General features: G+C 50.9%; 49 protein-coding genes, 1 tRNA gene, 1 other RNA gene and 2 pseudogenes (1 of these 53 running past the window's edge). 10 read left to right on the top strand and 43 right to left on the bottom strand.

Translation table 11 applies throughout. The features are described from left to right. The 5 genes from MJ768_RS01865 to ssrA all read right to left on the bottom strand — a co-directional run. Nucleotides 1-354, bottom strand: partial view of a site-specific integrase gene (locus MJ768_RS01865; protein WP_256449813.1) — the 5' portion only. It extends 159 nt beyond the left edge of the window; only the first 354 of its 513 coding nucleotides appear in the window; the start codon lies at nt 352-354; its stop codon lies beyond the left edge, outside the window. A 446-nt stretch (nt 355-800) separates the two neighbouring features. Further along, a complete protein-coding gene (locus MJ768_RS01860) occupies nt 801-1,715 on the bottom strand; it encodes a HEPN domain-containing protein (RefSeq protein ID WP_239287603.1) in 915 nt (304 codons plus the stop codon). 623 nt (nt 1,716-2,338) lie between these two features. Then, on the bottom strand, nt 2,339-2,881 hold the full coding sequence (locus tag MJ768_RS01855; RefSeq protein ID WP_239287602.1) for a TIGR00645 family protein: 543 nt from the start codon (nt 2,879-2,881) through the stop codon (nt 2,339-2,341). Between the two features lie 31 nt (nt 2,882-2,912). After that, nucleotides 2,913-3,737: a rolling circle replication-associated protein gene (locus MJ768_RS01850; protein ID WP_239287601.1), complete on the bottom strand. Its 825-nt coding sequence runs from the start codon at nt 3,735-3,737 to the stop codon at nt 2,913-2,915. Between the two features lie 188 nt (nt 3,738-3,925). Continuing rightward, nucleotides 3,926-4,294: a transfer-messenger RNA gene (ssrA, locus tag MJ768_RS01845) on the bottom strand. Between the two features lie 306 nt (nt 4,295-4,600). Between ssrA and MJ768_RS01840 the strand changes: the two genes are divergently transcribed. Both MJ768_RS01840 and MJ768_RS01835 read left to right on the top strand, forming a co-directional pair. Continuing rightward, the gene (locus MJ768_RS01840) at nt 4,601-6,532 is read left to right on the top strand and encodes an ATP-dependent DNA helicase (RefSeq protein WP_239287600.1); all 1,932 of its coding nucleotides are present in this window, start codon (nt 4,601-4,603) and stop codon (nt 6,530-6,532) included. A gap of 194 nt (nt 6,533-6,726) precedes the next feature. After that, a complete protein-coding gene (locus tag MJ768_RS01835; RefSeq protein ID WP_239287599.1) occupies nt 6,727-6,993 on the top strand; it encodes a hypothetical protein in 267 nt (88 codons plus the stop codon). Nucleotides 6,994-7,120: 127 nt separating this feature from the next. Here MJ768_RS01835 and rimO read toward each other — a convergent pair whose 3' ends face one another. From rimO to MJ768_RS01770, 13 genes are all read right to left on the bottom strand, one after another. Continuing rightward, nucleotides 7,121-8,443, bottom strand: coding sequence for a 30S ribosomal protein S12 methylthiotransferase RimO (gene rimO, locus MJ768_RS01830; RefSeq protein WP_239287598.1), 1,323 nt, complete (start codon nt 8,441-8,443; stop codon nt 7,121-7,123). Between the two features lie 118 nt (nt 8,444-8,561). Then, the gene (locus MJ768_RS01825; RefSeq protein ID WP_239287597.1) at nt 8,562-9,341 is read right to left on the bottom strand and encodes a ZIP family metal transporter; all 780 of its coding nucleotides are present in this window, start codon (nt 9,339-9,341) and stop codon (nt 8,562-8,564) included. 210 nt (nt 9,342-9,551) lie between these two features. Continuing rightward, on the bottom strand, nt 9,552-10,406 hold the full coding sequence (locus MJ768_RS01820; RefSeq protein WP_239287596.1) for a radical SAM protein: 855 nt from the start codon (nt 10,404-10,406) through the stop codon (nt 9,552-9,554). Next, the gene (locus MJ768_RS01815; RefSeq protein ID WP_239287595.1) at nt 10,403-11,371 is read right to left on the bottom strand and encodes a peptidoglycan DD-metalloendopeptidase family protein; all 969 of its coding nucleotides are present in this window, start codon (nt 11,369-11,371) and stop codon (nt 10,403-10,405) included. The genes MJ768_RS01820 and MJ768_RS01815 overlap by 4 nt, the downstream gene beginning before the upstream one ends. Further along, entirely contained in the window at nt 11,368-12,024 is a 657-nt protein-coding gene (locus MJ768_RS01810) for a protein-L-isoaspartate(D-aspartate) O-methyltransferase (protein ID WP_239287593.1), read from the bottom strand. The genes MJ768_RS01815 and MJ768_RS01810 overlap by 4 nt, the downstream gene beginning before the upstream one ends. Next, a complete protein-coding gene (gene surE, locus MJ768_RS01805; RefSeq protein ID WP_239287592.1) occupies nt 12,021-12,773 on the bottom strand; it encodes a 5'/3'-nucleotidase SurE in 753 nt (250 codons plus the stop codon). The genes MJ768_RS01810 and surE overlap by 4 nt, the downstream gene beginning before the upstream one ends. 301 nt (nt 12,774-13,074) lie before the next feature. Further along, nucleotides 13,075-16,086, bottom strand: coding sequence for a type I restriction endonuclease subunit R (locus MJ768_RS01800; RefSeq protein WP_239287591.1), 3,012 nt, complete (start codon nt 16,084-16,086; stop codon nt 13,075-13,077). A gap of 113 nt (nt 16,087-16,199) precedes the next feature. Next, on the bottom strand, nt 16,200-17,246 hold the full coding sequence (gene darG / locus MJ768_RS01795; RefSeq protein ID WP_239287590.1) for a type II toxin-antitoxin system antitoxin DNA ADP-ribosyl glycohydrolase DarG: 1,047 nt from the start codon (nt 17,244-17,246) through the stop codon (nt 16,200-16,202). A 14-nt stretch (nt 17,247-17,260) separates the two neighbouring features. Further along, nucleotides 17,261-17,905: a type II toxin-antitoxin system toxin DNA ADP-ribosyl transferase DarT gene (gene darT / locus MJ768_RS01790; protein ID WP_239287589.1), complete on the bottom strand. Its 645-nt coding sequence runs from the start codon at nt 17,903-17,905 to the stop codon at nt 17,261-17,263. Then, complete coding sequence (locus MJ768_RS01785; protein ID WP_239287588.1) at nt 17,905-19,323, bottom strand: restriction endonuclease subunit S; 1,419 nt, start codon at nt 19,321-19,323, stop codon at nt 17,905-17,907. Before MJ768_RS01785 ends, darT begins: the two co-directional genes overlap by 1 nt. After that, on the bottom strand, nt 19,320-20,123 hold the full coding sequence (locus tag MJ768_RS01780) for a TIGR02391 family protein (protein ID WP_239287587.1): 804 nt from the start codon (nt 20,121-20,123) through the stop codon (nt 19,320-19,322). The genes MJ768_RS01785 and MJ768_RS01780 overlap by 4 nt, the downstream gene beginning before the upstream one ends. Next, on the bottom strand, nt 20,120-22,423 hold the full coding sequence (locus MJ768_RS01775) for a type I restriction-modification system subunit M (protein ID WP_239287586.1): 2,304 nt from the start codon (nt 22,421-22,423) through the stop codon (nt 20,120-20,122). The genes MJ768_RS01780 and MJ768_RS01775 overlap by 4 nt, the downstream gene beginning before the upstream one ends. Nucleotides 22,424-22,617: 194 nt before the next feature. Beyond that, nucleotides 22,618-22,755 carry a hypothetical protein gene (locus MJ768_RS01770; protein ID WP_239287585.1) on the bottom strand — a complete coding sequence of 46 codons (138 nt, stop codon included), beginning with the start codon at nt 22,753-22,755 and terminating at the stop codon, nt 22,618-22,620. 283 nt (nt 22,756-23,038) lie between these two features. Between MJ768_RS01770 and MJ768_RS01765 the strand changes: the two genes are divergently transcribed. Then, nucleotides 23,039-25,342: a heavy metal translocating P-type ATPase gene (locus tag MJ768_RS01765; RefSeq protein ID WP_239287634.1), complete on the top strand. Its 2,304-nt coding sequence runs from the start codon at nt 23,039-23,041 to the stop codon at nt 25,340-25,342. A 199-nt stretch (nt 25,343-25,541) separates the two neighbouring features. Here MJ768_RS01765 and MJ768_RS01760 read toward each other — a convergent pair whose 3' ends face one another. Then, nucleotides 25,542-28,010: a TonB-dependent siderophore receptor gene (locus MJ768_RS01760; protein WP_239287583.1), complete on the bottom strand. Its 2,469-nt coding sequence runs from the start codon at nt 28,008-28,010 to the stop codon at nt 25,542-25,544. 445 nt (nt 28,011-28,455) lie between these two features. Here MJ768_RS01760 and MJ768_RS15300 point away from each other — a divergent pair. Then, nucleotides 28,456-28,592: pseudogene (locus MJ768_RS15300) on the top strand (IS110 family transposase); the annotation flags it as partial. A 355-nt stretch (nt 28,593-28,947) separates the two neighbouring features. On the opposite strand, the gene MJ768_RS01755 reads toward MJ768_RS15300, so the two are convergent. Both MJ768_RS01755 and MJ768_RS01750 read right to left on the bottom strand, forming a co-directional pair. Continuing rightward, nucleotides 28,948-29,319, bottom strand: coding sequence for a PRC-barrel domain-containing protein (locus MJ768_RS01755; protein WP_239287582.1), 372 nt, complete (start codon nt 29,317-29,319; stop codon nt 28,948-28,950). Between the two features lie 93 nt (nt 29,320-29,412). Next, nucleotides 29,413-29,601, bottom strand: a complete 189-nt coding sequence (locus MJ768_RS01750; protein ID WP_239287581.1) for a CsbD family protein — start codon at nt 29,599-29,601, stop codon at nt 29,413-29,415. Nucleotides 29,602-30,072: 471 nt separating this feature from the next. On the opposite strand from MJ768_RS01750, the gene MJ768_RS01745 reads away from it, so the two are divergent. The 5 genes from MJ768_RS01745 (at nt 30,073) to MJ768_RS01725 (ending at nt 35,861) form a co-directional block, all read left to right on the top strand. Continuing rightward, nucleotides 30,073-32,061 carry a hypothetical protein gene (locus MJ768_RS01745; RefSeq protein ID WP_239287580.1) on the top strand — a complete coding sequence of 663 codons (1,989 nt, stop codon included), beginning with the start codon at nt 30,073-30,075 and terminating at the stop codon, nt 32,059-32,061. Nucleotides 32,062-32,076: 15 nt separating this feature from the next. Then, on the top strand, nt 32,077-32,481 hold the full coding sequence (locus MJ768_RS01740) for a helix-turn-helix domain-containing protein (RefSeq protein ID WP_256449812.1): 405 nt from the start codon (nt 32,077-32,079) through the stop codon (nt 32,479-32,481). Nucleotides 32,482-32,731: 250 nt separating this feature from the next. Beyond that, a complete protein-coding gene (locus tag MJ768_RS01735) occupies nt 32,732-33,727 on the top strand; it encodes a DUF3617 domain-containing protein (RefSeq protein WP_239287578.1) in 996 nt (331 codons plus the stop codon). Nucleotides 33,728-33,730: 3 nt separating this feature from the next. Next, nucleotides 33,731-34,528: a D-alanyl-D-alanine carboxypeptidase family protein gene (locus MJ768_RS01730; protein WP_239287577.1), complete on the top strand. Its 798-nt coding sequence runs from the start codon at nt 33,731-33,733 to the stop codon at nt 34,526-34,528. After that, nucleotides 34,509-35,861, top strand: a complete 1,353-nt coding sequence (locus MJ768_RS01725; protein ID WP_239287576.1) for a tetratricopeptide repeat protein — start codon at nt 34,509-34,511, stop codon at nt 35,859-35,861. Before MJ768_RS01730 ends, MJ768_RS01725 begins: the two co-directional genes overlap by 20 nt. 245 nt (nt 35,862-36,106) lie before the next feature. Here MJ768_RS01725 and MJ768_RS01720 read toward each other — a convergent pair whose 3' ends face one another. The 22 genes and pseudogenes from MJ768_RS01720 to MJ768_RS01620 form a co-directional block, all read right to left on the bottom strand. Further along, nucleotides 36,107-36,976, bottom strand: a complete 870-nt coding sequence (locus tag MJ768_RS01720) for a phosphate-starvation-inducible PsiE family protein (RefSeq protein WP_239287575.1) — start codon at nt 36,974-36,976, stop codon at nt 36,107-36,109. 23 nt (nt 36,977-36,999) lie between these two features. After that, a pseudogene (locus tag MJ768_RS01715) lies at nt 37,000-37,194 on the bottom strand (hypothetical protein); the annotation flags it as partial. 209 nt (nt 37,195-37,403) lie between these two features. Continuing rightward, nucleotides 37,404-37,916, bottom strand: coding sequence for a lipocalin family protein (locus MJ768_RS01710; protein WP_239287573.1), 513 nt, complete (start codon nt 37,914-37,916; stop codon nt 37,404-37,406). Between the two features lie 122 nt (nt 37,917-38,038). Beyond that, complete coding sequence (locus MJ768_RS01705; RefSeq protein WP_239287572.1) at nt 38,039-39,496, bottom strand: catalase; 1,458 nt, start codon at nt 39,494-39,496, stop codon at nt 38,039-38,041. A gap of 70 nt (nt 39,497-39,566) precedes the next feature. After that, a complete protein-coding gene (locus MJ768_RS01700) occupies nt 39,567-40,568 on the bottom strand; it encodes a cytochrome-c peroxidase (RefSeq protein WP_239287571.1) in 1,002 nt (333 codons plus the stop codon). A gap of 142 nt (nt 40,569-40,710) precedes the next feature. Next, nucleotides 40,711-41,070, bottom strand: a complete 360-nt coding sequence (locus tag MJ768_RS01695) for a DsrE family protein (RefSeq protein ID WP_239287570.1) — start codon at nt 41,068-41,070, stop codon at nt 40,711-40,713. A gap of 98 nt (nt 41,071-41,168) precedes the next feature. After that, nucleotides 41,169-41,792 carry a superoxide dismutase family protein gene (locus tag MJ768_RS01690; RefSeq protein WP_239287569.1) on the bottom strand — a complete coding sequence of 208 codons (624 nt, stop codon included), beginning with the start codon at nt 41,790-41,792 and terminating at the stop codon, nt 41,169-41,171. Between the two features lie 96 nt (nt 41,793-41,888). Next, a complete protein-coding gene (locus MJ768_RS01685; protein ID WP_239287568.1) occupies nt 41,889-43,370 on the bottom strand; it encodes a c-type cytochrome in 1,482 nt (493 codons plus the stop codon). 265 nt (nt 43,371-43,635) lie between these two features. Further along, nucleotides 43,636-44,235: a hypothetical protein gene (locus MJ768_RS01680; protein WP_256449811.1), complete on the bottom strand. Its 600-nt coding sequence runs from the start codon at nt 44,233-44,235 to the stop codon at nt 43,636-43,638. After that, on the bottom strand, nt 44,145-44,390 hold the full coding sequence (locus tag MJ768_RS15295) for a hypothetical protein (RefSeq protein ID WP_445082957.1): 246 nt from the start codon (nt 44,388-44,390) through the stop codon (nt 44,145-44,147). Before MJ768_RS15295 ends, MJ768_RS01680 begins: the two co-directional genes overlap by 91 nt. Before the next feature lie 10 nt (nt 44,391-44,400). Next, nucleotides 44,401-45,420 carry a phosphogluconate dehydrogenase (NAD(+)-dependent, decarboxylating) gene (gene gnd, locus MJ768_RS01675; protein WP_320415716.1) on the bottom strand — a complete coding sequence of 340 codons (1,020 nt, stop codon included), beginning with the start codon at nt 45,418-45,420 and terminating at the stop codon, nt 44,401-44,403. A gap of 112 nt (nt 45,421-45,532) precedes the next feature. Further along, nucleotides 45,533-45,628 (bottom strand): hypothetical protein, encoded by a 96-nt coding sequence (locus MJ768_RS01670; RefSeq protein ID WP_239287566.1) that lies wholly within the window; start codon nt 45,626-45,628, stop codon nt 45,533-45,535. A 491-nt stretch (nt 45,629-46,119) separates the two neighbouring features. Then, on the bottom strand, nt 46,120-47,520 hold the full coding sequence (gene der / locus MJ768_RS01665) for a ribosome biogenesis GTPase Der (protein WP_239287565.1): 1,401 nt from the start codon (nt 47,518-47,520) through the stop codon (nt 46,120-46,122). Between the two features lie 116 nt (nt 47,521-47,636). Beyond that, a complete protein-coding gene (gene bamB, locus MJ768_RS01660; protein ID WP_239287563.1) occupies nt 47,637-48,779 on the bottom strand; it encodes an outer membrane protein assembly factor BamB in 1,143 nt (380 codons plus the stop codon). Next, complete coding sequence (locus MJ768_RS01655) at nt 48,776-49,414, bottom strand: tetratricopeptide repeat protein (RefSeq protein ID WP_239287562.1); 639 nt, start codon at nt 49,412-49,414, stop codon at nt 48,776-48,778. Before MJ768_RS01655 ends, bamB begins: the two co-directional genes overlap by 4 nt. Nucleotides 49,415-49,419: 5 nt before the next feature. Then, nucleotides 49,420-50,697 carry a histidine--tRNA ligase gene (hisS, locus tag MJ768_RS01650; protein ID WP_239287561.1) on the bottom strand — a complete coding sequence of 426 codons (1,278 nt, stop codon included), beginning with the start codon at nt 50,695-50,697 and terminating at the stop codon, nt 49,420-49,422. A gap of 107 nt (nt 50,698-50,804) precedes the next feature. Beyond that, nucleotides 50,805-52,079 carry a flavodoxin-dependent (E)-4-hydroxy-3-methylbut-2-enyl-diphosphate synthase gene (gene ispG, locus MJ768_RS01645; RefSeq protein ID WP_239287560.1) on the bottom strand — a complete coding sequence of 425 codons (1,275 nt, stop codon included), beginning with the start codon at nt 52,077-52,079 and terminating at the stop codon, nt 50,805-50,807. Between the two features lie 2 nt (nt 52,080-52,081). Beyond that, nucleotides 52,082-52,927 carry a helix-turn-helix domain-containing protein gene (locus MJ768_RS01640; RefSeq protein ID WP_239287559.1) on the bottom strand — a complete coding sequence of 282 codons (846 nt, stop codon included), beginning with the start codon at nt 52,925-52,927 and terminating at the stop codon, nt 52,082-52,084. Beyond that, entirely contained in the window at nt 52,927-53,715 is a 789-nt protein-coding gene (pilW, locus tag MJ768_RS01635) for a type IV pilus biogenesis/stability protein PilW (RefSeq protein ID WP_239287558.1), read from the bottom strand. The genes MJ768_RS01640 and pilW overlap by 1 nt, the downstream gene beginning before the upstream one ends. After that, nucleotides 53,712-54,794, bottom strand: a complete 1,083-nt coding sequence (gene rlmN, locus MJ768_RS01630; protein WP_239287557.1) for a 23S rRNA (adenine(2503)-C(2))-methyltransferase RlmN — start codon at nt 54,792-54,794, stop codon at nt 53,712-53,714. The genes pilW and rlmN overlap by 4 nt, the downstream gene beginning before the upstream one ends. Before the next feature lie 271 nt (nt 54,795-55,065). Continuing rightward, nucleotides 55,066-55,485 (bottom strand): nucleoside-diphosphate kinase, encoded by a 420-nt coding sequence (ndk, locus tag MJ768_RS01625; RefSeq protein WP_239287556.1) that lies wholly within the window; start codon nt 55,483-55,485, stop codon nt 55,066-55,068. 346 nt (nt 55,486-55,831) lie between these two features. Next, nucleotides 55,832-55,908 (bottom strand) — tRNA-Val (locus tag MJ768_RS01620). Nucleotides 55,909-56,206: 298 nt separating this feature from the next. On the opposite strand from MJ768_RS01620, the gene gltX reads away from it, so the two are divergent. Then, nucleotides 56,207-57,598 (top strand): glutamate--tRNA ligase, encoded by a 1,392-nt coding sequence (gene gltX, locus MJ768_RS01615; RefSeq protein ID WP_239287554.1) that lies wholly within the window; start codon nt 56,207-56,209, stop codon nt 57,596-57,598. Nucleotides 57,599-57,671: the final 73 nt, after the last annotated feature.

Genomic DNA, 57,671 nt, shown 5'->3' with positions numbered 1-57,671 from the left:
GCCAGCCGATAGAAGCATGCTGGCGTAGGTATGCCGTGTTTGATATGGGTTGCGATAGGGAACGTTCGCAGCCTTTAGAATTGGAATCCAAGCGGTCTTGCGTATCTGCCCGTCAGTTTCCCAAGGGCTGTTCGTTTTTGGATTGTGAAAAATTCTTCCGTTGGCAGAAAAGGTAAAACTCACTTGCGCGTTCAATGCCTCTAAAGCCGGAGTAAGCAACTTAACATCACGTTCACCGGACATGGTTTTGGTAGTCTTAACAACCTTGCGAACACTGGCGCGCCGAACACGAACGACACCACGCTGAAAATCTACATCGCCCCACTCAAGCGTGATCAACTCAGACGTTCGTATGGTTTTGAATGCAGCGAAGCAGCTCTTCTATATTGTTAGCTCGCTTTTTTTACCTTCGTTTCTTGATTTGTGAGGGTGCGGAGAGGGGGAATCGAACCCCCCTGCATTACTCTTGGTCAACACACATAACACGCTAATCTCTCGCTTGGGTTGGGAATGCTTCTAACCAGTCTCCGCAGTAATGCTACCCCACACCAAACACATGCCACAGTACTAAATAAAACAGCGATTGAATTGTCCATAATTTCCTCTATTTCGATAAATGTTACACAAAGAACAGAAGCGAAAATCTCCAACCCAAACGAGATTGCTACGTGAATTGCAATGTATGCCTTTACTTCCAAGCCGATTTGTTGTTTCGATGGTCAAAGTACAAAATGCGTAATAGCAATGATTTTTAAATTCCTTATTTCTCTATCGTTTCTTTGATAAAGACCATCGCGCTTTTATTCGTTAGTTGTAGTAATAATTGGGAAGTCAATTATAGCCAACTGTTCATCGATAGGTTGAGCAAATTGCTTAATCTTCTCAATCAATGCTAAAACCTCAGCTTTTTGTACAAAAATATCTATCCCGTCCTTGTTCCTTCCATTTCGATGAACAATGTCGTGGCGGATGTGTATGACTTTAATTATTTCGCCAAGTTTGCCGGGAAATTTGAGTCCAAGGGTGGTCTTGTACATCTTCGATACTTTAGGTAGGTTGTGCCATACGACCTCTTGTAGATGCGTCTTTACGGTTGATTCGAGGCCGCCTACAACCTCTAAAACATCAGAAAGAGAAAACTTCTGATTTTGAAAGTCTAGGTTAGATTTGACGAACGTCTTAAAATAATCCTGACCTCCTAATACTTTATTTCCTAACACCTTTGAAATGAATGCATCCGACAAGAAGGTTTCGAGTGCGGTTACTACGTTGACAAAGAGAAGCCTGTAAAATTGGTCTTGAACTTTTGAGGCTATTTCCGTTTCAAGGAGCGTTTCTATAATCCCAATTGCGCCAATAAAATTTTGATGGGCTTCTGAGATGCTTGAAATATTGCCGATGATGAAATTGTCATAGTCATAATCATCGTAGTCACCGGGCCGTTCAGTTGGTGCCCATTCCCAGCCATATCGCTCTAGTTCTTCTGTAAGTTCATTAATAACGGATTGATCTGCGTATTCATGGAAATAATTTTCTAGCTCATCACGGGCATAGTACGGTCCACCCCAGATCCAAATGTAACCGCCTTCCGCAGATTCGTATGGAGTCCTCTCCGCTGGATCCTCGTAATTCTCATGAAACCATCGCTCCATTAGTTCCTTCTGCTCGGTAGCATTTAGTCCTTGTAAATCACTGGGCTTTATTACGGAATCCATGGATGACCTTTACTTATATTTGTAAACTGACTTATTTAATAATTTGTCTAAACTTACATCAACTACATCAAATACCCAAGCGGATATTCACTTTATGCTTAGCCTATGTGTTTATGATCAAATCGGCGGAAGTAAAATAAGGCGCTTAGTACTCTTGGGGTGCACCACTACCTAAGATAACCTTCTCTGCAGCTTACGCAAGTTCTGCCTAAATCTGCACATGCCACCCACCCATCTACAAGCGAGTCGCCACGAGTGGGCAAGTTAAATTCCCTATCATGCAAGACAGACATTAGTTACTTAACCTTTATAGCAATTAGGAAGGTAATGTGTCCCTTATACAAGTATAGCGGGCTGCGCCCGCCTCTAGCGTCCGCGCAAGCGCGGCCGCCAAGATGCGTGTCCCAGCAGCAATCATCCAGGAGATAAACCTAAGCTGCTTGCAGGAAATGGGACGCTGACGCCCCCTGTGGGGTTGCTACGCAATCTCGTTCTGAAAAAGATTTTATTATTTAAGCGGTAAGCTTAAGGTTGATGAACCTTTAGACGGCGTGTAAATACCAAGTTTAGTAGTTAACACGCCCATATGAAGTTGAAACGATACGTAGTCCTATGACTATGAGTTAGTGCTCATGGACGTTACTCGTTGCAATGTGAGGTGACATGAGGCGATCAATGTAAGCCATTGCAACCGCTGAAGCCACGAATGCCATGTGAATCAGGGTTTGCCATAACATGGTTTTTTCGGCCAGATTAGGGGCATTGATAAAAGTCTTAAGCAGGTGAATGGACGAGATGCCAATAATGGCGGTGGCCAGTTTTATTTTAAGCAGGTTTGCATTGACGTGTGATAGCCAATCCGGCTCATCTGGGTGACCCGCTAAATCTAGGCGGGAAACAAAAGTTTCGTAGCCACCTACTATCACCATGATTAGAAGATTGGAAATCATTACTACGTCGATCAAGCCGAGCACAATTAACATGATGTCGGATTCGCCAAGGTGCGGTACTTTCTCAACCAAGTGCGCTAGTTCAACCATAAAGTGAAACACGTAAACGCACTGAGCAATGATTAAACCGAGGTACAGAGGCAATTGTAGCCAGCGACTACCAAACAAGATGGACGTCATAGGTTTATAACGTTGGCTGGTATTTTTCTGTTGCATGCTTTTCCTTTCTTAATTTAAGTACGTTTCTTTATCCGGCAGGAAGCCAGAGCACACCCAAGGACTTATCTTCCCAGTAGCGCCACCGATTAAAGCCCCAAGAAGCCCCTTTTGAGTTGTAAAAGGTGGTTAGCCATGACAATGCCTCCTCGAAAGTTCTGAAGAGCTTAACGGTACGACTAGGCGCTGCTATATTGTGAGATATCCAATAGCTTTTCTTATTGGCAGCAACATCCGAAATAGATTTGCTGATGTATTTCGAAATATAGCCTGCGATGCTGCCAGGATTCATTTTCCTCGTTCCATTGCTCACCCTCACGTAGCCCCGTCCTCCACACACACGAAAATTCCAGATAGTTTGGAGCAGCTTGTAATCTTGACGCCCTTTTACTGCCACATGCGCATGTAGCGAGCCGCGCTTCGCCTCATTGGTTTTTACGCTATCATGTTTTTCAACTGTTAAAACGTAGGGCATGGCATCACCCGTAGCTTTACGCGTAAGTCGAATGAATTTTTCAATCATTTTTTGAAACTCATCACGATCAAAGATAGCTTCGCTCGTCGTTAACGTGAGCATCCGGTCGAATTTCGCTGACTTACAGGCGTGACGGATTTTTTTCTTTGCCCGGCGTGCCGCACGCGCTCTATTTTTTTCAATGTCACCCTCACCTCGGACACCGCGAAATGGTGGTTCTGGAATTTCTGATGGTTCAGACCATGTCTCGCACTTGTGGATTAAACCTTCGAACTGTTTCCCATCGTTGAAATCATGCAGTACTAAACGATACCAGTCTTGATGCCCATTTTTACGGAGCGCCTCTTCCTGATTATCAATAAAGGTATCAAAGACGCGCATAAAGCACATCCTTGATGCCAACGAGGCCGAACAAATCGATCAGCCAATAAAGGCTGTGACCGTTCTGTGACCAAACGAGGACAAAATCAGCCCTTCCAAGACTAATTCGCCACTTAAAAAAGAAACAGCCAAACCACTGTAATGGCTTGGCTGCATTGGTCTCCGATGGTTTCTGGAGACCTTTAGATTGGTGGAGGCGGCGGGAATTGAACCCGCGTCCGCAAGCACTCTACAGGCAGTTCTACATACTTAGTCAAGTTCTTTAATTTTATCCGGTAGATGCCAACCGACAGGCTGCTACCGAACGAGTTACCTAAATTTAATGCCATACAAAGTAACCCTGCATGACACGATTCCGTGTATATGACCTCACTCATCGCGGCCTTGCGGCCTTGAGCCCCTCCACGGACAGCAGGGTGTGAGGTCTAACCACTTACGCGGCTAAAGCGTACTTTTCGTCGTTTGCGACTATTGGTTTTCCAGCTGATTTACGAGGTTGCGGGTCCTCGGTATGCCCTACACTGCTTTGCAACCCACGTCGAAGCCAAGTCGCCCCCGGTTTCGATATGATCTGCTACAAAACTTAGCAGATTGTAGCAGTTATGAGTAGCAAAAGCGGAAGAAGTTCCGTACCTTCTCAATTAATGGTAATAGCCGTTTAGAAGGTAATGGGTTCTGGTACAAACCACATCGGCGCTATCGTTCCCGGAATCAGGCTACAGGGAATCACCGGGGACATATGACTCATCCATAACCGGGCAACGGAAATAGACCTGCCCCGGTTATCCGTCACCCGTTGCTTTCATGCAGTGATACCATGCAAATCAATTTGCAGCTTGACTCGTTGGACTACTGTTTTAACAATGATAGATAAAAAAATCGCATTCCTATTTTCGCCTAATGGTGCGCTAGCCGAGCACATCCCCAATTTCCGCGCGCGTCCACAACAGGTGGAAATGGCGCAAGCCATCGCACAGGCAATCACCGCGAATGGGCAGCTTATCGCAGAGGCAGGTACAGGAACAGGCAAGACTTTTGCCTATCTTGTCCCTGCCCTGCTCGCTGGCGGCAAGGTGATTATCTCCACCGGCACGAAAAATTTGCAAGACCAACTGTTCCAACGCGATTTACCTACGGTGCGTGATGCGCTCAAAGTACCGGTTTCGATAGCATTGCTCAAGGGCCGTTCCAATTACCTGTGCCATTATCACCTCGAACGCACGCAGTCTGATGGCCGCTTTACCACACGCGAGGATGCGCGCCATCTAGCCAAGATTGTGAAGTACGCGAAAATTACCCAATCCGGCGACAAGAGTGGTGTGAGCGATGTGCCTGAGAATGCACTTATCTGGATGCAGGTGACTTCAACGCGCGATAACTGCCTGGGGCAGGAGTGCCCCCATCATAAAGATTGCTTTGTACTTAAGGCGCGCAAAGAGGCGATGCGGGCCGATGTGGTGGTGGTGAACCACCATTTGTTTTTTGCCGATTTGATGCTGCGCGACGAAGGTCTGGCGGAACTGCTACCAGCCTGCAACACGGTTATTTTCGACGAGGCACACCAATTGCCCGAGACCGCCAGCTTGTTTTTTGGCGAAAGTATTTCGACTTCACAAATCATCGAATTGGCACGAGATACGCGGTTGGAGGCGGCGATTTCGGCTAAAGACTTTGCCGCGCTTCCCACCGCCACCGACTCGCTGGACAAAGCCGCGCGTGACTTGCGCCTGGTGTTCAAACAGAGCGAGGGGCGCATGACTGCTATTGCCATTGAAGATTTATCCGGCTGGACGGATGCCATGGTCGTGCTGAACGAAAAGCTCAAGCAGGTTAACAGTCTGCTGGAGAAGCAAGCAGAGCGCAGCGAGGGACTGGAGAGTTGCTGGCAACGGGGGCAGGTAATGGCGCAAAAAATTTTACAGTGGCAGGACAAAGAGCAAGTGGATATGGTGCGCTGGCTGGAAATATTTCACCAATCCGTGCAGCTCAACACCACGCCGTTGTCTATCGCAGAAATATTCGCCAAACAAATTAATGGCCACCCGCGTGCATGGATTTTCACGTCAGCCACGATTACAGTGAAGCAGGATTTCTCGCACTATCAATCCGAAATGGGGTTGTTTGAGGCTCAAACCGCCTGCTGGGACAGCCCTTTCAATTACCCTGAGCAGGCGCTGCTATATGTGCCCCAAAATATGCTCGATCCGAATAACCCTGGCTATACCGAAGCGGTGGTGCTGGCGGCTCTTCCATTGATCGAGGCCAGCAAGGGACGTGCATTTTTGCTGTTCACCAGCCTGCGCGCCATGCAACGCGCACATGAGATTTTAACGGCTGAATTCGAACGCAAGAAACTTGACTATCCGTTGATGTTGCAAGGCGAAGGTTCGCGTAATGAGCTGTTGAGCCGCTTCCGCGAACACGGCAACGCCATACTGTTGGGCAGTCAGTCGTTTTGGGAAGGAGTGGATGTGCGCGGCGAAGCTCTTTCGCTAGTGGTAATAGACAAACTGCCGTTCGCTCCGCCGGATGACCCGGTGCTGGCGGCGCGCCTTGCACAGATCACCAGCCAGGGACGTAACGCCTTCATGGAATATCAGTTACCCCGCACGGTCATTAATCTTAAGCAAGGTGCGGGACGCTTGATCCGAGATGAGACCGACCGCGGCGTGCTGATGATTTGTGACCCGCGTTTAATAGCAAAATCCTACGGCAAGCGCATATGGCAGAGCTTACCGCCATTCAAGCGCACGCGGGATTTAAGTGAAGCGATAGATTTTTTTCGTAGTGCATGAAATAATTTTTACGTACCGGTACATATGATTTGATATCAGGCCATCAAACATTATTGTCGTTGAGCCCCAAAAAAATATCTGCAAACAAAAAATTTTCCAGCAACATTGAGCAATCACAGCACTGGTTGCGTGAATTGTATTTTCTAGTTAATTAGATCAAAATAAGCTGCTGGTTGTTATTTTAGGAGTCACTTATGAATAAAGAACTTTTGCAGTTATTGGATGGCGCAGAAGATAAATATCCGCATACACTGGAACAGCAGTTTCCGCATGTTTTTAACAAAATATTGGAGCTATGGGGTTTGCCGGCAATTAATCAATATTTCGTCGATCTGATGTTACACACGCGTGCCGTGCCACGGAAAGGCTTCCCGCCAAAGGCGGCTAAAGAGATCCTCGATCTAAGTCTAATAAATGACGAACAAACTAAAGCCAAGGAAGGCACACTGATCGGTCGATAACTCTGGCAACAAAATCTTACTTAAAGATACAAAACCGGATTTCCTTATTTCCTGAAGCAATTTCACCCAGCTCATCTCTTTCGCACCTGAGGGCTGAATTTAACCTGACAAATCAGTAGCGGACAGGTTAAATCGTTTCCGCCCACAGATCGTGTACATCAGAATCAGTAATTCGGACATTCACAAAATCACCAACCTTTAATGTCTGGCCGTTACTGATATAAACCAGACCATCGATTTCTGGTGCATCAGCTGAACTACGTGCAATTGCACCCTCCTCGTCCACTTCATCCACCAATACCTGCATGGTCTTGCCTAATTTACATGCTAGGCGTTCGCCACTGATCTCTTCCTGCAATTGCATCAAACGGCCCAAGCGTTTTTGCTGGACTTCAAGTGGGATGTGATCCGGTAAACTATTGGCCACAGCACCTTCCACAGGCGAATACATAAATGCGCCAACGCGATCCAGCTGAGCCATTTCGAGAAAATCGAGCAGCTCTTCAAATTCTGCTTCTGTTTCGCCGGGGAATCCGACGATAAAAGTGCTGCGCAAGGTAATGTCCGGACAGATTTTGCGCCATTGCTGAATGCGAGTGAGCACGTTTTCACTGCTGGCGGGACGTTTCATTAATTTAAGAATGCGCGCATTGGCGTGCTGAAAAGGGATATCCAGATAAGGCAGAATTTTTCCCTGCGCCATCAGCGGGATGACTTCATCTACATGTGGGTAAGGATAAACGTAATGTAATCGCACCCATACGCCCAACTCTCCCATCGCCTGCACTAGCTCGGTCATACGCGTCTTGATCGGCCGACCGCCCCAGAAACCCGTGCGGTATTTTACATCCACGCCATAAGCACTGGTGTCTTGCGAGATTACCAGCAATTCTTTCACGCCTGCGTTCACCAGATTCTGCGCTTCCTGCATAACGTCACCCACCGGACGGCTCACCAGATCGCCGCGCATGCTGGGGATGATGCAAAAGGTGCAACGATGGTTACAGCCCTCGGAAATTTTCACATAAGCATAATGCTTGGGTGTCAGCCGTATGCCTTGCGGCGGGACCAGATCGCTGTATGGATCATGCAGCTTGGGCAAATGGGCATGGATGGCTTCCATCACCTCATCTGTCGCATGAGGACCCGTGACTGCCAATACTTTTGGATGCGTTTCTTTCACCACATTGCCCTTGGCACCCAAGCAGCCAGTAACAATAACTTTTCCATTCTCGGCCAGCGCCTCGCCGATTGCTTCAAGTGATTCTGCCACCGCACTGTCGATGAAACCGCAAGTGTTAACGACCACCAGATCGGAATCCGCATAGTTGGGAGAAATGATGTAACCCTCAGTGCGCAAGCGAGTAAGGATATGCTCGGAATCCACCGTCGCCTTGGGACAACCGAGAGATACGAAGCCGACGCGTGGCGCTGTGTTCTGTTTGCTCATGTTTTAACTTTTATATATTGGATTGAACATATTTATTCTTGCAGCCAGCTTTATCTTCGCTGCGCTCTCAATAATTGCGCAAAGAGTGGTATTTGGTAATGCCGGAGGGAACGTTTTTTTACTCTACCAATAACACGCTCATCAACCACACTGTCCCTACGCCCGATACAATCAGCACCACTTGCTGCACGGTATCGCGTAACTGCACGCGCTTGTGCAATCCGGGTATCAGATCCGCCACAGCAACATAAATCATGCTCGCAGCTGCCAGCGCCAGCAACGATGGTATCCATGACTGCATGGTCTGCAAGGTGAAGTATCCAAGTATGCCGCCTGCTACAGAGGCGAAGCTGGATATCAAATTCAATTGAAAGGCACGCAGTTTGCTATAACCAGAATGCAGCAGGATAGCGAAATCACCCACTTCCTGCGGAATCTCGTGTGCGATGATGGCCAGCGCCGTGACGAGGCCCAGATGCACGTCAGTAAGAAAAGCCGCTGCTATGATGATGCCATCCACAAAGTTATGGAAAGTGTCACCTATAATAATCATCATGCCACTGCGTCCATGGTCAGACCCATGCTCTGTATTGATTGTTAAATGCGCTTCGCAATGCTCATGGTGGCAGTGCCTCCACAGCACCAGTTTTTCCAGGATGAAAAACAACAGAATGCCAAACAACACCGTACCACTCAAAATAGCTACATTGGGGGTTAGGTTGATTGCCTCGGGCAAAATATTGAGAAATACTGCTCCAAGCAACGCACCTATTGCATAGCTCACCATCCCACCAAGATAATTCTGTGTACGGCTGTTGAACGCGAACAATGCTGCACATGCTACGCTCAACGTGCCGCCTACAATGCAGGTGGTAATAATCCAGACCAAAATGCTCATGGTGAGTTCAAGAAATAAATGAGGCGCGGATTATACCTAAAGGCAGGCAAGCCATTCTCTAAGTGTGTAGTTAATTGCAGCGGATTTATTTTTTCCAAAAATCTGAAAAGCTGAATGATCTCGATAACTGCACTTCATATGCGACATATATAACGGTACAGGTTTCAGGATCGAAAAAAGCTTGCACGGTCGGAGACTTTTTTCCCCTACTCATGCTGCCACCTTCGTTTCTACTCCTAACGCTCGAATGCGTGTAGCGAACGCTTCCAATTGCTGCTCTGACAGCGCGGCCAGTTGCGGTGCTTCCGGTTGTAACGTGGGGCGTGCCAAACTGTAAAGCAACACACCTTCAGGTTTGATATTGTCATGCAGCAATGTGGCCAGAAAATTCAGGTAATCGTCCTCGTCCTGCTTGCCCGGCGGCTCGCCATCCAGCATGAACCAGCAGGTTTGTAGCCAAGTCGGGCACAGCGCGATGGAGGTGGCGAGGTTCTCGCGTACCTTAACCAGACTCGTGCGGGTGTTGTTGATTCGCTGCATGCCAGCCTTGCTGGCACGGTCAACCTTGAACCACACTTCACCATTAAGTTGCGCCATCATGCGCAGACCTTGTTGCACATTTTTGCGGTGCATAAGGCTGCCATTGGTGATGAGAACCAGTTTGATATGGGAGGGCAGCGCCAGTTCTTGTCGCAGCTTGCCGATGAGTGATATAACTTGCTCAAATTCTTTGGCACTGGTCGGTTCACCATTGCCGGACAAGGCGATATCGTTAATGCGCCGCGCGCCCTCCGGCACTCGGCGCTGCATGAAATCACCGTGCAGTAACTCATGAAGGAAACCACGCAGCTCCTGCTCCAGCAGCGCCAGATCAACCCGCGGAGCTGCGCCGCGCTTGAGTTCCGGCACCTGGCAATATATGCAGCGCCAATTGCAGGCATTATTGGTATTGAGATTGATGCCAACTGACACCCCGCCCGCCCGCCGCGACACCACGGGATAGACATAGCGCAACCCCGCGCTGTCGCGGCTGTGGTCGGTTACATCAAGACCAGTGTTGCTCAAGACTTTACGAGTGGCAGATATTTGGCAGGATCAACTGGCTTGCCAAAGCGGCGTATCTCGAAGTGCAGGCTGACCTGATCGGTGTCAGTGTTGCCCATCTCTGCGATCTTCTGCCCTCTGTTTACGTTCTGCCCTTCCTTTACCAGCAACTGGTCGTTATGGGCGTAAGCGCTGAGATAAGTCTTGTTATGCTTGATGATGACCAGCTTGCCATATCCGCGCAGGCCACTGCCACTATATACGACCTTTCCCGCCGAACTGGCAACTATCGCCTGGCCCAGTTTGCCGGCAATATCGATTCCCTTGCGGCTGGCGCTTTCAGAAAATTCGCTTATTAACGTTCCAGATGTTGGCATACTCCACTCCAACGAACTGCCATCGTCATCGGTAATACCATCAATCTTGGCCTCGGGTCTGATTTCGGGTTTAGCCTGAACTTTGGCCACCATCACGGGTTCAGATTTTTGCTGGTCTTCCTGCATTTTTTCAATCTGTGCCACAGCCTGCTCGGTATACGGCAGCTTGGCCACCTTAGGTTGACTCTTGACGGGAATCTCCAGAGGCTTACTTTCAACCATAGTTTTACCCACGGTCGAAGCGCTGGCAGAGGGCAAGCGTAATTCCTTGCCAACTTGGATAATGCCATGATTATGAATGCTGTTCAGTTCAGCAATTTCGCGATAATCCAGACCATAGTTGAAGGCTATGCTATACAAAGTATCGCCTTTTTGTACTGTGTAAACTTGCGGACGCCCGTCTTTATCGCGTGACACAGCTTTCATGGCTGGCACAGCTACCGGTGCAGCCGGTTTTTTCAATTTTGCTCCGCGTTCTATTTCGTGTTCTGCTCCACGTTCCACTACAGGCGCATGAGACCCGCTGGAAGAGCAGCCTGCCACCAGCGCTGCGGCAATAACTGCAATAGCTATGGACTGTAATCGAAAAGTGAATTTTTTAAGTATCATACTTTCCCCATCAATAGTGGCACGAATTTCACCGCCTCCAGGCGAGTTTCACGGTAGCCCTGTGCCCCACGCTCAATCAGGCATAAAAACTGTTCCTGTGCGCCCAATGGCAACACCATTCTACCACCCACGGCTAGCTGTTCCAGCAATGCCTGTGATACATGCGTAGCTGCTGCCGCCATAATGATGCCATCAAACGGTGCGACTGCTGGCAAACCAATGTTGCCGTCCGCATAACGCAAAGTAACATTTTTTACCTGCAATTCTTTCATGTAGCCTGCCGCGCGCTCATACAAAGGCTGCACGCGTTCCACCGAATATACCTCATGCGCCACCTGCGCTAGCACCGCAGCCTGATAACCGCAACCGGTACCCACTTCCAGCACGCGGTTCAGTGCCCTGCCATTTCGCAGAATTTCGATCATGCGCGCCACAATGTAAGGTTGCGAAATGGTCTGACCAAAACCCAGCGGCAACGATACATCGTCATAGGCACGGCTGGCCAGCGCTTCGTCGATAAATACGTGGCGCGGCACTGCATTCATTGCAGCCAGCACAACCTCATCTTCAATCCCCTGCGCACGCAACCGCTCTATCAACCGCCCGCGTGTGCGCTGCGAGGTCATGCCAATGCCACTATGGCGTCCGCTCATGCGGCGTCACCTGCCAGCCAGGTTCCTACCGCATCAAGCTGGCTATATTGCGTCAAATCCATCTGTAACGGCGTAATTGATACACGGTGCTGAGCAATGGCATAAAAATCCGTGCCCGCACCCGCATCCTGCGCCTTGCCGGCCGCGCCGACCCAGTACACAGTCTCACCGTGCGGATTGGTACTCTTTACCACCGGCTCGGCCTTATGGCGCTTGCCCAGGCGGGTCACCTGGCGGCCCTGCAATTGCTCGTAGGGAATGTCTGGCACATTCACGTTGAGCAACCATGGAAGAGGATGGGTACGCTTTTTAAATTGCTGCACCAGATCAGCCACCACACGTGCCGCAGTATCGTAATGCGCCAACTTTCTGCCCACCAGCGATACGGCAATGGCCGGAATGCCCAGCAAAAAGCCTTCCGTGGCAGCTGCCACTGTGCCTGAATAAATTGTATCGTCACCCATGTTGGCACCCGCATTAATGCCGGAAATAACCATATCCGGTTGACTATCCAGCATCCCGGTAACCGCCAAATGCACGCAGTCGGTTGGCGTTCCGTTTACATAATAAAAACCATTGGCTGCACGGCGTAAATTGAGCGGGCGATCCAGCGTCAGAGAATTGCTTGCCCCGCTGCGGTCGCGCTCTGGCGCCACCACTATTATTTCGGCAATAGTAGACAGCGTTTCCGCAAGGCAAGCCAAGCCAGGTGAAAAATAACCATCATCATTGCTAAGCATAAGCATCATATTGCTACTATCCTTTTGTTCTGTATGGGCTTGAAGCCCGTCAATGCGCTTTGATATCCGTTTTTTATTGTGTAAACTGCACGCTAAAGGATTAGAACCGATAAAAATTAAATTGATATTATCGCCTGAATTGACACAGGTATAAATCCTCGCCCTCCGCACCACGCTACACCGTAAACCCACCAAAGCCCAAATGATCGGCCCTTGCCTTGAGCTATGTCGGCGCGAAAGCTAACGATTACGCTCAATAGCAGAGCGTAGCGCCGAGCTGCTGCAACCCCGAGCCACTCTCTCATCGTCACTAAGTCGTGAGCTCATACACCATATCCCCGACGAAGCGTCTGAATGACTCGTTCTCGACAAATTGTTTGTATACCTGCGTGTCATCCTTGAGAAGTAGTTGCATCACCTTGCCCAGCGCCTGGTCGTGGGCCATGCGCGCGGTGTGCGGCGTATTCTCCTTGGCGTTCTGGTAGGCTTTGTCGGCTGCGACCTTGGGCGCGATGTCGTCGCGGATGCGCTTCGCAACATGGTCGGCGTCGGTGAACAGCGTGCCGAAGTGTTCGTTGAAAGTTTTGAGGATGTTGCTCAGACGGTCGAGCTCGGGCTGGCCTTTGCCGCCTCCGTTATCCGTCGGGACGGGTTCAATCTCGGCATTTGCATCCGCCAGCGCAATCTTCATGACCGTCTTTTTCTCGACGCGGTAGCTGTCCATGTCAATGGCTTCCAAAATGCCCTTGGCGAGGTCTTCTTCATTCGGCGCGGGCAGCTTGGGCGTGAGCAGGTTGAGCAGGATCGAGAGTTTCTCCCACTCGGGGTTGGTGTAAGGCATTACCGAAGCGAGGAAATCGTAGGTTCGGCAGAACACCTTCGCCTTGCCCTTGAATTCTACCTGCTGATCCTCGTCTAGCGTATCTGTGTAAACCGACACGCACGCATCAAGAATCGGGTCGAGCTTGTCGCGGTCGGCACCATCGAGAAACAACCTAACCAACTGCTGCACCTGCGCCGGTGAGTACACTTGCGCACTATCGAGTGCGGCCTTCAGGTCATGCAACTTGTTGGGGTCAGTCTCTTCCGCGAGCAGCGTCGTGCGGTAGTAGTCCTGGAAGGCGAAGGTGATCGCCTCGCTGTTGTTCTGGAAGTCGAGCACGAAGCAGTCATGCTTCTGCGGGTGCGCCCTGTTGATCCGCGACAATGTTTGCACCGCCTTGATGCCGGAGAGTGGCTTGTCCACGTACATCGTATGCAACAGCGGCTCGTCGTAGCCGGTCTGGAATTTATCGGCGCAGATCAGGAAGCGATATGGGTCCTCCTGAATCTTGTCGGCGATGTCGCCGCTCGAGAACCCGTTGATCGATTTCTCGCTCACCTTGACCCCGCCGTACTCGTACTCGCCAGAGAAGGCGACGATGGCCTGATACGGACTCTTGCGCTCAACGAGATAATCCTTGAAAGCTTGGTAATACTGGATCGCGCGCTCGATACCACTGGACACCACCATCGCCCGTGCCTGTCCGCCAATCTTGCCCGCCGCGAGCACCTGCTCGTGAAAGTGATCCACCATGATCTCGGCCTTGAGCCGGATCGCGTGGTCGTGACTCTCCACATAGCGGCGCAGCTTTTGCTTCGCCTTCTTGGTGTCGAACTCTGGGTCGCTCTCGATCTTTTTGACTAGCTTGTAGTAACTGTCCACCGGCGTGTAGGTCTTGAGCACGTCGAGGATGAAACGCTCCTCGACCGCCTGCTTCATGGTGTAGCTGTGGAAGGGTTTGTGCTTGATCTTGCCCTTGGCATCGGGCGGCAGCGGCTCGCCGAACATCTCCAATGTCTTATTCTTTGGCGTGGCGGTGAAGGCAAAGTAGCTGGCGTTAGTCAGCATCTTGCGCGCCGCCATACGTTTCTCGAGTGCTTCATTCACCGTATCTTCTGGGTCACTCTCCTCATCCTCGCCCTCCGCCGTATCGCCCAGCGCCTTGCTCATCGCCGCCGAAGTCTTGCCGCCCTGGCTCGAATGCGCCTCGTCGATGACAATAGCGAAGGTCTTGCCGCCCTCGGTGGCAATCTCGTCGAGGATAAAGGGGAACTTCTGCACCGTCGTAACGATGATCTTCTTGCCCTCCTGAATAAACTTGCGCAGATCACCCGAGTGCTCGGCGTGACCCACCGTCGCGCCCACCTGCATGAACTGCTTAATGGTCTTCTGAATTTGGTCGTCGAGGATGCGCCGGTCGGTGACGACGATCACCGAGTCGAATACCTCCTTGCCGCAGCGCTTCACGCCAATGAGCTGGTGTGCAAGCCACGCGATGGAGTTCGACTTACCGCTACCCGCCGAGTGCTGAACCAGATAACGCTTGCCAGCACCATTGGTGCACACATCATCCAACGCCTGCCGCACCACGCCGAGCTGATGGTAGCGGGGAAACACCTGGCTGCGTTTCTTCTTGCCGGTCTTCGCATTCTTCGTCTCGACGATCTGGGCGTAATTCTCGAGAATGTCGGTCAATCCCGCCGGTGTGAGCACCTCTTTCCACAGGTAATCGGTCTTAAGTCCATACGGGTTGAGCGGATTGCCCGCGCCATCGTTGTAGCCCTTGTTGAAAGGCAAAAACCACGAACCTTTGCCCTTAAGCTCGGTACACATTTTTACTTCGCTGTCGTCCACCGCGAAGTGCACCACGCAACGGCCAAACTCAAAGAGCTTCTCGCGCGGGTCGCGGTCGCGGCGGTACTGCTCCACCGCGTCCTCGACGGTTTGCTTGGTGAGGCTGTTCTTCAACTCGAAGGTGACGAGGGGAAGGCCGTTGATGAACAGGCCCAGATCGAGGGAGCGGCGTGTCTCATCGTTGCTGTAGGCGAACTGGCGCGTAATCGAAAATCGGTTCTGCGCGTGCAATGCCTCTGCTTTGGCGTTGCCCTCCGAGGGGGTGCCGTAGAAAAGATCAAAATGTCCGGCAGGGTGGTGCTCGATGCCCTTGCGCAGTACATCAATGACGCCGCGCTTGCCGATCTCGGACGAGAGCCGTGTTAGAAACTTGATGCGGTTGATGTCTTTGGTGTCATTAGCGTCGACCATCTCCAGCTTCTTGAAGGCATCGGGCTGGGTGACACGCAGGAAAGCGAAGAGTTGCGACACGTCGAGCGCGTGAGCGCAGTCATAGTCCTTTGCGCTGCCTGCAAAGTAGCCGGTGCCGCCGTAGGGTGCTGGCGCCTCGGTGGCCCTATTCGGCATGACGACGAGGCCATCCGTGCCGGTCATGTGGCGCATGATGAGCGTTTCGAGCCCTTTTTCGCTGGTGTCCGTGGTCATCCAAGTGCTCCCTGTCAATTACCCGTCAATTAGGCAACTGTTTGTTTTGCAACCATGAATTTGTTTTTTCCTGATTAAGATTGCCGATTCATCAAGTACCCATCAAGTAAAAGTCAAGCAGCTTCAGCCAACCATCCCTGCTCACGTAACCGTTCCGCTGCCAGGCTGATCTGGCTTGCTGTAAACTGATGCTTGCGTGTGCTCCAGCGGTGAACAGCCCCGGTAATTTCGGGGATGCTTGCAGCACCTTCCCGGGTTGCCACCCAATGCACTGTGGACAACAATTCAAGTCCGTAGGGAGTCTCAAAGCCTTCCACCAGTGCTGCTGTGCGGTCGAGCCGTGTGTGTGTGGCAGCATGAGCATTCAAGAACTGCTCTGCTTCCTCCACGGCGCCGGGTACCAGAGATAACGGCTTATCCGGGGCATCACCGCCATCGTCATATCCGCTGACCAGATGGCCTTCGACTTCCCGCAGCACATGGCGTAGGTTCTCGGCATAGGGGCCATAGGGCGCTTTCACATAACGCAGGCGCAGCGGCTCACCCGCCGCTTGCAGAAAATACATCAACTTGTGCACCTCGAGCAGGCTGATGCTCGGGTCCAGCAACGCCCCCAGATAGCGGCGCATCAGCGCTACCAGCGCCGCCCGCCCGGCGGTGATCTTCGGCACCTCGGTCGAGCGGTTGGCGCGGCTATCGGCAGGTGCGCCATCTGGTTCGAATATCTGCACCTCCACTTCTGGCAATGCCGCGAAGGCACGCTCGATCAGTGGCCTGACCTGGCTCCAATCCAACCCACCCAAGCCGCTGCCCAGCGGCGGAATGGCAATGGAGCGAATACCACGCGCCCGCACTTCATTCACCAAAGCCACCAGTCCGGCTTCGATATCCTCGACCCGACTTTTGCCGCGCCAGTGCCGTTTAGTGGGGAAGTTAACCACGTAACGGGGGAAAGTCAGTTCTCCGGTATCAAACACAAACATCCGTCCCGGTTGCACTTCCTCGCGCTTGCAGGCAGCGGCATAAGCCTTGAAATTAGCCGGGAATATTTCCTTGAACTGAAGCGCAATGCCGCGCCCCATGATCCCCACACAGTTGACCGTGTTGACCAGCGCCTCGGCTTCAGCCTTCAAAATGTCGCCTGTTGTATAGCGAATCATCGCATTCTCCCCATTCAAAAATACCATTCGCGCCGCACTTCCACCGCAGGGCGGTGCGCAGCATTTTGTGTTGCGTTGGTAACCTTACCATAGACCGTAGCATCAAACACCCCGATGCGCCGCACCAGATGCCAAGGGAAAAACTCCTGCAGCAGGAATTCAGCCTGCTTGCCTTCTTTCACTTGCGCATCGCGAAAATCGGGCGCAGCCACCGCTGCCCAATCCACCTCGTTAAGTTGTCCCAAATCGTTGCGGAACTCGGTGTAAAACGCCCCGGCATTAGAGAGGGTAAAAGCCCAGCGCCGACCCTGCTGTATGCCCCATTGAACCACTTCATGCAGGTTTGCCTCAAGATGCAGGATAGGCGCCTGCCCGCCTTTATAGGTCATGTCTGGATGATTCGCGCAGTAGATCAAGTACAGCATGATCGAGCGCGGGCAAAAGTAAAAGGGCACATAGTCGCCCACGTGATCGCCGGGATGGCATTTTACCGGCAACCCCAGCCGCCGTTGTTTGATGGTGCTCATGCCTATGCTGGCAGTCGGCCCGCCCCGCGCAATCATCGCCGCATCCGAGCAGAGACCACCCGCCACCAGAATGGCTGGCAGGTTGTCCACATGGGTGATGTGATAGAGCTTGGGTTGGGCTGGTGCAGTCATTACGCATTGTCCTCCGCCAATTCATCGCCTGCTTCTTCCATCTCCGCAAGAACAGGCTCATCGGCTGGTGCGCACTCTAACTCCGGCAGACGCGCAGCGGCCTTGCGCACGTCGAGCTTGCCGGTGACCACATCGGCGATCAGGCGGGTTCGGTATTCGCGCAAGAGTTCGATCTCGCGTTCGATGCGAGAAATTGCAGTGTCAATCGGCGAGAGTTCTCGTTGCAGACTATCGCAAATGGAAACTTGCTCGGCGATGGTCGGCGGCACTGGCACGGGAATGTTGGCCACAAAACCAAGGTAAATCCCAGGTTGAGCGGAGAACGCCACTGATTGCCACAGGTGCTGCTGCAATCTTGGGCTTCGAAGGAACGTCACCAAGAATGCGTGCGACATGAGTTCAGAGCGCGGCCGGAGAATCGACACGCTGCGCTGGATCTGAAAAGGACCGATGTCATCTACGACCGCAACTTTCCCGAGCGTCGCACCTACGATCGCCATCAACACATCATTTGGTCGCACGACGAACGAAGAGTTCAGCTGCTCGAAATCTGCCTTCGAGATGAAGCTGTCATCCGCCCTTCGAACAAGGCGACCACCCATCATGTTTCTCACGCTCAGCAGAGGGTAACCTGTCATCGTCCGAGCTGGCGGTAGATGCGTGCCGTCACGAACTAGGCTGCATGTTCGTTTTAGCGGCATCACCTTCCAATGCGCCGGAATCTGCCCCAGCCAGGGAATACCGGAATCCTTGAGCGGCACATCGGAATCAAGACCGCGCGTGGCGGCGCGGTGGATGATGGCCTGCTTCTGTTCATTTAACAGCGCGATGGTCTTGCGCTTGGCCCATATCGCCTTGTCCAGCCGATGTGTGGCGTGGTCGAGGAAACGTACGATGACGGCTTGTTCTTCGTCAGGAGGAAGTGGCGAATAGATGGCTTTGAAATGCTCGGGGCGCAGGCTCCACATGTCCGAAGTGATGCCGTAAGACCAGCTCTCAGCCTCCTTGGCAAAACCCGGTGTGCGGAACAGGTGGTGGAAATAGCGCGGGTTATGCGCATCTCGCAAACGCTGCACGACATAAGCAGGGCTGATGATGCCGCGTAGAGCCGACACGCCAATAGCGCCCTGCCAAGCCCGCATTTTGTTGTAGGCAATATCGCCCGGACAAACCAGCTTGTATGCCGACTTGTCCAATTTTGAACTGTCTTTCTTCGAACTACCCGCCAGCAAATCCCGCTGCTTGATTATTCCGCGTGTAATTGTCACGGAAAGCATTTGTTCGTTCGGTTGCTCGCGCTCTTTTACTTCTTCAAACAAAGCACGATGTGGGAGTACATCCCAATGCCCCGGCACCCGCCCCAACCAAGGCAAACCCGAATCCTTGTATTCCAAATACGGTTTAAGGTCGGAGATCATCTGGGCTCCAACTTTGTTGGCGTACAGCAATCCAGCTTCCGGTGCAGAAGAGAGATCAGCGAAAGATAATCCGCAGCATCGTCTTCACCATCCCATAGAATCTTCGGTTCGTGCGCGAGGGGATTTCGAACGGCTCCGAAGCATCCTTTTAGCAGTGCCGCGAAGCCTTTGTGCTCCGTCTTTTCTGTTTCAGTTTGCAACGTATTGATGGCGAGGACGGGTCGCTCAATCGAAAAGACCCGGTCAACCAGTGCAGCACCGTCACTCTGAATCCCAGATAGGTCGCGAATTCGCTGAGCGAGCCCCTTGCTGGCTTCAAAAACTGCGTGAAAGTAGTTGTCCTGGAGTAGCTCGGATCGACAGTATTTCAACACCTCGTGGTGCATACTCCTGCCTTGGAACTTGGCACGGATGGTTCGAACACGCCTCTCGGCTTCATCAAGTGTTTGTACTGCTTCATGTTGCCGGAACTTCCCATCACTGCCATATTCAAGACCGGAAAAGGACAGGATCATATTGAGCTCCTGTCGATGCGCTTCGAACTCCGCGCTCCGCCCAACGAAGCGAGCGGGGATCAAAAAAGATTGTATGAAGTCGAGTACGCGATTCGCACAGTGATATTGCCTCTGGGATTCAAGAAACACCCTATACAGACGGCGCCACTTCGTGGACTCACCCGATGCATCTACTAGACCACGATCACTCAGAACGCGAGAGATGTCTGTACCCGATCCGCATTCGCCGAGCAATCGCGCAAGAGCCTCAATCTGACCTTCTGGGAAAGTGGTTACAGCATTCACTGTGAGTCTCCTCCAACAATTTCACTCAGCAGACCTTCCGCCTCTTTCTCCACGGCCAGAATATCGGCGCGAATTTCTTCCAGCGTGCGTAGCGGCTGCGGCTTATAGAAGTGGCGGGTGAAGCTCACCTCGTAGCCGATTTTGGTGGCGTCCTGCTTGATCCACGCATCAGGCGTGTAGGGCAGCACTTCACGGCGGATGAAGGCTTCGATGCCGCCTTCTTCCAGCAATGGCACCTGCTCGGTGTCGCGCAAGTCGGAGTCGGGCTCGTATTCGACAATCATGGCCTTGCCATCCACAGTCGCCTCGTACAGGCCATTCAGCGGGTCGGCCTTGGTCTTGCCGGGTTTATGTACCTTGGCGATGACCGGCGGCGCTGTCTCGACACGCCAGCTCACAGCCTTCAGTATCTGCTTAAGGTCGGCTGCGGGGAGCTTGATGCCCGCCTTCTTGAGCGCGGCGTCTATGCGATCTCGGAAGATGTTGTGGTCCTCAAAGAGCTTGTTGCCCAGCGCTTCACGCAATGCCATCGCCATTTCGACGAGCCGGGCGTCGCGCTCCCAGGTCTTGGCATCGAGCAGTTTCTTTTTCTTCTTCTCGGGCAGGCCCTTCTTGGCGCTGCCGCCTTCTTCTTCGTCGCCCTCGTCCTCATCGCTACCCCAGTCGGCAAGGCGCGTTTCTAGCGCGGCGGAAACCTTGGCGAAATGGGTGAAGATGTCGTCGCCGAACTCATCAAAGAGTGCAGCGCGCAAGTCTTCGTCGCCGGAGGCAAAACGCAGCGTCTCGATAGTTTTGAGCGAGAGTTGGCTATGCAGGCGTAGCGGTCGCTCGACCGTGACCTTCCAGTAACCGAAGGCGGCGTTGGGGAATATCTTCGACTCGGGCATTTCCTTGAAATCGAGGAAGGTGCGGCTAATACGTTCGATATCGTCGGGTGATAGCTCACAGTTTTTCTTGCCAAGGTTCTTGCGCAGCGGTTTGAACCACTGGCTTGCGTCGATGAGCTGCACCCGGCCCTTGCGATGTGCGGGCTTTCTATTCGACAGTACCCAGACGTAAGTAGCGATGCCGGTGTTGTAGAAAAGGTTGAGCGGCAGCGCGACGATGGCTTCAAGCCAGTCGTTCTCGATGAGCCAGCGGCGGATGTTGCTCTCGCCCTGCCCTGCGTCGCCGGTGAACAGTGAGCTGCCGTTATGTACCTCGGCAATACGGCTGCCCAGCGCAGAGCGGTGGTTCATCTTCGACGCCATGTTGGCGAGGAAGAGCATCTGGCCATCGCTGGAGCGGGTGACGAGTGAGAGTTCCTCGCCCTGATGCACCACCTTGAAACGCGGATCGCGCATACCGTCTTTGCCGCCCATTGCTTCGAGGTCTTTCTTCCAGCCCTTGCCGTAGGGCGGGTTGGCGAGCATGAAATCGAACTCTTGCGCCGGGAAAGCGTCATGCGCAAGCGTGGACCATTCCGCGCCGCCGACGATGTGGTCGGCGCTCTCGCCCTCGCCTTTGATTAGCATGTCCGCCTTGCAGACGGCGTAGGTCTCGGGGTTTATTTCCTGACCGTAGAGGAGTGTGGAGATCTGCTGGTCGCGCTTCGCGGCGATTGCCATGAGCGTTTCCTCTGCCACGGTGAGCATGCCGCCGGTGCCGCAAGCACAGTCATAGAGCAGATAGGTGCCGGATTTAAGCTCTGCCTCGATCGGCTGGAACACGAGGTTTGCCATCAGCCGAACTGCGTCGCGCGGCGTCCAGTGCTCGCCCGCCTCCTCATTGTTGTCCTCGTTGAATTTGCGGACCAGTTCTTCGAAGACAGTGCCCATTGAATGGTTGTCGATGCCCGCAGGCGAAAGGTCGATTTCGGGATCAAGAAATTTGTTGATCAGCGTGCCAAGCGCGTCTGCCTTGGAGAGTGTAGTGAGCTGGTTGCGGAATTTGAAGTTCTCCAGTATGTCCTGGACGTTGGGCGAGAAGCCGTTGAGATAGTCTTCGAAATCTGCGAGCAACTGCTGCTGGCTTCCACGCGACTTCAGATCGCGCAAGGTAAAGCGCGAGGTGTTGTAGAAGGATTGCCCCGCAGCAGCGGCAAGCGCAGCGCGCTGCTCTGTGATGCGCGCCTCGTCGAGCATTTTCTTGGTGTCGAGCACCGCCTGTTTGGTCGGTTCAAGCACCGCATCCATGCGCCGAATGACGAACATGGGCAGGATTACATCGGGGTACTTACCCCGCCGGAAAAGGTCGCGAAGCACATCGTCGGCGATGCCCCAGATGAAAGAGACGATCTTGTTATGAGTTGCTTGGTCCATTATCGCTTTCGCTCCGCTTCGTTCATCAGTTCACAGCGGATGATTGCGGCCGGAAAGATTTATGGGCTTGTTTCTTGGGTTTGCCGTGCCAAGCACGGATGGCAGTTACTTTACCACATGGACAATATTGGACAAAGACGAGGGATCGAATCGTCATAACGAACGGCCAGAAACCCTAATTTTGCGAAACAAATTTACACCTCGCCAGTCAGATCATCCCGCAGGTTAGCAAGCTGCCAATTCATTCGCCCCAGCCGTTCCGCCATCCCGGCCTGCGATACCCTTTGAACAGTATTGTGCGCGGGCATCCAGAAAGCTAGTTGAGGTGTCATGCTACTGCCCATTATGTTACTTTGCGCTCACTGCGGACGAACTTCGGGCGTCTGGCCGCCAGCATGAGGTTGTGTAAGCGATATTTTTTCGAGTAACGCCGTATTGTGACGAAACGGGGTAAGCAGGCAAGACGCAAAGCGGCTGCTCGCAAAATTTGATTTTTAGAAGTGCCCTATAATAAAAGCCAAATTTAGGAGCTTGACCGATATGAACCCTCACACGCACCCGGCGCATCCGCCCGAACACACTCATCACGAACTTGCAAACAACGGGAACACTGCCATGCCAGCTGAACATCAACCCCTGAAAGACCCGGTTTGTGGCATGTCCGTCACAGAGCAATCTGAACATCGATATCAGCACGAAGGCCAACTCTACTACTTCTGCAGCCCGCATTGCAAAATCAAGTTCAGTGCGAACCCTGGCCACTTCCTCGAACCCAAGTCGCCCCCGCAACAAGACCTGCCGGCCGCAGCGGGCATGATTTACACCTGCCCGATGCATCCTGAGGTGCGTCAGGATCATCCGGGCAGTTGCCCCAAATGCGGCATGGCGTTGGAACCTGAGTTGCCCAGTCTCGACGAGGATGACAACCCTGAGCTGCGCGACTTCCAGCGACGGTTCTGGTGGACGCTGCCGCTGACAGGCATCGTCTTTGTGCTGGCCATGTTCGGCCATCGGCTACAGTGGATGGATATGGCTACCCAAAGCTGGGTCGAAATGGTGCTGACGATGCCCATTGCGCTGTGGGCGGGCTGGCCGTTTTTCTTGCGCGGATGGCAGTCAGTGGTCAATCGCAGCCCGAACATGTGGACGCTGATAGGCTTGGGGACTGGTGCAGCCTTCGTCTACAGCGTGGTGGCCACAATTGCGCCCCAGGCATTTCCGGCCTCGTTCGTCTCAATGGGCCGCGTGGCGGTTTACTTCGAAGCGGCAGCCGTGATCATCTCTCTGACTCTGCTGGGCCAGGTTCTGGAACTGAAAGCCCGCTCGCAGACGTCTGCCGCGATCAAATCCCTGCTCGGCCTGGCACCCAAGACCGCTCGCCGTATCCGCGCCGATGGGACCGAGGAAGACATACAGCTGACGCATGTGCATGTGGGGGATATTTTGCGCATTCGTCCTGGTGAGAAAGTACCCGTTGATGGCGTAGTGATCGAAGGCAGTAGCGCGGTCGACGAGTCCATGCTCACCGGCGAACCGCTACCCGTGACCAAGCGTGTGGGCGACAAGGTAACCGGCGCAACACTCAACACCAATGGAGCGCTGGTGATGCGGTCCGAGCGCGTCGGATCGGGCACCATGCTGGCGCAAATCGTCCAGATGGTCGCTCAAGCCCAGCGCTCCCGGGCCCCGATGCAGCGTATGGCCGACGTGGTGGCAGGCTATTTCGTGGTCTCGGTGGTGACGGTTGCACTGCTTACTTTCTTCGGCTGGGGGCTGTTCGGGCCCGAGCCGCGCTGGGTATACGGCTTGATCAATGCCGTGTCGGTTCTGATCATTGCCTGTCCTTGCGCCTTGGGCTTGGCCACGCCGATGTCGATCATGGTGGCCACTGGGCGAGGCGCGACGCAGGGCGTGCTGTTCCGGGACGCGGCTGCAATCGAGAACCTGCGCAAGATCGACACTCTGATCGTCGACAAAACCGGCACGCTGACCGAAGGCCGACCTGCATTCGACCGGGCGATCCCGGCACAGGGCTTTGGCGCTGACGAGGTGCTGCGTCTGGCCGCGAGTCTGGACCAAGGCAGTGAGCACCCGCTGGCTGATGCCATTGTGCGCGCAGCCCGTGAGAGTGGAATGACGCTGGACAAGCCCGATACCTTTGAATCAATTTCGGGTATCGGCGTGCGGGGACAGGTTGCGGGGCACCAACTCGCCCTCGGCAATACCGCCATGATGCAGCAGATCGGTGTGCTGGTAGACGGCATGGTTCCGCAGGCCGAAGCCCTGCGTACAGAAGGCGCCAGCGTGATGCACCTTGCAATTGATGGTCAGCTTGCGGGACTGCTCGCAGTATCTGATCCGATCAAGAACAGTACCCTGGAGGCGCTAACGGCACTCAAAGCCTCCGGACTGCGCATCATCATGGCCACAGGCGACGGGCTGACCACCGCCAAGGCAATCGGCACCCGGTTAGGGATTACCGAAGTGCATGGCGGGGTCAAGCCAGCCGACAAGCTGATGCTGGTGGAGCAACTTCAAAAAGAAGGACGTGTGGTGGCCATGGCGGGCGACGGCATCAATGATGCCCCGGCACTTGCAAAGGCGGATATCGGTATCGCGATGGGCACGGGCACCGATGTGGCGATGAACAGCGCCCAGGTCACCTTGATCAAGGGAGACTTGCGCGGCATCGCGGTGGCGCGTGCTCTGTCAGATGCCACGGTGAGCAATATGAAGCAGAACCTGATGTTTGCCTTTTTCTATAACGCGATGGGCATACCCATTGCCGCCGGTATTTTGTACCCGCTGACAGGGTGGCTGTTGTCTCCCATGATTGCTGCGCTGGCGATGAGCTTCAGCTCGGTATCGGTGATTGGGAATGCGCTACGATTGCGCACGAGCAGGTCAATTATCAAGTAACCTGACGAGAAGAAATCATGAAACCTGTTGACGATCGCGCTTATAACCATCTCTTCGCATGCAGAAGTGGTCGATATTGATGTCGTTCGGCAATAGTGAGTCTCTGAAGAAAGTCAGAATGAGGAAAAAATCCTCTCAATTATAAAAGCGCCCCGCCTGTTCGGCGGGGACTGACACATGTTTTATTTACCTGGCAAATCTAGAAATTAGCTATCAGTGACACCCTTGCAGCTAATGGTGAACCTGGTGAGATATTGTTGTTATTGTGGGCGGAAGAGTAATAATTAGTATCAAACAGGTTTTCGATATTCAACTGGGCCCGCAGATTTTTATCAATCTTGGCATACACTGCCGCATCCACCCGAATGAAGCCCGGCAAGTAAACAGTATTGTCTGTAGACGTGTACATCTTGTCACGGCTGATCACACCCAGCCCGGCACCCCACATTGCATTGAAGTCATACCGATTCCACAGCGAAAAAGTATTTTTTGGAAGTTCTGCTAAAACGGAACCTGCCTTAATGGTAGAAGATTGCGTGCTGGTGATGGTCCCATCCTGGTAGGTGTATCCCCCCATCACGCTCCAGGCCGGGGTAATCCGGCCGGCCAGACCCAATTCAAAACCCTTGTTCCGCTGGCCATCGGCTAAAATAGAGGCGGCTGCATTATTCGGATCGGGGACAATCACGTTGGTACGATCCAGCTGAAACAGGGCACTGGTCAAAGCCAGGTTTGGATGTATATCCCACTTAGCCCCGACTTCAATATTCTTAAATTTCTCCGGTTCCAGTGTCGCAGTGGTCACCGTAAGCGAAGTAAGCTGTTCCCCGGATCTGGGCACATACGCCAGACTATAGCTGCCATAAATGGATACGTTATCGACTGGCTTGTAAACCAGGCCGGCTCTTGGGGACCAGAAATTATCCTTACTGTTTAAATCTTGAGGAGGAGTTGCATTATTCTTGCGAAAATCCACATCGTACGAATCGTGGCGCAAGCCTAGAATCGCCTGTAATTTAGGCATGAGGGTAATCTGGTCTTGTACATAAACCGATATTTGTTTTAAGGTACTATTGTTATTCGCATCTGCTGGCCGATTCGTGAATGTGATCGGAGCATGGGTAATGGGATTGGTAACGGGAACATTAACTGAAGTGGCAGTTCCATTAAAAAGTCCAGTAGCGCGAACATTATCCGTTGACTGGTGGCCCAATTCAAGGCCAGCCACCAGATCGTGTTTCATATTTCCTGCATTCAAGGTATACAACAGGTCCGTCTGGTTGAAGAAATTGTCTCGATTGGTCGTATCAGTATATGCGCCAACCGCCACTTGGGTTCCCGCAGCATTGACCGCACCTGATGGGAACACGTTCATGTAAAATTTGTCTTGCGTAGCATAACGTGTACGGTTGCGGAGCAGTACCTGGTTATCAAACTTGTGCTCGATCAGCGCATTGGCTGCCTTTAGCTCGGTGTCCGAATTGCTGCGTTCAGGATCACCAAAAAAGGTTGACCGGTTGGTGATAAATGGCTTCCCCTGATAGGAAGGGATACCGCGGTCAGCTGTACGCTCATCCTTGAAATACTCCACATTCAACACCACCTTGGTCTTGTCCGAAGGCAGGATCGTAACGGTCGGGTTAATTCCATATCTCTTCAAATTTACGCCGTCACGGAAGCTCCCCGAATCTTCATACATGGCATTCAGCCGGACTGCGGAAACTTCGTTCATGCCCTGGCCAACGTCGAGAGCAACACGTTTTGCATTCCATGAACCAATCTGGGCATTGATTTCCCGGACCGGAATCCAGTCCGCCTCTTTCTGAACCCGGTTAATTACCCCACCGGAACCGCCCCGACCAAAAATCATTCCATTGGGGCCTTTCAAAACTTCGACCCTTTCTATGTTGTAAATGTCGCGATAATACTGGACGTCGTCGCGTATGCCGTCAACGAAAAAGTCTCCTGTGGAGCGATTACCGCGAAAAACCAGGGCATCGCGGTTACCTTCCCCTTGAGAAATACCCATACCCGGAACATAGCGCACCGCGTCGGACATGCTCTGAACGTTCTGATCCTTGATCGCTTCCTGCGTAACAACCGAAACAGACTGCGGAACGTCAATTAAAGGAGTATTGGTCTTGGTTGCAGTGGAGATTTTTGGTACGGTGTATCCAGAGCTACTTTTTGCCGACACCGTAATCGTTGGCAGCGTTGATTCTTTTTCCGTTTGACCAATGTCTGATTGAGCTATCTGTAATTTCTGGACAAGATACCCCTTATCCTGAGGCACTGCTTGCAGGCCACTACCGACAAGCAAGTGGTTCAGTCCATCCTGAGCAGTGTAATTTCCCTGGAGTCCTTGTGTCGTTTTTTCGCTGAGTACGGCAGGATCAGCGAAGACTTTAACGCCTGCCTGTTTTACAAAAAGAATAAGTGCAGTTTTCAACGAACCCGCGGAAACGTTGTATGTCTGCACGGCAGTGCTGGCAACAATGTTTGACTGCGCAACTGCAGCACCCGATAAACTAATAGTGGCTACTCCAAAGCAGATTAACGCGCTATTCATTGCGATGGCGAGCTTAGTTTGGCGATGGTTGCATCGAGTTTGGATGCCAGCATGTTTTCGCGCCAAGGTAGTAATACATTTGCGGTTATGTGTATACATTATTGCCTTTCCAAAATAATAATTAATATCAAATAAAAAATGTCTGGTACGTAATGCATTACTGGCGGCGGGAAAATTCGGTGCCACATACTTAAAACTGGTACATCCAAACGGTACGCTTATCCAGATGCTGAATGAGCAGCTCGTCCCCATGCAAAACACGGCATCACTGCGAATGCTTAATTCGATCAAGCATAATTTTGCACTTATCGATACCATCAGCGAAGCAATACCCAGCTTGCTCATGCTTTAATCTATCTAATACTGCAAGTGATAATAGTTCGTAATTGTATTCTCATGTTTAATGAGATGCAAGACTTAGCATTATCCAATATGAAATAAGTTTTAAAGCGGATCGAATTTCCAACGAGAAATGATTCTGAGCGGCTGAAGTTCTGAATCGATCATGACGCAAGGTATGCGTGATCGACATGGAAGATGCAATGCTAACCTTGATGCTCGATTGCTTGAGGAATTGATGGACGAGCACAACAAACTGTCTTGCTGCAAACCGTGCTTGGCGTAGATCTGATCGGAGCAGCCATACTGCCGATGGAAATCGGCATCGACAGAGGGTCTTACGAAACCAGTTTCATCCGAATATTTTCAATATCTTATAGCTTTCGATAGCCAGCTTTTTGCTCGCCTAAAATGGGATTTCTTTCACGTTATTTCACGTTAAATGAAGAGGAGAGTGTTGGCGAGCACTGAAAATTGACCAGCCATCTTCAATGAAAATTGAACGGGCGATGATGATAAAGAAACCTTCCCTCTGCTCGTTCTCATTCCACTTTAAAATGGCCAGTCATCGAATGAACAATACAACTGCAATCCATTCGGCTTGCAGTGTTCGCCAACAGTTTTGTTGTTGGACGTACGATTATCAGAATCGTAACTTCTGCTTTTGCAAGTGCGGTATTAGATCAAATCACGATTGCTATGCTTCATACGTCCAAGACGGGTGTGCTTTATCGGGCCACTTGTCCTTATCAAATCCCGGCGCATTTTCGAGTCTATCTTTCTCGACATTAAGTATGAAACGCTTGTTTTTCGTGTCTAGTGTCAATGCACCCCATGGCACCGCGAAAAGCTTTTCTCCTATACCAAGAACACCTCCATAGGACAATACTGCATAAGCAATTTTGCCGCTCTCCATGTCCAGCATGATTTCCTTGATGTCACCCAAATCTTCATCTGCTTGATTATAGACGTCGTTTCCAATGAGCGTATCTGCCCCCATCAATTGAGGGCCAGGTCCAGAATCGTTGTTTTTGTTTATCCCATAGGCACTACTATCTTCGTCACTCATAATTCATCTCCAGTAACCAATTTTATTTAAGATAATGTCTGTTGCCATGCACTCGGTCATTAATCTTGTTCATGCATCTGCGCCATATTCGCTTCAGCTGCCTTTCTCAAAATCATTCTTAAGATCATTCTTAAGATCACCAAAGCCAGATTGGACTTTACCAATGTTTTTTTGAATCTTCCCTTCTACTTCCAGATCCTTGTCATCTGTGATTTTACCTGTGACTTCTTTAACTTTACCTTTGATTTCTTCAATACGACCTTTAACTTGATCTTTGTTCATAATAATCTCCTGAAAAATGATTGCCGATATGGCTGGAACTCCAATGTGAATAATGCGCAAAATACTAAACCTGGTCGGTGCGGTACCGTACTTAACGCTGAATAAGTGGATTGATGCTACTCGCCTGCAAGTTGGGAGAAGTAGGCAAGAATCAGAAGCCGCTGGCTGAGCTGGAAATGAAGTTATCACGAGAAAGGTGGCCTCATTTCCGCTCAACTATGCTGCTTGTGCATCCAGTTGTTCGAAGGTCACGTCAGCTTTGAGATGCTGACTGGCGTTGGATATTGATTTGAATTTTTTAATGACCGATTCACAAATTTAATTTCAGACATATTCCTTGGCGGAAATACCACAATCCTTCTGACATCTTGAAATGGGTCCACAATTTCCAATTACCAATCATATTGTTATAGAATGATCTGAACAATATTGCTGGATGCTTCTGATCCCCAATACATGAGAGAGGTTATTATGAATTTCCATATCCCAGTATTTCGTTTTTTTGTGTTTCTTTACGCATTATTTACGTTTACTCATGTGTTTGCCCAGAACGATCAGCATAGCCCGTCTTCGTCATTGACTGTTAGCCCTGCCTCGATCACGATGAAAGTGGGCGCTACGACGGGTATCACTGTCACTAATGCTTCCGGCACAATAACCGCAAGTACTGCCAATAAATCCGTGGCGACTTTAAGCTACTCCAGCGGCACAGCCATTGTGAAGGGTATTTCGGTTGGATCTACGACCATTATCATTAAAGACAGCAAGACAACCCTGACCTTGCCGGTTTCTATCCTCGCAAACTCTGTTTCCCCAGTAGCCGGTAATGGTAATTACACGTTGTTGGCGTGGAATGACCTGGGTATGCACTGTATGGATGGCCTGGATTTTTCTGTGTTCGCTATTTTACCGCCGTATAACACGCTCCATGCCCAGCTGAAGGATAAATCAGGCAAGTTGGTCAGCAGCGGGGTCACGCTGACTTATGAAGCCGTGGCAGATAGTACCGGCTCAATCAATACCTATAGCCACACCAAGACTAATTTCTGGGATTGGGTTGGCAGATTAGTTGGCCTAAATCCTGCCAATAATATTGGGCTCAACTTGGATGGTCTTGCCACTGGTAATCCCGCACCCGGGAATGCAACACCTTCTTTGGTTCCTGCCCCAATGACTTATAACGCGGAATATCGCTGGTTTGAAGCGGAAGGCATCCCTATTACGCCTTTTGATGATAAGGGTAAAAAGAATTTCTACCCGACTGTCAAAGTTGTGGCTAAAGATTTGACTGGCAAACAATTAGCGACCAGCATCACGGTGCTGCCAGTGAGCGATGAAATGACTTGTAAAGCCTGTCATACGTCAACTGTTTCAACTAATCCTGCTGAAATTGCGGCTAAGCCTGCTGTGGGTTGGGTGAACGATGCCAATCTTGATAAGGACTGGAAGAGAAACATTTTTCGCCTGCATGATGAAAAGCAATTGTCCAATCCGATTTACAAATCAGCCTTGATTAAAAGCAACTACAACTCCAGTGGTTTGTTGGCGACAGTAGATTCCGGCAAGCCAATATTATGTGCGGGCTGTCATACCAGCAACGCTTATTTCGACAAGCAAAATAAGATATCAGTGATGAGCGGCATGATGGGAATTAGACCGTTAACTCAAGTCTTGCATACCAAACATGCGACAGTAAAAGATCCGTCCTCCCAGCTGACCTTGGATAGCAAGGGTGATCGTACGGCCTGTTATTTGTGCCATCCTGGTTCAGAGACCCAATGTTTGCGTGGCGCAATGAGTAAAGCAGTGGATACCAGCGGTAAATTAATGAGTTGCCAAAGCTGTCATGGCCATATGGCGGCAGTGGGCAGTCCAGCACGTCAAGGTTGGTATAATGAGCCGGTTTGCGAGTCTTGCCATAATAGTGCCGCGCCTAACAGACGGGCAATCTCCGCCGTTAATGCCAGTGGTGTGGCAATCGTGCCTAACGACCATACTTTTGCCACCAATGCCGATACACCATTGCCAGGTTTGAATTTGTACCGTTTTAGCACAGGGCATGGTGGTTTACAGTGTGAGGCTTGCCACGGATCGACTCATGCCGAATATCCATCCAGCCATGTTGATGACAATACCCAGAGTCTGGCTGTCCAGGGGCATACCGGGACCATAGCCGAGTGTAAGGCTTGCCATACCACTGTGCCGACGACTATCAATGGTGGCCCGCATGGTATGCACACAACTGGCGATGCCTGGGTTAAAGCGCATAAAAAAGCCAGTAAAATCAGCACCGCAACAACACCAAGCTGCACGTATTGCCACGGTACAACCAGTGCCGGTACGCCGTTGAGTGCAATCAAAGTGGCGAAAACCATCAATGCCGGGCCCTTTGGGACCAAAAATTGGGCGGCAGGTTACCAGGTTAGCTGTTTTAGCTGCCACAATAGTCCTATGAGGTAAGCTGAAGTCAGGCAGATTAAGTCGCAGAAGGAGATCGCCGAGCGCTTGGGATTAGACCGCAGCTACATCAACCGGATAGTGAACCTGACTACCCCTGCACCGCGCATCATTGTTGCGATCCTTGACGATGCCTTACCAAATTACCTCATGCTGTTTGATGTGGCAGTCGGTCCGTCAGCGTTGTGGAAGGAGCAGCGGCGGCGCATTGAGGAGGCTGCAGGCAAGCCTAGATGCACGGGTAAGAGTTGTAACGTCTCGTATTTGAAACCTTCCGGGCTCGTGTCTAACGCCACATTTTTGGCTCACATCGATTTCAAGTGCAACGCAGGGCCTCAGATCATCCACAATCGACGCGAAATTGAAAGAGTATTCTTCGGAAAAACTATGCGCTATAGTAGGCCACCTTTAGGGCACCCCTAAAAATTCAGAGTTCTAAACAAGACTAGGCGCGAATAAAAAATGTTGACGCAGCATATAATTGATATGTAAGGAAACATTTTTTGAGAGCAACGACGTATTGTGACGAAATCTGAATTTGTAGAAGTGCCCTTTAGTTGTTGCACTTCGAACTTAAACCCGTGAGGTAAGCTGATAACGGGTCAAAATTCAATGCGCAACCAGGCTCAGATTTATAGCCATTTCAGTAACCAATCAACTTTATGGAACGATCATGAACAAACACCTTACCGCCATTCTAGCCATGATAACCAGCATGTTGAGTGCTGCAGCATATGCCGCACCTGGTGAGTACTGGGAAGTCACTACCAAAATGGAAATACCTGGCATGCCTTTCTCGATGCCCGCTACTCCGACGAAGATTTGCATCGCCAAAGGCGGGGAAAGCGATCCCAGAAAGACTTCTGGCGACAAGAATTGCAAGATGTCTGACATCAAAACCGTCGGCAACAAAGTCTCGTGGAAAGCACGTTGCGACCATAACGGTGAAATAATGACAGGCGTCGGCGAGCAAACTGCTACCGCCAACAGCTATGCCGGCAAAATGCAGCTATCAGGCAAATCAGAAGGTCAAGACGTAAGTATGGACATGGCTTACAGCGGCAAGCGCATTGGAGGAGCTTGCGATTCAGAAGAGATGCTTGTTAAAGCAAAAGCGCAAATGTGTGACACCTCAGGTTACGACAGCACGGCTGTCTGGATAGGCAGTGCTGATCACATCTTTGTCAACTGCGCCGACCAGCGCAAAAAATTGTGCGATAACGTGCGCAAGGATGCCTCCAAAGATGCGCAAACCTATACCCTGCTACTTCAGCATGATCAACAATCAAAAAGCGCTTCCATCGCCAAAGAGTGCAAGCTGGATATGGCTGCCACCACCAAGACGATTTGCAAGGGGTTCAACAGCAATAATTATCAGCAGCTATCTGCATACTGTCCGGCAGAAGCCAAGGTTTATCGCGAGGAAAAACGCCGCAAAGAATGCGAGGGACGCAGCTACACCGGCAAAACTAGCGCCGAGAGCATTCGATTATGCATGAGCGGCATGAAAGACGTTGCGGATGACAACAATTCAAGCGAAGCGGATGCACCGCGTGACTCGAGCAAGCCCTCTGCGAACAACCCAACCAACGACAAGCCCTCTGCAAACAACCCAGCGAACGATATGTTGGAAGGAATCAAGAAACTGAAGGGTATGTTCGGTTTTTAAAGCATGAAGTATCTGGTCGGGCTGCTCCTGTGGTGCCACATCTTGGCTGCACAGGGGCAGCCCGATCCTTTTCCACAGGCCGCTAACGCCTATCTCGTCAAAGTGGATAACGCGTCCATTTGGGAACATCGCCCCAATGACCGCTTGCCGCCTGCCAGCCTGACCAAACTGATGACCGCGTTGCTGATTCTTGAACAAGGACAGTTACAAGAAGCAGCATCGATCAGCCTAGCATCTACACTTGAGACGGGTTCGCGTATCAAGCTCAAGGCTGGCGAACGCTTCCGTGTGCAAGACCTGCTCGCCGCTACGATGATAGCGTCGTCCAATGATGCCTGCCATGCGCTGGCCGATCACTTGGGCGGAAGTGAAGCAGGCTTTGTAACTCGGATGAATCGCCGTGCAAAAGAGCTTGGTATGCGCGATACACATTTCACCAACGCCTGCGGGCACGATGCCGCCAAACACTATTCCAGCGCACATGATCTTGCGCGGTTGGCGCATGAGTTACTCAAACACCCATCATTGTTCGAGATTACCTCGCAAAAAAACTTGCAGATCGCCACGCTAGACGGCAAGAAACTTTACACGCTAGAAAACAAGAACGCGCTGATCGGTCGCTACGACGGGGCACTCGGCCTTAAGACAGGTTACACACCCAATGCCGGCAAGTGTCTCGTAGCCTTTGCCAAACGGAGTGGTCACGAGGTGCTGCTCGTGATGTTGCATGGCAAAGACCGCTGGTGGGATGCTGTAGACATCCTCGATCTCGCTTTCGATCATGCCCGCGCGGCTCCCTGAAACGCACTTCGGCGTACTGCTGTGGCTCATGCTGGCAGTATCAATCTGCTACGCGAATGCACTTAACGGCACATTCCAGTTCGATGACTACAACGTCATCGTCAACAATCCGAGCGTGCACTCCTGGGCAGGCTGGGCAGAAGGCTTGTCCTTCGGCATCCGACCCCTGCTCAAGTTCAGCTACACACTCAACTGGATAATGGGCACGGGTGTAATCGGATTTCATCTCACCAACCTGCTGATCCATCTGACAAATGCTTACCTGGTCTACAGATTAGCGCAGGCCTTTGTGCAGCAACAATGGCAGCAGGACAAACTTCGGCAAGTTCCGATTCTCGTCGCGTTGCTGTTCGCCGCTCACCCCATCTATACCGAGGCCGTCACTTATATCTGCGGTCGTTCCACCTCATTGATGACGCTGTTCTATCTGGCAGGGCTGCTCGCTTACATCAGCGGACGCACACAGCAAAACAACGTCAAAGTGTATGGGCTGGCTCCGCTGCTCTTCGTCATTGCCCTGGGCGTCAAAGAAACCGCCGTGACGTTTCCGCTGGCGCTGTTGTTGTGGGAATATTCTTGTGGCGGCACATGGAAACGCGCCCTGACGCCGCAATGGCCAAGCTGGCTGGTGCTGATTCTGGGCGCACTGATTTTTCTGTTCAGCGACAGCTACCTGGCACATATGGAACGCAGTGCCCAGCTCAATTCCATGCAAGGCAACATAACAAATCAAGTTGCTGTTTTTTCCTACCTGATGCGGCAATGGGCTTTACCGTTATGGCTGAACATTGATCCGGACCTGCCGTTGCAAAACAATTTTTCCGCCATGTTGCTGCCACTGGTCTTCTTCCTTGCGCTATTTGTGCTCATGGTAGCCTGCTGGCGTGTACGCCCGTGGATCAGCTTCGCCTTGGCATGGGCGATGTTACAACTGATCCCGTTGCATCTGTTTCTACCGCGTATCGATATCGCCAACGACCGACAAATGTATCTGGCCGGATGGCCACTCTCTCTCGCTTTGTGTATTGAGTTGAGGCTGTGGACGGACGGAACAAGAACCCAGACTATCGCTGCGCTACTGCTGTTAGGTTTTGCTACCCTTACCGTTCTGCGAAATCAGGATTACGCCAACGAGATCCGCTTGTGGGAAGATACCGTAATTAAGTCGCCTGGCAAGGCACGCGTACACAACAATCTTGGTTATGCTTACATGCTAGCCAGACGCAATGATGAAGCACGGCGCGAATTCACTACTGCACTGCAACTCGATCCGAGCCTCTACAAGGCGCGTTACAACCTTTATCGGCTGGACGACAAAGTCAGCTTGAGATAGTTCGAAAACGTGTCGCTGTTCAACCTCCGGTCGACACTCCTTGTCGTGGGAGGATAGATTGAAGCAACTTATTCTCCTGATGGCCTCTTACCACACGTTTGCGCTTGAAAAGAATTCAGCAGGGGACGATCATCGTCAAAACTCAACTAGATTGGCTTGGCAACACGCATGGCACTGACCTCCTAAGCAATAAGTATTTAAAGGTCAAGCCTTCACATAAGTTCCATTATTTCTGAAGCACTACACTAGTCATTTTTTTTAACCAGCATATAGGTGATACCCAGAGCGACCAGCACCAAGGCTGAAGCACTTACATATTCGGGATCCAAGTTTTTATAATCAAAAACGATAACTTTTCTCGAAATGGCCATCAACGCAGTGGCTACAACCAGTTTGACTGGAATTACATCACTCCTGATGTATATAGTTATATTTATGAAAATTTCGATAGCTATCAATACAGCCAAAAAGGACCCAAATGTTTCCAGCAGGTCATTTGTGGTCATCAGAAAATGCGGCGAGTTACTAATTTTTAACCAGATAATATAAAGCACATCAGCAATACTCAACAGGATGACAACAACCATTAATATGGACAAAAACTTAACGCCTATTCGTATAGTACGGTGTAAGTATTTTATAAATGGATCATCATGCTCCATCGGAAGCTCTTCATGACTTTCGGTGCTCACTTGTTTTACAAGTTTGCTTCGTAAGTGGGTCAATAAAGGACCAATAATGTTTTTATGCGAAGCAAAACCGGCAGGAGTAAAATCATGTTCAAAGAAGTTATTAAGCCCTTCCATTTTTCTTAATTCTTTGGGATCTATTTTTTCAAAGCCCATACTCCAATATGGGAATGCGCGTTCAGTTATATTTAGCTTTTCAATGAGCGTGCAATTTTTGTGACGCGGATCTTTTTCTATTGTCCTATACAAGTTTTCAACGGTTGCCTCTTCGCCCTCCAAAACTTGAAAAAAAGTTCCATTTGAATAGAGGAGAATTCCGGTTATATTTTTGGCACCATTATTTGTCCGAGATTGTCTTAACAGCTCTAACAGATCCTCTGGGCTCCATTCTTGGTTTGCAGTGCTGGCATAAGTCAGTCTAATCATTGTGTGCCCCTCCTCTGTTCAGGATAACTTTCGAGATAATGCGTGGTTACACCATTAAATCGCGCCATCCATTGTTTAAGTCGGCTGTCATAGGTATTGACGTTCTGAATATGATAGATGCCGCCGACCACCTGCTTCCCTGCGGCAACATTGACGGGACGATGAGCAATCCCCACGTACAGGGCGATCAACTTGGACGCTGCTGCACCATCGGTACATAGCTTGGATTTCGCATAAAAAGGGCGAACAACAAAAAAACTATTTTTTTATGATTCTAGTTATCTAAAAGCAAATTCATAAAAAATGCCTGTGGCTACCCCTCAATTGAGTCGCTTTCACGATACACACCTCCGTGACAACACTTTATGCCCGTTGAATACCAAATTCAACAGGCAATTACGACATAGCTTTTTCCCGTAATAGTTGATTAATCGTTATTGACATGTATCAATTTGCTCGTGTCAAACCCCAATGCTGCAGCTTTTGCTATAAGAACATTTTTAATATTTTCATTTATTTGTGGCGTTCTTGCCAGAATCCAAAAATAAGATTTGTCAGGACCGGATACGAGTGAATATTGATAATTTTCATGGTCAAGTTCAAACACGATATAAGAACCATAGAATGGACCAAAGAATGAAACTTTCAAGTAACCCTGATCCGACCCCCTTACGAAATAGGCCTTTCCTTCGGCTTCTTTCCACTTATTTTCTTTTACAGAATAACCACGATTTATTACTTTCAAACCGCCATCATCTCGTAAACTATAATCTGCTGTAACTCGAGATAAACCTCGTTCAAATGAGTGATCCAGCCTCGCAATTTCATACCACTTGCCGAGATAGTTCTCTAACTTGAAATTTTCAACGGGTTTCACATTTTCAGGAATTCCAACGCACCCCGTTAATAACAAAAACAATGCCATAAATAATTTGTTCATATCTTTTTTCAGCCTGCAAAGCCTAGCGGGGCTATAGAAAACCCTTGGATTCCGACCTTCGCGGGAATGACGAATCGCACCATTTTATGGCTGGCTTTATAACGGCCATTAGTTGACAATTTTTATTTCAAAACTCCACTCAGTGGGATGCCTAGTGCAATAGCAACCCCTTCGCCATATGCCGGATCAGCTTTCAAGCAGTTTCCAATATGGCGAATATGAATCTCGCGTGGCGCAGCACCAATGGAACGCGCGGTGTTCTCGAACAATATCTGTTGCTGAGCCGACGTCATTAGGCGAAATAGTGCGCCGGGCTGAGAGTAGTAATTTGTATCTTCGCGATGATCCCAGTGGTCAGCCGCGCCCTCCAAGCTTAGCGGCGGCTCGGCAAAATCCGGCTGCTCCTGCCATTCGCCGTAACTGTTTGGTTCATAGCCCAGCGTGCTGCCGTGGTTACCATCGACGCGCATGGCACCATCACGATGCGAACTGTGAACCGGGCAGCGGGCGGCGTTGACCGGAATCAGTTGGTGGTTAACGCCCAGGCGATAACGCTGTGCATCACCGTAGGAGAAAATTCGCCCTTGCAGCATCTTGTCCGGCGAAAAACTGATGCCGGGCGGCACATTGGCAGGGTTGAAGGCAACCTGCTCCACTTCGGCGAAGTAGTTCTCGGGGTTGCGGTTCAGTTCCAGTACGCCAACGTCAATAAGCGGATAATCCTTGTGCGGCCAGATTTTGGTTAGGTCGAAAGGGTGATAGGGCACCTTCGCGGCGTCAGCTTCTGGCATGACCTGCACGCACATATTCCATTTCGGGAAATCACCACGCTCAATGGCTTCATACAGGTCGCGCTGGTGGCTTTCGCGATCCTTGCCAATCAGGGCCTCGGCCTCGGCATCGGTGAGATTCTTGATACCCTGCTGCGATTTGAGGTGGAATTTGACCCAGTAACGCTCGTTATCCGCATTAATAAAACTGAAAGTGTGGCTGCCAAAGCCGTGCATATGACGATAGGTGGCGGGAATGCCGCGATCGCTCATTACCACGGTGATTTGGTGCAGCGCCTCCGGCAGCAGTGTCCAGAAATCCCAGTTGTTCTTTGCGCTGCGCATATTGGTGCGCGGGTCGCGTTTTACAGCATGGTTCAGATCAGGAAATTTCAGCGGGTCCCGCAGAAAGAATACAGGTGTGTTGTTACCAACCAGGTCCCAGTTCCCTTCCTCGGTGTAGAACTTGATGGCAAAGCCGCGAATATCGCGCTCGGCGTCAGCGGCGCCCCGCTCACCGGCTACGGTGGAAAAACGGACGAACAAATCGGTCTTCTTGCCCACTTGTGAGAAGATTTTCGCCCGGGTGAATTTAGTGATATCACTGGTGACGGTGAAGGTGCCATAGGCGCCGGAACCTTTTGCATGCATGCGCCGTTCGGGGATGACTTCGCGATCAAAGTGAGCAAGTTTCTCCAAGAACCAGACATCCTGCATAAGCTGTGGTCCCCGCGGACCTGCGGTCATCACGTTCTGGTTATCGACTACAGGACATCCTGCGTTGGTGGTCAGTTTCTTTTTGTCACTCATTGCACACTCCTTATTATTATTGCGAATTGGAGCGATACAAAATAAATTGTAGCGCTCCACTTATCTGTATTTATCCAAAGGGTTTAGGTTTCGGCGTCTCTTTAGTTGAAGGGGGAAGGATTGGTAACGTGAACTCGGGCTGCTTACCGGTCAGCGACTTTAAGAACGCCACGATCTTGGCATTTTCTTCCTTGGTGAACTTGCGTCCCAGCTGCAGCCTACCCATGGTGTCCACCGCGTCTTCCAAGGTCTCAGCGGCACCATCATGAAAATAAGGATAAGTTAGCTCCACGTTTCGGAGGTTGGGTACTTTGAACTTGAAGCGGTCGGCATCCCTGCCCGTTACAGCGGACCTGCCTGCAGCCTTGTTCGTAGTCTTGTAGGCCTCATAGATTCCAAATTTCTGGAATGACCCACCGCCTACAGTAGCGCCATTGTGGCAACCCGTGCATCCACTTTCCTTGAATAGCTTGTAACCCTCCAGTTCAGTTTGGCTCAAAGCTAGCTTGTCGCCCTTGAGCCATTTATCGAAACGAGAGTCAGGCGTAACCAAGGTTTCTTCGAACGCCGCAATCGCGGCGGTTACCATACCGATATCGATTTTATCTGCGCCAAACAATTGCTGGAAGCGGGCTCGGTACTGGGGAATGGAGCGTAATACATCCACTGCCAGTTCATGGGTAAATGCCATCTCTTTGGGGTTGGCGATGGGGCCACCCGCCTGCTCCTTCAGATCCTTGGCGCGACCATCCCAGAACTGAGCCAAGTTCATGCTGGAGTTCAATACTGTTGGCGAATTGATCGGCCCCTGCTGCCAATTATGGCCAATGGATGTTTGCAGATTATCCGTGCCGCCCATGCTCAAGTTGTGACAGGAATTACAAGAAATGAATCCAGACTTCGATAAACGCGGATCGAAAAAAAGCATCTTGCCTAGTTCAACCATGTCTGAATTCTTTGGCTTGGCGTCCTCGATTGGTTGGATAGGTTCATTAGCAGCATGCGCGATTGCAGGGACGGCGTAACTGGATCCAATAGATAGCAGTGATATGACTAATGCTCGAATTAGCATCGGTAATCTCCTAAAAAATCGACTGATCGTGGCGCAACTGATTACGGCCATAAGCTACCCGTAAAATACGTGCACCATGCGTCAGCATGGTGCACGTATCGACCACCCATTGCACTGGCCGACCAGGTAATGAATACAACGGTCAAAACGTCACATTGCGGTCGCGTTCGGCCACTGCCTTGATGTAATCCGGCATCCCTTTTATTGATGCACCGGTCACCAGATCCTCTGCCATGATCTGCCGAGCCACGGCACAGGCGCCGCAGACCCAAATCTGCACGCCCGCCGTCTGCACCGCAGCCAGCAATTCTTTCAATGGAGTCAGATTCACGCCGTGAACATGATCAGCCGTTCCTTTGCGACCGAGCATCACGGCTTCGTTCCAGAGCCAGAGCACCACATCATGCCCTTGCTCCTTTGCCGTCTTCGCGGCCATGAAGGGCAACGTGGCCATCGTCGGATCGTCTGTACCTCGACTGCCGGATATTATGAAGGTTGCCATCGTTTATCTCCTCTCTCATTCATTCGTAAAAAATACAGATCCATCATCATGTGTCATTCATGATTCTACCCTTTCATTTTCCTTTCATTTTCCTTGCATTACTTTTTCAGAACAATCACCCCACATGCAATCCTGGGGCCACCTGGGGCATCTTTTGTCGGAGGATCAGGAAGGAATTTGTCTTCAAGTCCATGAATAATAAACGCACTTCCATCCGCATCGAAAAGGGTTGTCAATCCGGGAGTAAGGGTGACCCGGCTCGTGATGGCATACAACGTTCCTTTGCGGTTCTCATCAACCACAAGATTCGACAGATCACCTAAATGATAGGGGTGATTTCCAAGGCCTGGACTGACATTCGCCTCCGGGTTGACCTGCGGATCGATATTGCCATCGTAATGGCCTTTTGCCGCCGTGAACGGATCGCATGCCCCTGTTTCGTGGATGTGAACCGCGTGTCGCCCGGGCGTTAACTTGCTGTCAGGCGTACCTTGTACCATCATCTTGATTCTGACGAGCCCATCGTGTTCCTCATACAGATGAGCTTCTCCGGTAATGCCCGGACCGGCGATGATCGCTTCTGCACGAAGCTTTTTCTCCACCTTCCCCGCGTGATGCCCATCTTCTTTTCCTGCGTGATGCTCAGCTTCTGCAAAAACTGGACTAGTGATGCTGCCCACGATCAATGCCAATGCCAGCGGTAATTTAGTAACAAATTTCATGTGTAGCTCCTATTGATTAGTTGAGAAAATGGTTTTATGTTGTCGCCTATCTGCATCTGTTGCTTTGCTTTGCCGCCGTTGTTCGGCGTCTTCTGATCAACGTGCCAGTGACCGGATGTAATGAACCAGCTGCCACACCTTGTCATCGGACAAGCCGGAGAAGGACATCATGCCGGTCCCAGACGAACCTTTCTTGATAATCCAGAAAAGCTGGCCATCCGGAATATCCTTCATCATGGCATTGCAGGTAAAGTTTCTCGGTGGTGGCACCAGTGCTGCTCCCATCATGCCCTTTCCATCGCCCTTCTCTCCATGACACATGGCACAGGCGGCAGGCTTGGCGGATTTCAGGAACAGCGTTTTCCCGGCCTGAAGCACTTCGGCAGAGGCAGCGAGTGGATTCGTCATGGCCAGGAAACTATCCGGTGCCTTGGCCGTCTTACGCGGCTGCACGCAAGCATCCGACTGGCCTCCACTTGAGGAAGTTGCAGTGGCAGCAGCACCAGCCGGAACGGCAATGGCAGCAGCCTTGGCAGCCATTGCGCTGGCAGCCGCGGCTGGTGCGGCACTGGCAGCAGCCACTCCGGCAGGTGAGCCCTTGAATATCGCTTTGAGGTAGGCGATCACATCAGCTACGCCTTGCTGGCCAATGGTCAGGTTCCAATAGGGCATATTTGGCGACTTGCCTATTGCCGGGCCGCCATGGTTGATCACGTTGTACAGATATTCTATTGGCAGCTTCTCAAATGGAATGTTGGCATGAATTGCCGGCTTCGGCTCCAAACCAGACGCCGCCGGCCCATCACCTTTGCCTGTCGCTCCGTGACATTGCGAACAATATTCTTTGTAGATGACTTTGCCGCGACCTACGCTGGCCATGCCGAATTCCGGACTCGTCCAAGGCTCGTAATACTTGAAGTCATTCACACCCTGGGTCATTAAGTATCCGATCACCGCGCGGAGTTGCGGCTCCGTCGCATCGGCTAAAAACTCGCCACTGTGCGGCACAAAATCTTGTGGATTCAGCCCGAAACGGAAGAGCCAATCTTGGTCATATCGTTGTCCGGATGCCTGAAGCGCTGTGCTCTGCGGCCCTCCGATGATTTTTCCATCCTCATTAATCGTATGACAGCCGATGCAGGCGTGAGCTTTGAAGGCCATTGCACCAAAATCGGCTTCAAACTTCGACACTTTCGAAAGATCAAACGCGCCGACTTTGACTCGTGGGTCCTTGTTGTGCTCGGCAAAATAATCAGCGATAGCGTTGGCCTCGGATACTGTGACAACCGGATGCTTGGGCGAGGCCTCGGTCAGATCCCAACGATAGCCCTTGGCATAGAGTGGCGTTTCCTTCCCGGTCAACCAACCAATCAACCAGGGGCGGCGGTACTTGCTCCCGGCCCAGATGAGATCGGGAGCCTTGAGATTAAAACGTGAGTCGGGCTTGCCTTCCAGCCGGTGACATTGAACGCAGTTCTGCTGGAGGATATCGTTTGCGCGCGCTTGATCGCTCGCAAACGATATCCCGGGGGACGACATCAATCCCACCAAGGCGATGAGCGCGCTTCCAACAACCATTCCTCTTCTCATATTCATGTCGCAATCCCTCTCATGTTTTATAACCTCATCTGATCCCTTACCTCGTAAGGGAAACCTGGTCGTTGAGGAAATCGTAATTGGATTAATGCAGGGTAAAGTCTATTATGCTTTTATGACTCCGTCTGTGTGATGCCGTACATAACAATGCAATAAGGGGTTGGGCACGCTCAATAAGCAACCGCAACATCTTAGAGAGATTAAGGTGTTGGGATGGAAAAACCAGGAAAAGGCGGATTCAAGGGATTCAAGTGTGCGATATGGGTAGCATGGCAAATAAGTCGGCGGTATTGAAATGAGAGTTCCATGCCGGTGCGCCGCAAATATAAGCTCCTTGACACAGGTAACTTTTCAGCAGAGGTGGGCTATTGACATCTAATAAGTTATTCAATTTTTCTAGATGATTGGGGGTCGTCGCCAGATCGGAATAGGCATCAGACGCGCGGCGGAAGCGCACCAGTATTTCCTTACAAGTAACCGGAAAGCTCTTTCCGGCCCGGACAAAGAATGGAACACCCTGCCAGCGCAGAAAATTGATATCAAGGCGCAGCGCCGCGAAGGTTCCCGTCTTTGAAGCAGGCGCGACTCCCACCTCTGATGTGCAGCCGCGGAATTGCCCACGGATGACATTATTTGCTTCAAGCGGCGCGATCGCCTTGAGCACCTTCATTTTTTCATCGCGGATCGATTCGCTGTCCCGATGGGCCGAAGGCTCCATCGTGAAATTCGCGATAACCTGGAAGAGATGATTCTGTATCACATCGCGTATCGTTCCGGTGGCATCGTAGAATCCGCCGCGCCCTTGGATCCTGAAATCCTCAGCCATCGTGATCTGGAAACTCTCGATGAGTTGCGGTTCCAGCCGGCTCTGGCCACGCAGATCACGGGCACGTTGAGGGTGCCGAGTTTCACCATCGGCTGAAGCGAAGGAAAGATTTTTTTATACGCTAGATCGCTTGTAGCTCCGAAGAAGACCAAGGCATCCGAATGGGTCGTGCTCATGCTGACCTCCTTACTTCGCAGGTTTCTCGTGATGTCCGCCGAACTGAAAACGCATCGCCGAGAGCAATTTATCCTGGTAATCCGATTCGCCACGCGAGGAGAAACGTGCATAGAGCGCCGTAGTAAGAACCGGGGCCGGAACGGCCTCGTCGATCGCCGCGCTGATCGTCCATCGCCCTTCCCCAGAATCCGAAACCCTTCCCGAAAAGCCGCTGAGGCTTGAATCCTCGGCCAGAGCTGTCGATGTCAAATCGAGTAGCCATGACGCCACGACGCTGCCACGACGCCATACCTCGGCGATATCGGCCAGATTAAAATCATACTGGTAATTCTCAGGATGGCGCAGCGGCGTTGTCTCCGCATCGACTTCATGATCGGCCTTCCCGATGTTGGCGTTGCGCAGAATTGCCATCCCTTCCGCGTAGGCGGCCATGAGGCCGTACTCGATGCCATTGTGCACCATCTTAACGAAATGGCCGCCACCAGTCGGTCCGCAGTGGAGGTAGCCCTGTTCGGCGGTACCTTTAAGCTTCTCGCGCCCCGGAGTGCGTGGTATGTCGCCTGCGCCCGGCGCCAACGTCTTGAAGATCGGGTCAAGGCGATCAACAATCTCCTTCTCGCCGCCGATCATCATGCAATAGCCGCGCTCCAGACCCCAGACGCCGCCACTGGTTCCGACGTCCACGTAGTTGATCTTCTTTACCGCGAGTTCCTTAGCGCGGCGGATATCGTCTATGTAGTAAGAATTGCCGCCGTCGATGATGGTGTCACCGGACTCAAGATGAGGCAACAGGTCGGCGATGGTACCGTCCACCACCGCGGCCGGTACCATCAGCCAAACCACTCTGGGCTTCGCCATCTTTTTCGCGAGTTCCGCTAGCGATGCAGCGCCCACAGCCTTCGCCGCAACCAGATCCTCCACCGCTTGCGGCGACCTGTCGAAGACGACGCATTGATGCTGTTGACTGATAAGGCGCCGTACCATGTTGGCACCCATTCTTCCAAGACCAATCATTCCGATTTCCATCATAGAATCCTTTATAAAAAAATAATTATGAAATCACTTCTGCCTAATTCACTACGCGGACCCAGCGATTTGCGGGAGGGTCATGACCTCTCCTTCAATTTTCGGTAGCTACGGATCAGATGGTTTGTTGAGCTATCATGCTGAAGAGCATGCTCCTTCTTGCTTTCCAGCTCTGGATGATACGTTGTGCCAGCATTTTTCCCAATTCCACTCCCCACTGATCGAAGCAGTCGATGTTCCAGATGGCCCCTGGGTAAAGACCGAGTGCTCGTAAAGAGGGACAACACTCGCTGATTGAGCTCGAATTGGAGTTAGCCAGTTAAGCGGGAATTGACTGGAGTGAAAATGGGACGCGACCTGTTAAAAAATGGCCCACACGGCTTGCCGCACCCCATATGTAGGGAAGATGTTTTTTAGTGGATATTAAAGAAGGGTTAGGAAATGTTACATCTGCTTTTTGAGCGCACCACGTAATTAATTGATAACAACAATAATATGAATATGTTGTTAAGGACACCTCTAAAAATCCAATTGTGCGAGCAGCCGCTTTGCGGCTTGCCTGCTTACCCCGTTTCGTCACAATACGGCGTTACTCGAAAAAAATTATCGCCTACATATCAACTATATGCAGTGCTCAAATTTTTTACTCGTGCCTTGTCTTGCCTAGAAACTTGAATTTTGAGAGGCGACCTTAAGTTCTGATTAACGCCCGTATAGCCTGCGCCCACGGATGCGAGCGCGGTGAGCACTACGCTCTTCGCTTTCGGTTAGCGGCTTGGGAGTCTTATTGGCGAATGGATTTTTGCCTGCCTTGAATTCGATCCTGAGCGGAGTGCCTTGCAGTTTGAAGGCTGCACAGAAAGTACGCTCCAGATAACGGCGGTAACTGTCCGGTATTTTGTCCAGCGCGCTGCCATGAATCACGATCAGCGGCGGATTGCTGCCACCTTGGTGAGCGTAACGCAACTTGGGACGAAACAGGGAGCGCGGAGGCTGCTGCTTTTCCACTGCAGCAATAAGTACCCGCGTAAGCTGAGGTGTAGGCAGCTTGGCCATGGCGGCGGCATAAGCCTCATCCACCGATTTCAATATGGCGGGCACGCCATTGCCAAGAAGTGCAGAGATGAAATGCAATTTGGCGAAACTGAGGAAATGCAGCTTGCGATCGATATCGCGTTTAGTCGTCTCACGTTGGTAGTCGTCCAGCCCGTCCCACTTGTTTACCGCTAATACCAGTGCACGTCCCGCTTGCAAAACGAAATCTGCGATATGCGCATCCTGCTCGGTAATGGTCTGTTGCGCATCTACCACGAGAACTACAACGTTGGCGTCTTCTACCGCCTGCAAGGTTTTTATTACTGAAAATTTCTCGACTACTTCGTCGACTTTGCCGCGGCGACGAACCCCAGCCGTGTCGATGATGGTGTATTGCTTGCCATCACGTTCAAAATCAATATAAATGCTGTCGCGTGTGGTGCCGGGTTGGTCGAAGGCGATTACCCGTTCCTCACCTAGAATCGCATTGACCAAGGTGGATTTACCAACGTTGGGACGGCCAACAATAGCCATCTTCGGGTGATCAGAATGATTTTCTTCACTTTCAGCCTGCGGCGGTAACTCTTCCAGCGCAAGCTCCACCATTTCACTTACATTGTCACCATGCGCCGAAGAAATCGGCAACGGCTGGCCTATTCCTAATTCGAAAAATTCATTGACAACAGCAGCACGCTGCATGCCTTCAGCCTTGTTGACCAAGAGCAACAGAGGACGCCCAGTTTTACGCAATTGCTCGGCAATAATCCTGTCCTGCGGGGTCAATCCTTGACGCCCATCAACCAGGAACAACACCAGATCAGCTTCATCCACCGCTTGCCGCGTTTGCTTAGCCATTTCATACAGAATACCTTCCTTGGCAATCGGCTCTAAGCCACCGGTATCCACCACTAGAAATGGCCGTTCGCCAACGCGCCCGCGACCATAGTGACGGTCACGCGTTAGCCCTGGCAGATCAGCTACCAGAGCATCACGGCTACGCGTAAGGCGGTTAAATAAAGTGGATTTCCCCACATTGGGACGACCAACTAAAACGAGTGTGGGTAACATTTCAAACTTTCAATTATAAAGTCGGCCATTAAATAGTACGATTCGTTATACCCGCGAAGGCAGGAATCCGGATGTTCTAATCAATCTATTTGATGGCCGGCTCTATGGGAGCAAACTTAATGGAGAGTAACCGAATACAAATTACCTTCGCGTGTTTGCACCAACACACCACCATCCAACTCTACCGGTGCATTGAAGATGGGGCTAAAATCCGTCTTGAGTCTTGCCAACATGCGACCATCCTCTCGGCTCAGCGCATGCAGATATCCTTCAAAATCACCCACCACCAAATAATCCCCGAATGCATAGGGTGCCGAGGTTTGGCGCATGTATAACTGATCATTTTTCCAAACTGAACTTCCACTAGTTTTATCCATCGCCAATACAGTACCACTGGTATTTGTAATATAAAGATAATTATGAAATAGAGTCATGCCCTTATCGCTGGATAGGTCCCGGCTCCAAAGCAAACTACCTTGTGCCAAGCCATAACATGCCACACGCCCTTGGAATGCCACTGCACAAACCTGTTCGTCATCTAGCACCGGCAAACTCGTGATGTCGCTGATGCGCTCCAGTTCAGTATTACCATGCGGTTGAGACACTACTGTTTCCCATATGACGATGCCAGAACCCAAGCTAATTGCCGCTAACTTTCCAGCGGCGAATCCGGCGAATACTGTGCCACGTTCGATAGCCACCCCCGCATGGCTGCGCACAACCAGCGGTGGTATGGCATGTTCATACAACCATAGTCGCTTGCCATCCGTAACGTCAATGCCAGAAAGGCGGCCATCGGTAGTACGCACCACAGCGATGCCATCAACAACTTTTGCTACATTCAACACTTCGCTGGACACTTTCGTTTTCCAAAGTAATTTACCATCTACTGAAAAGGCAGCCAATTGACCCTTCACACCACCGACCAGCACTAATCCATCGCCCGCCCCTACCCCCGCAGAAATGGTGAAGCCGCTGTTGACACGCCACACCTGTTTTCCTGTTGCAGGATCGAGTCGAAATAACTCCCCTTTGGCATTTGCTGCATACACCGCATCACTCGTTACGGCAGGCTGCAGAATTGAATTGCCGCTCCCACCGATTTTGTGATGCCAACGCACCTTAAACGTAGCAGCCGGCTTGAATTCAACCAGCTTTGCCGGCTCCTTGCCGGTTTTATCGCTGCTAAACCAGCCAGACACAGTGGAGCAGCCTGCCAGCATTACAAGTAGCAGCAGCCCGGCAATGCGAATAATCATTTAGCGCCTCCAAGCGCGTCCAGTTTCATTTGGATCAAGTTGCGATACTTACTCTGGGCATCAGTTTTATTTAATGCCAGCTGGTAAGCGGCACGTGCTTCGTCAGCTTTACCCTGTGCGTTCAGCACATCGCCCTTAAGGTCGGCATACAAACCCGTGAAAGATTCAGTATGCTTTGCATCCAGAAGCTTGAGTGCTTCAGCGTAATTTTTTTCATCCAGTAATACACTAGCCAGCTTGAGGCGCGCTACACTCTGGAGCCCAGTCTCGTCAGCATGTTTGATCACCCACTCTAATTGTGATTTAGCGCGCGGCACATCATTATTTTGAATATTAACCTGTGCTGCCAGCAGAGCCGCTCGCGGCGCGTAAGCGGTAGAACCGTATTTGTCGATCACTGCTTGCTCGGCATCATTGATACGCTTGGGATCGTTGCTGGTGAGCTGCTTGTCCAGTTCTGCATACAATGTACTGGCTTCAGCCATCTTCTTTTCTTTATAGAACTGCCAGCCCTGCGTCGCAGCAAAACCACTTGCAGCCACGGCCAATGCTATTAACAGCCATTTGCCATTGTCTTTCCACCATGCCTTAAACGCATCTACCTGCTCCTGTTCCTGCAAATCGAGTACAGCCATTTTCTCTATCCTTGTTTAATCAGTTCATTAATTTTGGCCGGCAATTCGTCAAATGCCACATGCATTTGTTCGCCACCGCGTAGCGGCTTGAGCGTGGCCAGCCTAGTACTCGCCTCGTTGTCGCCGAGGATAACTGCAAAACATGCATTACTGGCATCTGCCTTTTTCATCTGCGACTTAAAGCTTCCGCCACTGCAATGCAACAAAACGCGCAGCCCGAAATCCCTCAAGCGCTCCGCCACCAAGCTCGCCATGCCATCCGCCATCTCGCCTTGATGCACCACATACACATCTAGTGGTGCTGGCGGAGTGTTCATACCATCTTCCTGCAACAGTGCCAACAAGCGTTCAATGCCCATCGCAAAACCGGCGGCCGGCGCAGATTTTCCACCGATTTGCTCAATCAAGCCATCAAAACGACCGCCAGCACAGACAGTGCCCTGCGCGCCGAGGCGAGTGGCAACCCATTCGAATACAGTGCGATTATAATAATCCAGCCCGCGCACTAAGCGTGGATTTATCTTAAACGCCACTTCATGGCGATGTAAAATTTTTTGTACCGCCTCGAAATGCTTGAGCGCGTCGTCTTCCAGTTCCTCCATCAGATTGGGCGCAGCCATGATCAATTCTTGCATAGCCGGGTTTTTGCTATCAAGGATGCGTAGTGGATTACTGTGCAAACGGCGCGTGGCATCAGCATCCAGCACGCCACTGTACTGCCCGAAATAGGCTATCAACTTGGCGCGATGCCGTTGCCGTGCTGCTATATCACCCAGAGTATTGAGTTGCAACGTGATATCGCGCAGGCCAAGTTTTCGCCACAGGCGCGCGCACATCAGAATATGTTCGGCATCAATATCCGGGCCAGCGAAACCTAATGCTTCCACACCGATCTGGTGAAACTGACGGTAACGCCCCTTCTGCGGACGTTCGTGGCGGAACATCGCACCACTGTAATATAAACGCTGCGGCGCATTGTACAGCAGGCTGTGTTGCAGCGCGGCGCGTACGCAGGAAGCCGTACCTTCCGGGCGAAGCGTAAGCTGATCGCCATTGAGACTATCCTCAAAGCTGTACATTTCTTTTTCTACAATATCGGTCACTTCGCCTATCGCACGTTTGAATAGCGCAGTATGTTCCAGCAACGGCATGCGAATGTTGCGGTAACCATAACCTTCCAGCCAGTCACGCACAGTATCCTCGAACCACAGCCAAAGGCCGGCCTCTTCCGGCAAGATGTCATTCATGCCGCGCACGGCCTGCAACGGGGAATTGCTGCTCATAAAACGATTAACCTTTACTTCACTCATGACAGATATGATTAAAACAGCTTCGCCCTACTACTATGTACATGTGCAATGTCTGAGCGCTGCTTTCAATTATTTGATGCTCAATTTATTACATGGATCGGTATGGTTTCAGGATGGGGACGACCAGCTTCACGCCGCGCGTAGTTGCGCGCCACGTAATCATTTACGATCTGCTTGAACTCGTTGGCAATATTGTCACCACGTAAAGTAACAACTTTTTGACCATCCACATATACCGGTGCTGCAGGATGCTCGTTACTGCCCGGCAGACTGATACCAATGTTGGCCATCTTGCTTTCCCCAGGACCATTCACGATGCAACCCATTACCGCCACTGTCATTTCCTCAGCGCCGCTGAATTGTTCGCGCCACACCGGCATTTGCTCGCGCAAGTAAGACTGAATACTTTGCGCCAATTCTTGAAAAACCGTGCTGGTGGTACGCCCGCAGCCGGGGCAAGCAATCACCATAGGCGTAAAGGAACGCAATCCCATCGTTTGCAAAATTTCCTGCGCCACGATTACCTCCTGCGTACGGTCACCACCCGGTTCCGGTGTCAGAGAAATACGTATGGTATCCCCTATCCCTTCCTGCAGTAACACGGCAAGCGCGGCGGTGGAGGCGACAATACCTTTGGATCCCATGCCAGCTTCGGTTAACCCCAAGTGCAGCGGATAATCACAGCGCAGTGCTAGTTCACGGTATACCGCGATTAAACCTTGTACCTCACTCACCTTGCATGACAGCACGATTCGATCATGCGGCAAACCAAGTTTCTCGGCGCGCTGAGCGCTATCCAGTGCAGACACGATGAGCGCTTCTCGCATTACCGCAGCAGCCTCCTTCGGCTGTGGTGATTTAGCGTTTTCATCCATCATGCGCACGATCAAATCAGCATCCAGGCTACCCCAGTTCACCCCGATACGCACAGGCTTAGAATAACGGCAGGCAGCATCTATCATCATAGCGAATTGGTCTTCACCCTTGCGGTTGCGACCGACATTGCCTGGGTTAATCCTGTATCCTCCCAGTGTTTGGGCACATTCCGGAAAGTCTGTTAACAAACGATGGCCGTTGTAATGAAAATCGCCCACCAAGGGCACATTACAGTCCATTTGGTCGAGCAGTTCGCGAATGCGGGGCACCTGTGCGGCGGCTTCGGCGGTATTGACAGTAATTCGCACTAACTCGGAACCAGCTTGTGCAAGTTCAAACACTTGGCGCGCGGTACCTACGGCATCCACGGTATCAGTATTAGTCATGGACTGCACAACGATAGGGGCACCACCACCTATAGCGATATTACCCACCATGACACGTTGCGTCGTACGACGCGGAATGGGATGCTGACTCATATCTACTCCAACGTGAGGCGCGCGATTTCGCCATTGTAAAAAGGCGCGAGTTCAACAAGCTTCCCTTGATAATATAGACGCACTCCGCTGATATTACCAATAACCACGGAAAACGGTGGCCTGCCTTTCAGATGTTGTTCGCTGCCGCTCGAATTAAGTTGTGACAGCAATATCTTGCCGTCATTGTCCGTCACTTTCACCCAAGACTCTGCATCAAACGTCAGTCGGATAGAGGCGGATTGCTTGGATGCGCTGTTTGATTCTGACTTTATAACTTTAGCAGCAGCGGGGGCTTCCGGGGGCACAACGAGCGCATCAGGCGACGGTACTGCTATCACCACAGAAGCGGGGGTAGGCATGACGGCTGGCAACTCAATTTTTTCCACCGTAGCCTGCGGCATAGTCGGCTTGCTACGGTTCAACCAGACAATAAGTACCAATATGATCGCGACTACAACAACAAGACCGGTCGCCAACCAGATAATCTTGAGCCTGCGCGTCGCGTAGGTATTTGGGAACGGCACTTCAATCGCAATGCTTGCAGTATGCAGCGAGGGCTGCTCTGGATCTATTGGCAGTGATGCGAGCAAGGGAGCAGGGTCCAATTGCAATAGCTTGGCATAACTGCGTACGAAGCGGCGCACAAAGGAAATTTCCGGCAGACGAGAAAAATTGTCCGCCTCCAATGCCTCAATTTGGCGTGATGCAAACTTAAGACGACTTTCAACATCAGCAACGCTCAGCCCGAGTTGCTCGCGTGCTTCACGCAGCGCGGCACCCACACTGAGCGGCCGCACCTCGACGCTGCTGGAGGCATTGCCTAAAGTATTTTCCGGCGAATTATCCACTATTGCCTGTACAACATTAGCTGAGTTTCACGCGCATCAGGAAAATTTTTACGCAATTGCATCGCATAGCTATTTTCCGCGGTTCTATCACCCAACTTACGTTCAATGCGCACTGCCAGCCATAGGTTTTCAGCTGTCAAAGGGGATACGTTGTTCCGTTTAAAGAGCATGAAATAGGATTTCGCACCCGCATAATCCGCTTTAGTAAAGTACAGATTGGCCAGGCCCAGCAGTGCTTCCGGCATATTGTGTTGGACAGTTAGCGCTTTTTGCAAAAACTCCTCAGCGTCTTTCGCATTGCCAGCCTTCATAGAGCACAAGCCTGCATTCAAATAAGCTTTCCCCGGAGTAGAGTAAAGTGGATTCTTTAGTGCTGCCATGAAGTGTTTGATGGAATCCAGTTCCTTACCTCGCTTACAAAGAAACCAGCCATAATTATTATGTGCATCTGAATCGGTGCTATCCAAACGCAAGCTATGCTGAAAATCCTCATCTGCCTGCTGATCTTCATGCAAAGCCATGCGCACAAGGCCGCGCACGTTGTAAGCCGGTGCGTAGTCGGGTTTAGACTGTAGAGCCAAAGACAGCTCTTCTAATGCCACCCCAAGTTGTCCACGGTCATAATATTGTGCAGCCAATTCAGTATGTATTCTGGCGCTGGACTCTTCCCGCGAAATATTTTGCTGCGGCTTACTGCCGTATCCACTATCGGATTGCGCAACACATCCTGCCATACTTAAAGCAAGCAGAAAAAAGCTCAGGCCTCTCACGCGTGAAAACAATTTCATGTACGGATCTCTAATAATCGGTGCGTTCTTTTGGTTTTATCCTGTACTTGCCCAGCCAGCTGTCCACATGCCGCGGCAATATCATCACCCCGTGTTTTACGTATAGTAGTGACAATATCTGCCTGCATCAGCACATCACGAAACCTGGCTATAACATCGGCTTTGGAACGGCGGTAATGCGTCTGCGGAAAAGGATTGAACGGTATCAGATTAAATTTGCACGGCACATCACGCACCAACGCAACCAGTTCATGCGCTTGCTGTACGCTGTCATTCACACCTTCCAGCATCACATACTCGAAAGTGACAAAATCACGTGGAGCGCGTTCCAGATAACGCTGGCATGCTGCCAATAATACGCGCAAAGGATACTTCTGATTGATCGGCACCAGCACATCGCGCAAGCTGTCGTTGGATGCATGCAACGACACCGCCAGCGCTACTGGGCATTCCTCACGCAGCCTGTCCATCGCTGGTACGATGCCAGAAGTGGACAAAGTCACACGACGTCGAGACAAGCCATAAGCATTATCGTCCAGCATCAGACGCAAGGCGCTTACCGTATTATCGAAATTTAGCAACGGCTCACCCATACCCATCATCACCACATTGGTGACTGGCCACTTGCCATCAAAATCTTTGCCAATCTGGCGGTTAGCCCACCACAATTGACCAATAATTTCGGCCACACTCAAGTTACGGTTGAAACCTTGTTTCCCGGTCGAACAGAATGAGCAGTTAAGCGCGCAACCCGCCTGCGTTGAGACACACAGTGTGCCGCGCCCTGCCTCTGGAATAAAAACTGTTTCCACTGCATTGCCCGTACCGACGTCCAGCAACCATTTACGCGTGCCATCAGCGGAAATTTCGTCGCGCATCACCTGCGGTGCAGCCACATAAGCTTGCTGCTGCAGCTTCTCGCGCAACAAAGCAGCGATGTCCGTCATCGCTGCAAAATCTGGCTCTCCCACTTTGTGCACCCAGCGCAATATCTGGCGTGCACGGAAGGGCTTCTCACCCATCGAAGCAAACCAGGCGGTAAGTCGCTGCACATCAAAGTCAAGAAGGTTTTCGGACATCAAATGACCTTTAAAAATTCTTCGATTAAACTGAATCCTCTACCAAATGAAGGTTAACTTATGTTAAGCCTACTGAATGGCGAGGATACAAATTCTAAATTTTTTATAGGGGCTCTCATTAGCGCGGATTCACGTCCATAATAGCCTGAACGCTTCATCAATTTGCGTATTGTTCGCGCAGGCTATTATTTGGCAGACGATAATTTGAAGGAGCGGCCTAAACAAAACCTTACATAGCAAACATAAATGGCTTGCAGAAGAGCGGGTTAATTTATGAAACTTTCAGATCAGGAAAAAAACAAGCAATTTCCACTGCGGCAGCTTCCGCTGAATCCGAACCATGCACTGCATTTGCGTCAATGTTGTCAGCGAAATCGGCGCGAATGCTACCCTTGTCAGCTTTTTTCGGATCCGTGGCTCCCATTAAATCGCGATTTTTTGCAATCGCATTTTCGCCTTCCAATGCCTGCACCATCACCGGACCAGAAATCATAAAATCTACCAGATCCTTAAAGAATGGGCGCTCGCGATGCACAGCATAAAAATTTTCTGCTTCAGTACGCGACATCTGTACCATGCGCGCTGCAATCACTTTTAATCCAGCATTTTCAAAACGGGTGTAAATCTGACCAATTACATTTTTAGCAACGGCATCAGGTTTAATAATTGACAAGGTACGTTCAACAGCCATGCTACTTTCTCCAATGGTGATTAACAATCAAGTTGCGGATTTTAACAGGCTTTGCAGCTTATGTCGCTTTGTCCAAATAGCAAAAAAAGTCCAGCCACAAGGTGGCATAGACAAATTTAAGTGGCGATCGAATCACAAAATAGAACAAGGCTTGCTCAAGTTGTAAACATCTGCGATATGCAAATGTAATGCTCTACTCCCTGATTTGTTATGGAACAAAGCTAAATTCGCAACAGAACTAAAAAATTTAATGATATTGAATACCAAGTTAAATTGTTTATGCAAATAAAAAAAGCCGCTAACAGGCGGCTTAGGGAGTTGTATAGATGCATTGTTTTTGTTTGTTTGGTAGGCGCGATTGGACTCGAACCAACGACCCCCACCATGTCAAGGTGGTGCTCTAACCAGCTGAGCTACGCGCCTATGCAAGGCACGGCATTATAACCGAATTTCAAACCGCGTTCAAATGTTGCGCCCAAAGTGAGCAGCAAGCGATATTTACATCACAGACATATTCGCCAGGATATTTGCTTTTGCAACAACTCCACGCCGCTGCACAAGTCCGATGCAGCGACTTAACAAAATACAAATCAAAAGCGAACAGTTTATTTGCTGCAAGACCGAACAAATCTATTTGTTGCTAACATTGTTAGTCGCACGAGCGGCAAGGTGGCGTAAAATATGCACTCTGTTTTTGACTAAAAATTACTGATTAAAAATTATGACCATACGTACTCGTTTCGCGCCTAGCCCCACGGGTTATCTGCATATCGGCGGCGCCCGCACTGCACTATTCTCCTGGGCTTACGCCCGCAAGCATGGCGGCACTTTTATCCTGCGCATAGAGGATACTGATGTAGAGCGTTCAACACCTGAGGCTGTGCAAGCCATTCTAGATGGCATGGCTTGGCTTAATCTGAGTTATGACGAAGGCCCGTTCTATCAAATGCAGTGTATGGAGCGATATAAAGAGGTGATCCAGCATATGCTGGCGCAGGGGTTAGCCTATTACTGCTACGCCTCGCCTAGTGAACTGGATGCTATGCGTGAGGCCCAACGTGCAAGTGGTGAAAAACCTCGTTACGACGGTCGCTGGCGTCCAGAATCCGGCAAGGTGTTGCCAGAACCTCCTGCTGAAACGATGCCAGTGGTGCGCTTCAAGAATCCTGCCAAGGGAGTGGTAACGTGGAAAGATTTGGTGAAAGGGCCTATTGAATTTGACAATGGAGAGTTAGACGATCTCATCATTGCCCGTGCCGATGGCACGCCTACCTATAATTTTTGCGTAGTCGTTGATGATTGGGATATGGGCATTACGCACGTGATACGCGGCGATGACCATGTCAATAATACGCCACGCCAGATCAACATACTCAAGGCATTGGGCGCCAATGTGCCACAGTACGCGCACCTGTCGATGATATTAGGTGATGACGGGCAGAAGCTGTCCAAGCGCCATGGCGCGGTTAGCGTAATGCAATATGATGAAGAGGGTTATCTGCCGGAGGCAGTGATTAATTACCTGGCAAGACTGGGTTGGTCGCACGGTAATGATGAAGTTTTTTCGGTGGAGCAGTTTTGCGCCTGGTTCGACCTCGACCATATCACGCCATCTGCGGCACAATTTAATACAGAGAAATTAAACTGGCTCAATCAGCATTACTTAAAGCAGGCCGATAATGCGCGGCTTGTTGCGCTAATACGTCCGCGCTTGGAAGCACGGGGTGTATTAGTGGGCGCCGTACCAGCATTGGAAGCCATCATTAACCTTTATAAAGAACGAGTCATAACCCTCAACGAGTTGGCGGATGCAGCAGAAGTATTTTATATCGACTTGCATCCCAATCAGGAATTGCTGAATGCCCAGCTGTCTGCTGAAGCGATACCTGCTTTGCAGGAACTGGCGGAGCGACTAAAAGATGTAGCATGGGAAGCTGCGGCGATTGGAGCGACGATCAAGGAAATAGTAAGTAAGCATGGCTTGAAAATGCCTAAATTGGCGATGCCGTTGCGTGTAATGCTCACTGGGCAAACCCAGACACCCTCGGTAGATGCAGTATTAATGCTGTTTTCACGCGAGGTCGTATTGGCGCGTATAGCACGACATCTTTAGCACATACCGGGTATTCAGCAGTATTTTCCAATTCAGGTATGAGCCTGAAGCGGTTACGGACTTGGTGATTTGA

It is taken from the genome of Candidatus Nitrotoga sp. 1052, from assembly GCF_927312905.1.
Classification (GTDB): domain Bacteria; phylum Pseudomonadota; class Gammaproteobacteria; order Burkholderiales; family Gallionellaceae; genus Nitrotoga.
This window is presented reverse-complemented; position numbering and strand designations above follow the sequence as displayed.

Excerpts from the sequence above, each read along its gene's own strand:
- MJ768_RS01860 (WP_239287603.1), bottom strand. The coding sequence starts at position 1,715 with ATGGATTCCGTAATAAAGCCCAGTGATTTACAAGGACTAAATGCTACC.
- MJ768_RS01855 (WP_239287602.1), bottom strand. The coding sequence starts at position 2,881 with ATGCAACAGAAAAATACCAGCCAACGTTATAAACCTATGACGTCCATC.
- MJ768_RS01850 (WP_239287601.1), bottom strand. The coding sequence starts at position 3,737 with ATGCGCGTCTTTGATACCTTTATTGATAATCAGGAAGAGGCGCTCCGT.
- MJ768_RS01840 (WP_239287600.1), top strand. The coding sequence starts at position 4,601 with ATGATAGATAAAAAAATCGCATTCCTATTTTCGCCTAATGGTGCGCTA.
- MJ768_RS01835 (WP_239287599.1), top strand. The coding sequence starts at position 6,727 with ATGAATAAAGAACTTTTGCAGTTATTGGATGGCGCAGAAGATAAATAT.
- rimO (WP_239287598.1), bottom strand. The coding sequence starts at position 8,443 with ATGAGCAAACAGAACACAGCGCCACGCGTCGGCTTCGTATCTCTCGGT.
- MJ768_RS01825 (WP_239287597.1), bottom strand. The coding sequence starts at position 9,341 with ATGAGCATTTTGGTCTGGATTATTACCACCTGCATTGTAGGCGGCACG.
- MJ768_RS01815 (WP_239287595.1), bottom strand. The coding sequence starts at position 11,371 with ATGATACTTAAAAAATTCACTTTTCGATTACAGTCCATAGCTATTGCA.
- MJ768_RS01810 (WP_239287593.1), bottom strand. The coding sequence starts at position 12,024 with ATGAGCGGACGCCATAGTGGCATTGGCATGACCTCGCAGCGCACACGC.
- surE (WP_239287592.1), bottom strand. The coding sequence starts at position 12,773 with ATGATGCTTATGCTTAGCAATGATGATGGTTATTTTTCACCTGGCTTG.
- MJ768_RS01800 (WP_239287591.1), bottom strand. The coding sequence starts at position 16,086 with ATGACCACGGACACCAGCGAAAAAGGGCTCGAAACGCTCATCATGCGC.
- darG (WP_239287590.1), bottom strand. The coding sequence starts at position 17,246 with ATGATTCGCTATACAACAGGCGACATTTTGAAGGCTGAAGCCGAGGCG.
- darT (WP_239287589.1), bottom strand. The coding sequence starts at position 17,905 with ATGACTGCACCAGCCCAACCCAAGCTCTATCACATCACCCATGTGGAC.
- MJ768_RS01785 (WP_239287588.1), bottom strand. The coding sequence starts at position 19,323 with ATGATCTCCGACCTTAAACCGTATTTGGAATACAAGGATTCGGGTTTG.
- MJ768_RS01775 (WP_239287586.1), bottom strand. The coding sequence starts at position 22,423 with ATGGACCAAGCAACTCATAACAAGATCGTCTCTTTCATCTGGGGCATC.
- MJ768_RS01770 (WP_239287585.1), bottom strand. The coding sequence starts at position 22,755 with ATGACACCTCAACTAGCTTTCTGGATGCCCGCGCACAATACTGTTCAA.
- MJ768_RS01765 (WP_239287634.1), top strand. The coding sequence starts at position 23,039 with ATGCCAGCTGAACATCAACCCCTGAAAGACCCGGTTTGTGGCATGTCC.
- MJ768_RS01760 (WP_239287583.1), bottom strand. The coding sequence starts at position 28,010 with ATGTATACACATAACCGCAAATGTATTACTACCTTGGCGCGAAAACAT.
- MJ768_RS01755 (WP_239287582.1), bottom strand. The coding sequence starts at position 29,319 with ATGAGTGACGAAGATAGTAGTGCCTATGGGATAAACAAAAACAACGAT.
- MJ768_RS01750 (WP_239287581.1), bottom strand. The coding sequence starts at position 29,601 with ATGAACAAAGATCAAGTTAAAGGTCGTATTGAAGAAATCAAAGGTAAA.
- MJ768_RS01745 (WP_239287580.1), top strand. The coding sequence starts at position 30,073 with ATGAATTTCCATATCCCAGTATTTCGTTTTTTTGTGTTTCTTTACGCA.
- MJ768_RS01735 (WP_239287578.1), top strand. The coding sequence starts at position 32,732 with ATGAACAAACACCTTACCGCCATTCTAGCCATGATAACCAGCATGTTG.
- MJ768_RS01730 (WP_239287577.1), top strand. The coding sequence starts at position 33,731 with ATGAAGTATCTGGTCGGGCTGCTCCTGTGGTGCCACATCTTGGCTGCA.
- MJ768_RS01725 (WP_239287576.1), top strand. The coding sequence starts at position 34,509 with ATGCCCGCGCGGCTCCCTGAAACGCACTTCGGCGTACTGCTGTGGCTC.
- MJ768_RS01720 (WP_239287575.1), bottom strand. The coding sequence starts at position 36,976 with ATGATTAGACTGACTTATGCCAGCACTGCAAACCAAGAATGGAGCCCA.
- MJ768_RS01710 (WP_239287573.1), bottom strand. The coding sequence starts at position 37,916 with ATGAACAAATTATTTATGGCATTGTTTTTGTTATTAACGGGGTGCGTT.
- MJ768_RS01705 (WP_239287572.1), bottom strand. The coding sequence starts at position 39,496 with ATGAGTGACAAAAAGAAACTGACCACCAACGCAGGATGTCCTGTAGTC.
- MJ768_RS01700 (WP_239287571.1), bottom strand. The coding sequence starts at position 40,568 with ATGCTAATTCGAGCATTAGTCATATCACTGCTATCTATTGGATCCAGT.
- MJ768_RS01695 (WP_239287570.1), bottom strand. The coding sequence starts at position 41,070 with ATGGCAACCTTCATAATATCCGGCAGTCGAGGTACAGACGATCCGACG.
- MJ768_RS01690 (WP_239287569.1), bottom strand. The coding sequence starts at position 41,792 with ATGAAATTTGTTACTAAATTACCGCTGGCATTGGCATTGATCGTGGGC.
- MJ768_RS01685 (WP_239287568.1), bottom strand. The coding sequence starts at position 43,370 with ATGGTTGTTGGAAGCGCGCTCATCGCCTTGGTGGGATTGATGTCGTCC.
- MJ768_RS15295 (WP_445082957.1), bottom strand. The coding sequence starts at position 44,390 with ATGAGCACGACCCATTCGGATGCCTTGGTCTTCTTCGGAGCTACAAGC.
- gnd (WP_320415716.1), bottom strand. The coding sequence starts at position 45,420 with ATGATGGAAATCGGAATGATTGGTCTTGGAAGAATGGGTGCCAACATG.
- der (WP_239287565.1), bottom strand. The coding sequence starts at position 47,520 with ATGTTACCCACACTCGTTTTAGTTGGTCGTCCCAATGTGGGGAAATCC.
- bamB (WP_239287563.1), bottom strand. The coding sequence starts at position 48,779 with ATGATTATTCGCATTGCCGGGCTGCTGCTACTTGTAATGCTGGCAGGC.
- MJ768_RS01655 (WP_239287562.1), bottom strand. The coding sequence starts at position 49,414 with ATGGCTGTACTCGATTTGCAGGAACAGGAGCAGGTAGATGCGTTTAAG.
- hisS (WP_239287561.1), bottom strand. The coding sequence starts at position 50,697 with ATGAGCAGCAATTCCCCGTTGCAGGCCGTGCGCGGCATGAATGACATC.
- ispG (WP_239287560.1), bottom strand. The coding sequence starts at position 52,079 with ATGAGTCAGCATCCCATTCCGCGTCGTACGACGCAACGTGTCATGGTG.
- pilW (WP_239287558.1), bottom strand. The coding sequence starts at position 53,715 with ATGAAATTGTTTTCACGCGTGAGAGGCCTGAGCTTTTTTCTGCTTGCT.
- rlmN (WP_239287557.1), bottom strand. The coding sequence starts at position 54,794 with ATGTCCGAAAACCTTCTTGACTTTGATGTGCAGCGACTTACCGCCTGG.
- ndk (WP_239287556.1), bottom strand. The coding sequence starts at position 55,485 with ATGGCTGTTGAACGTACCTTGTCAATTATTAAACCTGATGCCGTTGCT.
- gltX (WP_239287554.1), top strand. The coding sequence starts at position 56,207 with ATGACCATACGTACTCGTTTCGCGCCTAGCCCCACGGGTTATCTGCAT.